We start from the raw sequence: 51871 nt of genomic DNA, 5'->3' as shown, positions 1-51871 counted from the left end.
GAACCGGCGCTCGCCCACCTGCACGGGTTGGAACACGCGCTGGCCGAGCTCGCCGCGCCCCTGCGCACGCCCTCCGGCTCGCGTCCGGTCGGCGCCTGAGCCGGATTGCTCCCGCTGCTCCCGGGCCACTCGCTCGGCCCAGCCCCCGAGTGATCGACTGCTACCGTCGCTCCGGGCGGTCCACCGGGCCGGCACCCGGCGATGCCAGGGACGGCGCGGAACGACGCGGGGCGAGACGGGCGAGACGCGGGACGAGAGGGGCAACCAGCGGTGGCGGACGGCGGCAGGCGGCAGCGGCGGGCATTCATCGGGTCGTTCACGGCGGCGGGCGGCCCCGGGATCCTGACGGCGGACGTCGACCCGCACAGCGGCGCCCTCACGGTCGTGAGCGGCACCGACCGCCTGTCCGACCCGTCCTACCTGGCCCTGTCGCCCGACGGCGACACCCTCTACGCCGTCAGCGAGACCACCGAGGGCGCCGTGGCCGCCTACGGGGTGGGCGGGGACAAGCCCGAGCCCCTCGGCCGCCCCGTCCCCGTCGGCGGCGACGGACCGACCCACCTCGGCCTGTACGACGGCCACCTGCTGACCGCCAACTACGGCTCCGGCACCGTCTCCGCCGTGCCGGTCCGCGCCGACGGCACCCTCGCGCGGTCCGCGTCCGGCGTCCTCCGGCACACCGGCTCCGGCCCGCACGCCCAGCGGCAGCAGGGCCCGCACGCCCATCAGGTGCAGAGTGATCCGAGCGGACGGTGGGCCGTCAGCGTGGACCTCGGCACCGACTCGGTGCGGGTCTGCACCCTGGTGAACGGTGTCCCTGCCGTACACCGGGAGACCGCGCTGCGCCCCGGTTCGGGCCCGCGGCACCTGGCCTTCCACCCGGACGGCACCCGCGCCTACGTCGTCAACGAACTCGCGCCCACCGTCACCGTCTGCCACTGGGACGCCGCCGACGGCGCCCTGCGGCCGCTCACCGAGGTACCGGTGCTCCCGGCGGCCCCGGCGGGCGACGCCCACCCGTCCGGCATCGTGGTCTCGCCCGACGGCCGCTTCGTGTGGACCGCGACCCGCGGCGAGGACGTCCTGTCCGTGTTCGCCGTCGAGCCGGACGGACTGCGGCTGACCGCGACGGTGCCGTGCGGCGGACACTGGCCCCGCGACATCACCGAGTCGCGGGGCTTCCTCTACGCGGCCAACGAGCGCTCCGGCGACGTGACCTGGTTCACCCTCGACCCCACCACCGGCATCCCCCGCCCCACCGGCTCCCTGGCCGTACCGGCAGCCTCCTGCGTCACCTTCACCAGGTAACCGAACCGCGGCCCCCCCGCTGCGGGCAGTCGTGCCGCTGGGGCGGCACGGGTGGGCGCAGCGGCACCCCGCAACGCCGGGCAACGCACCCCACCCCCGGCCCACCCCGACGCAGGGCGCCCCGGTAACCCACGGCGCCCCTCAACCAACGGAACCCCGGGACCCTCGGGCCCCGCCAGGGTCACCGCACCGACGCCCCCTGCGTCCCCTGCGCCTGCTGCGGCGAGATGCCGAGCGCCGTCGTGTACTTGGCCAGCGCCAGCTTGCCGATCGCCGGATACGGGCCGAGCGGCTCGGCGGTGGAGCAGCCCGCCTCCTTGGCCGCCTCCTCCAGCACCGACGCCTCGATCTCCGGCCCGATCAGATACGGAGCGAGTGCCAGCTGCTGGGAGCCCGAGCCCCGCAGCTGCTCGGCCACGGACGCGATCGAGCCCTCCTCGTCCAGCGCCGCCGCGATCACCGGCACGGCGAGGCGGGCGGCGAGCAGCATGCCGGTGATCCCGGCCGCCTGCACCGCCTCGTCACCGCCCACGGAGGCCAGGATGATGCCGTCCGCGGCGGTCGCCACGGTGAACAGGCGGGCGCGGTCGGCGCGGGCCAGCCCGGCCTCGGAGAGCCGCACGTGCAGCGCCTCGGCCAGCAGCGGGTGCGGTCCGAGCACGTCGGTCAGCTCGGCCGCGATCTTGCTGTCCATGACGGACTGCCGGATCCGGCGCAGCAGCGCGTTGTCGGGACCGGCGAGCAGCGGCACGACGACGGCGACGGGGCCGTCGGGCTCCTTCACGTCCAGACCGGCGGCGCGCGCCTGCTCGAAGCGGGCGGTGCGCTCCTCGGCGGCCCGCACGAGCACGGCCGACAGCGAGGGGAACTCGTCGTCGTCCCCGTCGAGGTGGCCGATCCGGGCGTCGAGGCCGGGCAGCTCGGAACGGGCGATGCTGATGACCTCGTCGGCGAGGCTCCGGGTGGCGTTGGTGGGCGCCCCCGGCACCGCGAGGACGAGCGCCGGCGCGCCCTCGGGAGCCACCAGGGGTTCGGGACGGCGGTGCCGTCCGGGCTGGCGGGGGCGCGGCATTCGTACGGGCAGGCCGGACGCGGGCCCAGTGGGGGAGCTCATGGCGCCGCATGTTACTGGTTTCCGGGGTTTCCCTGTTCGGGGAGGGTGCGGCTGAGCGTTATCCGTCCGGTTTTGTCTGATGAGTGACGTACGGAACGGCCGACATCGGCACGATTCACCTCCCCGGCGGATCGGTTACCGGCCGACCACCGCCGACAACCGGCCGATCACGGGCTGGTCACCGGCCGCCCGGCGTGGACGTCACCCACAGCATCCTGTCGTCCTCCGGAAGGGCGAGTGATCCGGTCGCCAGGCCGATCGCGATCCGGACCGCGCCATCCAGCGGGTCGCCCTCCGCGGCCACCCGCCGCGCCCGCGGCAGCCGCTCCGCCAGCTCCTCCTCCAGCGGTACGACGAGGGGGCCGCCCAGCTTCAGCAGGCCCCCGGTGACCGCGACGCGGGGCTCGCCGTCGCGGGGGCAGACCGCGGCGGCCGAGTCGGCGATGTGCCGGGCGGCGGTCCGCAGCACCCCGGCGGCCACGGGATCGCCGGCGGCGCAGGCGGCCACGTCGGGCGCGAAGGAGGCGAGCACGGCGGGGCGGTCCGAGCGCGGATACACCCGCCCCGGGAGCCCCGACGCCGGCCCGAACCGCTCCTCGGCCAGGGCGAGCAGCGGGGCCGAGCCGCCCTCCCGCCCGTCGTGGGCCCGCAGCGCCGCCTCGAGACCGGCCCGACCGATCCACGCGCCGCTGCCGCAGTCGCCCAGCAGATGGCCCCAGCCGTCCGCCCGGCGCCAGCGGATCAGGTCGGTGCCGGTCGCGATCAGACCGGTGCCCGCGGCCACCACCGCTCCGGAACGCGGGCCCAGGGCGCCGACGTAGGCGGTCACGGCGTCGGCGGCCAGCGCGACCCGCCGCGTGCCCAGCTCCCGGGCGAGCGCGCCCGGCAGTTCGGCTCGCAGTGCGTCGCCGAGGGTGGCCATCCCGGCGGCTCCGACGACGACGGTGTCGAGCCGGGTCACACCCGTCTCGCCGGTCAACGCCGCGGCCATGGGGAGCAGTTGCGCCAGGAGATGACCGGGATCGATGCCGCGGGCCCCCGTGCGAACGGGCTCACCCGACGCCCGCCGGCCGAGCGGGCCGCTCCCGCCGTCACCGGCGGTGCCGACGACCACGCGCAGCCCGGAGCCGCCGGAGTCCACGGCAAGGAACCCGGCGCTCACGGCAGCTTCACCGCGTGTGCGGAGGTGCCGGGCCGGCGAAGTGGATGGCTCACTGGACTCGACGTGCCTCTCTCGTCGCCGTCTGGTAGCGCGACACTCTCTCAGACGGCCCCCGGGAACGCGACGGTGCGGTCCGTTCGTGTCACCCGCTCCCGCGATACGCCAGTAGAGTGGCTGCCCGTGGCACCACGACCTCTCCATGAACTCGTCGAGCCCGGCTGGGCGAAGGCCCTGGAACCGGTGGCGGAACGCGTCGCCTCCATGGGCGGCTTCCTGCGGTCCGAACTCGCGGCCGGCCGGACCTACCTGCCCGAGGGACCGAACGTCCTGCGCGCCTTCCAGCAGCCGTTCGACGACGTGCGCGTCCTCATCGTGGGGCAGGACCCCTACCCCACACCCGGGATGGCGATCGGCCTGAGCTTCGCCGTCGCCCCCGAGGTGCGCCGGCTGCCCGGCAGCCTGATCAACATCTTCCAGGAGCTGCAGAGCGACCTCGGCCTGGCCCGCCCGTCCAACGGCGACCTCACCCCGTGGACGCGGCAGGGCGTGCTGCTGCTGAACAGAGCGCTGACGACGCGGCCCAACAGCCCCGGCTCGCACCGCGACAAGGGCTGGGAAGAGGTCACCGAGCGGGCGATCCGCGCGCTCGCCGAGCGCGGTACGCCCCTGGTCTCCATCCTGTGGGGCCGGGACGCCCGCAACCTGCGCCCCCACCTCGACCGCTTCCCGGTGATCGAGTCGGCCCACCCCTCCCCGCGTTCGGCGGACCGGGGCTTCTTCGGCTCGCGCCCCTTCAGCCGCGCCAACGACTTCCTCGCCCAGCAGGGCGCCGCACCGGTGGACTGGCGCCTGCCGTAGCGGCCCGCCGTCGCCTCCCGCCGGCCCGGCACCTCGCCGTACGCCGGGGCAGGGCACGCTCGTGTGCCCTGCCCCGGCGACCCTGCGGCTCAGGAACCGGACAACTCCGCACGGACCGTGCGGGCGGCCGTCACCAGGTGCTCCAGCGAGGCCCGGGTCTCGGGCCAGGCGCGGGTCTTCAGGCCGCAGTCGGGGTTGACCCACAGCCGTTCGGCGGGGATGGCCTTCAGCCCCTCGCGCAGGAGGGCCGCCACCTCACCGGCGTCCGGCACCCGCGGCGAGTGGATGTCGTAGACGCCGGGCCCGGCCTCGCGCGGGTAGCCGTGGGCGGCCAGTTCCCGGGCGACCTGCATGTGCGAGCGGGCCGCCTCCAGGCTGATGACGTCGGCGTCGAGGTCGTCGATGGCCCGCACGATGTCGCCGAACTCCGCGTAGCACATGTGGGTGTGGATCTGGGTGTCCGGGCGGACGCCGGCGGTGGTCAGACGGAAGGCCTCCGTGGCCCACGCCAGGTATCCGGCCCGTCCGGCGGCACGCAGGGGCAGCGTCTCGCGGAGCGCCGGCTCGTCGACCTGGATGACGCCCGTGCCGGCGGTCTCCAGGTCGGCCACCTCGTCGCGCAGGGCGAGGGCCACCTGGCGGGCGGTGTCGGCCCGGGGCTGGTCGTCGCGGACGAAGGACCAGGCGAGCATGGTGACCGGGCCGGTCAGCATCCCCTTGACCGGCCGCTCCGTGAGCGACTGGGCGTACGTCGTCCAGCGGACCGTCATCGGCTCGGGGCGGGAGATGTCGCCGGCCAGGATCGGCGGGCGGACGTAGCGGGTGCCGTAGGACTGGACCCAGCCGTGCCGGGTGGCGAGGTAGCCGGTGAGCCGTTCGGCGAAGTACTGGACCATGTCGTTGCGTTCGGGCTCGCCGTGCACGAGGACGTCGATCCCGGTCTTCTCCTGGAACGAGACCACCTCCTGGATCTCCGCCCGGATGCGGTCCTCGTAGCCGGCGGCGCCGATCCGGCCCGCGCGCAGGTCGGCCCGGGCCGTGCGCAGGTCGCCGGTCTGCGGGAACGAGCCGATGGTGGTGGTCGGCAGGAGGGGGAGGCCGAGCCGGGAGCGCTGGGCCGCGGTCCGTTCGCCGTAGGGCTGGGAGCGGCGGGCGTCGGAGTCGGTGACGGCGGCGGCGCGGGCGCGGACGGCCGGGTCGCGCGTGATGGGGGAGTTCGCCCGCGAGGCGAGGGCGGCCCGGTTGGCGGCGAGTTCCGCGGCGATGGCCCCGGTGCCCCGGGCGAGGCCCTTGGCGAGCGTGACCGTCTCGGAGGTTTTCTGCTGCGCGAAGGCGAGCCAGCGCAGGATCTGCGGGTCGACGTCCCGTTCGGCGGACGCGTCCAGGGGCACGTGCAGCAGCGAGCAGGAGGCGGACACGTCGACCCGGTCGGCCAGGCCGAGCAGGGTGCCGAGCGTGGAGAGCGACGTGCCGAGGTCGTTGACCCAGATGTTGCGGCCGTTGACGACGCCCGCGACCAGCCGCTTGCCGGGCAGGCCGCCGACGGCGGCGAGCGCGTCCAGGTTGGCGGCGGCGGCCTCGGTGAAGTCCAGGGCCAGCCCCTCCACGGGCGCCTTGGCGAGGACCGGCAGGGCCTCGCCCAGCTCGTCGAAGTAGGAGGCGACGAGCAGCTTCGGCCGGTCGGTGAGGGCACCGAGGTCCCGGTAGGCGCGCCCGGCCGCATTCAGTTCGGCCGGGGTGCGGTCCTGGACGAGGGCGGGCTCGTCGAGCTGCACCCATCCGGCGCCGGCCGCGCGCAGGTCCGCGAGCACCTCCGCGTACACCGGGAGCAGCCGGTCCAGGAGGGTGAGCGGGTCGAACCCGGCGTCCACCCCGGGGGCGGGCTTGGCGAGCAGGAGGTAGGTGACGGGCCCGACCAGGACCGGGCGGGGAGTGTGGCCGTGGGAGAGGGCCTCCGCCAGCTCGGCGACCTGCTGGGCGGAGTCGGCGGAGAAGGCGGTGTCCGGGCCCAGCTCGGGCACCAGGTAGTGGTAGTTGGTGTCGAACCACTTCGTCATCTCCAGCGGCGCCACCTCCTGCGTCCCGCGCGCCATCGCGAAGTAGCCGGCCAGCACGTCGGCGTCGAAGGCCGCCCGGTGCCGGGCGGGAATCGCACCGACCATAACGGTGGTGTCCAGGACGTGGTCGTAGAGCGAGAAGTCGCCGGTGGGGACCTCGTCGATGCCCGCCTCGGCGAGCTGCGCCCAGTTCGCACGGCGCAGTTCGCGAGCGGTGGCGCGGAGGGCGCCGGCGTCGACGCGGCCCTTCCAGTAGCCCTCGATCGCCCTCTTCAGTTCCCGGTTCGGTCCCTGGCGGGGGTAGCCGTACACGGTGGCCCCGGCCGCCGCGGCCGCGGACTTGCTTGTCACGGAGATCTCCTTCGCGAGACGAATCCCTGAGATCCCGGCGACGGGACGAGAAGCGCGAAGGGGACAGACCGGACGGCGACGGCGCACGGCCGTCCGTCCGATGTGTACGCCGACCCGCCCACGAGGTCACCGGGATGTCCGCGCACGGACCGTTCCGCGCGCGGGCAGTTGGCAGGTCTTCGGACTCGCGGGCACGCTCTCGTCGGAGGGCTCGACCCGTACCGACTCGTACGGGTCGTGCACCGAGGAGGACACCTACTGGCCGTCGCTTCCCGGGCCCCGTGTGTCGGACCCAGTGCGTATGACGGCGGTCGTTCCCGCTCACCGCTGCGGGGCAGTCCCGGATTCCCACCGGGTTCCCTCTTGCGACGTCCCGTCCGGCTGACGGGACGAACCAGCTGCGTCCTCCACCCTACGGGGTGCCGTCCGGCCGCGGCCAGGGAGTGTCCCGGCGCCTCCTCCGTGCCGACGGGCTCAGCGCAGCGCCGCCACCAGTGCGTCGCTCGCCGAGCACCAGACCTGGCGTGCCTCGGTGAAGCCCTGTTCGCGCAGGGCGTCGAGGTGCCACCGGGTGGTGGTGGGGCGGCCGGGCCGCGCGCCGGCGGGCCGGGGCTCGCGCGGGTCGCCCAGGAGCGCGAAGCGGCGGGCCGCCGGTTCGGCGAGGGCCGGGTCGTCGGCGACCAGGGTCCACCAGTCGGACCAGTCGAGGGCGCCCTCACGCCGCTGTCCCTCCTGGCGCGCCGTGAGTAGGGCGTTCATGGCGGCGTTGAGACGGGGCGCCGACTCGTCCTCCATGTGGTCGGCGTTGAGGAACACGCCGCCCTCGCGCAGCAGACCGGCCAGGGTGCCGTAGAGGCGGCGCAGCGGTTCGGTGTCCAGCCAGTGCAGGGCGGTGGCGGTCACCACGGCGTCGAACGACGCGTGGGGCAGCCGCGCGGTCCAGTCCGGGTCGGTGAGGTCGGCCTCGGCGAAGGTGACCCGCTCGTCCCCGGCGAAGTGCCCGCGGGCGATGGTCAGCAGGGCCGGGTCGATGTCTACGCAGACGGTGCGGGCGCCGGGGAGCGCCCGCAGCACCCGGTCGGAGATGCTGGCGGTGCCGCAGGCCAGGTCGAGCACGAGCGGGGTGCGGCCCGCCACGGCCTCCACCGCGTCGGTCATGACCCGGAAGCGTTCCTCCCGGTCCGGCATGTACCACTCCTGCTGGCGGTCCCAACTCGTCTGCCACTGCTGCCAGTCGGACGGGGTGGAGGTGGTCGTGGTCATGGCTGGAGGTGTTCCTTTCGCTGGACGCCGGGTGGGACGGGTTCCAAGGCGGCCGGGCCGGCGGTGCCCAGGTGCCGCGACCGCAGCAGCAGGCGGGTGGTCTCGGAGCGCGGGGCGCCGAGGACCGTACGGCTGTCGCCGCTGTCCACGACGCCGCCGGAGTCGAGGACGACGAGGTCGTCGGCGAGCCGCTCGACGAGCGCCAGGTCGTGGCCGATCCACAGCACGGCCGTGTCGCTCTCCTCGCGCAGGCGGGTGATCTCGGCGGTCACCAGCTCCGTGCTGACGGAGTCGAGCGCCGTCGTGATCTCGTCGCAGATCAGTACGTCGGGATCGGCGAGCAACGCCCGTGACAGCGCAGCCCGTTGCAGTTCGCCGCCGGACAGTGCGGCGGCGTGCCGCGCCGTGTGCTCGGCCGACAGCCCGAGCCGCTCCCACACCGCCCGGGCCTGCCGCTCGGCCTCCCGTGGCGTGAGCCCGCGCAGGCGTACGGCGGTCCGGGCGACCTGTTCCAGGACGGTGCGCCGCTCGTCGAAGGAGCCCCGCACCTCCTGCCAGACGTACTGGACACCCCGGATCTGCCGGGCGGTGCGGCGGCGCAGCACGGGCAGCGGCTCGCCCCGGAACGCGAGGTGTCCCCGGTGGCGTTCGTGCAGCCCGGCGAGGCAGCGGGCCAGGACGGTCTTGCCGCTGCCCGAGGGGCCGACCACCGCCGTGCAGCCCCCTTCCGGCACCCGCACCGCCACGTCGCGCAGGACCTCACCGCGGCGTCCGGCGTGCAGCCACGCCGTCAGTCCCCGCGCCTCCAGCACGGCCCCGGCCGGCCGTACGGGCGCGGTCGCCGCCACGGGCGGGGGCGGAGCCGCCGGGGCCGGGAGCACTTCGGGCGTGGGTCCCGCGGCGGTCACCCGGCCGCGGTCCAGGGTCACCGTACGGGCGGCCACCGCGCGCACCAGGTCGTGGTCGTGGCTGAGCAGCAGGAGCGCGTACCCGTCCGCGGCCAGCCGGGTCAGCCGGTCCGCGAGCCGCAGCCGCGCCACCGTGTCCAGACCGGTGCTGGGCTCGTCGAGCACGAGGACGCTCGGGCCGCACGCCAGCACCTGGGCGAGCGCCACGCGCTGCCGCTGGCCGCCGGAGAACTGGTGCGGGAAACGGCGCCGGAAGCCGGGGTCGTCCGGCAGCCCGGCGGCGCGCAACGCCCCGGCCGCGTGCTCCCTGCCGGCGGCGGACCGGCCGCCGCCCGTGCCGCCCGTGCCGCCCGCCCGGCCCGTGCCGCCGGAGTCGTCCGTGCCGTCCGGCCGGTGCAGGCGGGCGAGTTCGGTGAGGACCGAACCGATCCGCCGGGCGGGGTTGAGCGCGTGGGCCGGGTGCTGGGGCATGTACGAGACGACGCGGCCACGGACGTCCCGGGCGGCCCCCGTCGGTCCCTCCTCGCCCACCACGTCGACACCGGCGACCCGCACCGAACCGCGCAGCCGCACGCCGGGGGCGGCCTCGCCCAGCAGGGCCAGTGCGAGGGTGGTCTTGCCGCTGCCCGACGGGCCCACGAGGGCCGTCACCCCGCCGGCCCGGACGGTGAGGTCCACGCCGTCCAGGAGCAGGGCGCCGTCCGCGCGGGCGGTCAGGCCGCCGACCTCGATCACCGGTTCCACGTCGCCGCCTCCGTCCCGGTGCCCTGCCGCGTGGTGCCCTTCTCCCCGGCCCCTTCCCCGGCCCCTTCCCCGGCCTTCTTCTTCCCGGCCCTCTTCCCCACCGCCTCCTCCGTGCTCTTCCCGGTGGCCCTCGCGTCGTCACCGGTCGGGTTCGCGCGCCTGCCGGGCCTCTTCCCGCCCCCGCCGGTCGTGTTCGCGTCCGCCAGCAGGCCGTCCGCCAGCAGATTGGCGCCCACGGTGAACATCACCAGCAGCAGCGTCGGCGCCAGCACCGCCCACGGCTGCACGAACAGCGCCTCCCGGCTCGCGGCGATCACCACGCCCCAGTCCGGCGAGGTCGGGTCCAGACCGAGGCCGAGGAAGTTCGCGGCCGCCACCGTGAAGACCGCCGTGCCCACCCGCGTGCCCGCGTCGGCGGCGGCGACCGGCAGGACGGCCCGGCCGACGTGTCCGAACAGGACGCGCGCCCAGGACTCGCCCTGCAGCCGCATCGCCTCGGCGACGGGCCCGCCGGCCGCGTCCAGGGCCGCCGCGCGCAACAGCCGGGCCACGGCGGGGACGTTGAGGGCGGCCACCGCCAGTGCCACCGCGACCGGATGCCCGCGCCAGCCCACCCCGACCACGCTGATCACCAGCAGGGAGGGGAGCGGCAGCAGCAGTTCCACCGGCCGCATCAGCAGGTCGTCCAGCCACCGGCTGCGGGAGACCGCCGCGGCCAGACCGAGCACACCGCCCACGGCGACGGCCAGCGCCACCGCGGCGCACGCCACGCCCAGCGCGCTCGCCCCGCCGCGCAGCACCAGCGTCAGCACGTCCCGGCCCAAGGCGTCCGTGCCGAGCGGATGCCCGTCACCCAGGGCGTAGGGCATGCCGTCGGAGGGGATGCGGGCGTCCGTCACGAGCGGGCCGACGACGGCGGCGGCGACCGGCGGCACCAGGAGCAGCGCCCCCGTCGCCCTGCGCCGGACACGTCGGACGGTGCTCATCGCAGTACCTCCGTGCGGGGAGCCAGACGGTGGCTGACGAGGTCCGCCGCCAGGTTGAGCAGGCACGCGACCGCGGCCAGCGTCAAAGTCAGCCCCTGCACGGTGGGCACGTCCCGGTTCTGCACGGCCTCCACCAGCGCGGTCGCGGTGCCGGGCACGGCGAAGACGGCCTCGACGACGAGCACGCCGCCCAGCAACTGATCACCGGTGCGGGCCAGTTCCTGAACGCCGGGCACCGCCGCGTTCGGCAGGACGTGCCGCAGCACCAGGCGGGCGGGCGGCACGCCGAGCCGACGGGCCTGCACCGTGTAGCCGGCGTGCAGGGCGGTCACCGTACCGGCCCGGATCTGCCGGGACAGTACGCACACGGTGCGCGCCAGCAGCACCGCCACCGGCAGCACGAACAGCTCCGGCCGCTGCCACCACACGTCGTCCGCGCCCACCCAGGTCGACGGCAGCCAGCCGAGGCGCAGCGCGAAGACCCCGACCAGCAGCAGCGCCAGGACGAAGTCCGGCACGGAGGTCAGCGTCAGCGTCACCGCGGAGACCGTCCGGTCGGTGCGGCTGCCCGCCCGCAGACCGGTCAGCAGGCCGACCGCGACGGCCAGCGGCACCAGCAGCACGAGGGTGACCACGGCCAGGGCGGCCGTCACCGGGACCGAGGACGACAGCACGTCGCGCACCGGACCACCGCCGACCAGCGACGTGCCGAGGTCACCGGTGAGCAGACCGTGCGCCCAGTCGGCGAACCGCTCGACGAGCGGCCGGTCCAGGCCCATCTGCTCCCGCAGCTGGGCGACCTGGTCGAGGCCGGCCTGCTCGTTGAAGTCGACGGTCGCGGCGTCCCCCGGCAGCAGGTCCGTCAGCAGGAAGACGACGAGGCTGAGCACGGCCAGCTGGACGAGCGTCCACCCGCACCGCCGCAGGGTGTAGTGCAGCACTTGGTACTCAGTCCAGCCACACCGTGTCGAACCTGGCCCAGTCCACGGTGTTGGGCGGGGCCTCCTTCACCCCGTGGGCGGTGCGGGAGACGGCGTTCAGCCACTCGGGGTGCCCCCACAGCACGAGGCCGCCCCGGTCGCGCAGCGTCGTCTGCACCGACCGGTACCGCGCGGTGCGCTTCTCGTCGTCCACCTCGGCGCGCGCGGCGGTGAAGTCGTCGTCGAAGTCCTCGTGCTTCCAGGCGGTCTGGTTCTGCGGGGCGTCGGAGAGCAGCCGTTCGCCGATGTATGTGGGTATCGTCATGGCGCCGCAGCGGTGGTTGGTGACGGTGCCCTTGCTCAGCGCGTCCGTGAAGTAGGACTCCGGGGGCCCGTTGACGACCTCCACCTTCAGGCCCGCCTCGCCGGCCTGCTCGGTGAACAGGTGGGCGGCCTGCGCGAAGCCGTCGGCTGCGGTGGAGGTGTAGAAGGTGACCTTCTTGTTGTACAGCCCGGTGCGCCTGAGCAGCCGCCGGGCCCCCGCCACGTCCTGCTCGCGCTGCTCCAGGCCGTCCGGGTAGTACGTGTAGCCCTTGCCGTAGAGGTCGTTGCCGATCTCCGCCCGCCCCGCGCAGACCACGTCCACCAGCCGCTTCCGGTCCACGAGGAGCTTGACGGCCAGCGCCGCGTCCGGGTCGTCGAACGGCGCCCGGTCCGTCTTCAGGGCGAAGCCCTGCACCCCGCTGCGCTTCGTCGCCACCACCCGCACCCGGCCGTCGTGGGCGACCGTGCGGGCGAAGGTGGGGGTCATCTCGTGCGCGAAGTGCACCTCGCCGCTGCGTACGGCGGCGGCGCGAGCCTCGCTCTCGGCGGACAGGATGCGTACTTCGTCCAGGTGCGGAGCCCCGTTCCAGTGGTCGTCGAAGCGGCGGCCGGTGAAACCGAGCCCGGCGGTGAACGAGGCGAACCGGAACGGGCCGGTGCCGACGGGCTTGGACGGGTCGTCCCAGCCGTCCCGCACCACCGGCGTGCCGGTCATCGCCAGCTGGCTGGGCAGCTCGGCGTTGGGCCGGGTGAGCGCGATCTCCACCCCGCGCCTGCCCACCTTCCGGCAGTTGGCGAGGTCGACGTGGGAGAGGGAGTTCTTCGCCAGGTGGTCGGCGGCGTCGGGATCGAGGATGCGGGACAGGCTGTACAGCACGTCGTCGGCGTCGAGGACGTGCCCGTCGTGGAACCTGGCCTCGCGCAGTTCGAAGCGCCACACCCGCGCCTCGTCGTCGCTGGACCAGGAGCGGGCCAGCCTCGGCACCGGCCGCAGCGTCGAGTCCAGCTCGACGAGCTTGTCGAAGACGGCCTTGTGCCGGGCGATGTCGACGAACTGCCGCTGCGCGTGCGGGTCCATCGTCTCCTTGACGCCCGCGCCGGGAAAGGCCGCACTCAGCGTCCCGCCCTTCTTCGGCGAGGAGGAACCGGAGTTCGCGGACGAGCAGCCGGTCAGGAGACCGGCGCCTGTCGCGACCGCCGCGGCGAGCACACTGCGACGGGTGGGGGTGACCGGCATGTGGGCGTACCTTCCTGCCTGTTGCTCCAGAACCACGGCACACGCATCCAATAAGCTATTGCAATGCCTGTGCAATAGGAGTCGGTGCGGGGCCTGTGTGTCACTGGTCACTCGGCAGGTCGGCGTGGTGGTGGCGCACCTGTCACGCGACGACCGCGGCCCGCACGCACAGTACGTCCGGGAGGTGCGAGGCCAGTTGCTGCCAGCTGTCGCCGTCGTCGGACGACGCGAACACCTCGCCGTTGCGGTTGCCGAAGTAGACACCCGCCCGCTCCGCGTCGTCCGTGGACAGCGCGTCGCGCAGCACCGTCCCGTAGTGGTCCTCCCGGGGCAGGCCCGCCGAGAGCGGCTCCCAGCTCCGCCCCGCGTCCGCGGTGCGGAAGACCCGGCACCGGCGGTCCGCCGGGACCCGGTCGGCGTCGGCGTTGATCGGGAAGACGTACGCCGTGTCGCCGCGGTGCGGGTGGGCGGCCACGGCGAAGCCGAAGGTCGAGGGCAGGCCCTCGCCGATGTCCTTCCAGTGCGCGCCCGCGTCGTCGCTGCGGTACACACCCCAGTGGTTCTGCAGGTACAGCCGGTCCGGGGTGGCCGCGTCCCGTGCGACCTTGTGCACGCACTGGCCGAACTCGGGGTCCGGGTCCGGCAGGAAGACGGCCGAGACACCGGAGTTGGACGGGCTCCAGCTCTCCCCGCCGTCGGAGGTGCGGAACACGCCCGCGGTGGACACGGCGACCGTGACCGACTCCGGGTCCCGTCCGTCGGTGAGGACGGTGTGCAGCCCCTCGCCACCGCCGCCGGGGACCCACCGGGAGCGCGTGGGATGCTCCCACAGGGGGCGGACCAGCTCGAAGCTCTCGCCGCGGTCCTCCGAGCGGTACAACGCGGCCGGTTCCGTGCCCGCGTAGATGACGTCGGGCTCGGCGGCGGCCGGGTGCAGCTGCCACACCCGCTCCAGCGAGGCGCCGGTGTCCTTGGGGAACCTGACGGCGGGCGCGCCCGGTTCGGTCCAGGTGCGGCCCAGGTCGTCGGAGTGGAACACCGACGGGCCCCAGTGCGCGCTGTCCCCTGCGGCCAGCAGCCGCGGAGTGTCCGCGCGGGTGTCCAGGGCGACCGAGTAGACGGCCTGGGCGTTGAAGTAGGGATTCTCGTCGAACTCCCAGGTGCCACCCCGCCGGCGCCCGATGAACAGGCCCTTGCGGGTGCCCACGGCGAGCAGTACCTCGGTCATGCCGATCACCTCCGTGGCGTCCTCGTCGACGCCTTCGTCCCGGACACCTTTGTCTCGGGCACCGGACAGTCTGCACCCGGGCACTGACAGTCACCTCCGGAGCAGGCGTCGTCGCAGGTCACACCGGTGATGCGGAGATCGTCGAGGGATGGTGGCGCGGAGGCGGGCGAGGGGCGGCGAGGGGCGACGGAAGGCGATTCGTCGAGGGGCGAAGAGACGGTTCCGGCCGCGGCCCGACGGACCCCTACGGCCGTCCCCTCGTCAGCCGGTCGCCGGCAGCGCCCGTGCCAGGATGCCGCCGAGGTCGGCCGTGTCCGGCAGCGTGCCGAAGGAGTGACCCCAGTCGCCGCCGAGCCGGGTCGCGCAGAAGGCGTCGGCGACGGCGGGCGGGGCGTGCCGGACCAGGAGGGAGGCCTGCAGGGCGAGCGCCATCAGCTCCACCAGCCGGCGGGCACCGGACTCGGAGGCCCCGGTGAGACCGGTCCGCAGCCGGGCCACGGCGGCGTCCAGCCGGGGGTCCGCGCCGCGGGCGAGCGCGAGCTCCTCGAACAGGGCGTGTCCGGCGGCGGGGGAGCGCCCCAGGGCCCGCAGCACGTCGAGGGCGTTCACGTTGCCCGAGCCCTCCCAGATCGACAGCAGCGGAGCCTCGCGGTAGTGGCGGGGCATGCCAGACTCCTCCACGTAGCCGTTGCCGCCCAGGCACTCCAGGGCCTCCGCGGTGAACGCCGGTCCCCGCTTGGTCACCCAGTACTTGCCGACGGCGGTGGCGATCCGCCGGAAGGCCGCCTCGCCGGCGTCCCCGCGCACCGCGCGGTCCGCCGCTCCGGCGAGCCGCAGGGTGAGCGTCGTCGCGGCCTCGGACTCCAGCGCCAGGTCGGCCAGGACGTTGCGCATCAGTGGCTGGTCGAGGAGCCGGGCGCCGAACGCGCTGCGGTGCCGCACGTGGTGACCGGCCTCGACCAGCGTCTTGCGCATCAGCGTCGCCGAGGACATCACGCAGTCCAGCCGGGTGCAGTTGACCATCTCGATGATCGTCTTGACGCCCCGCCCCTCGGGTCCCACCAGCCAGGCGACGGTGCCGTCGAACTCGGGCTCGGACGAGGCGTTGGACCGGTTGCCGAGCTTGTCCTTCAGCCGCTGGACGCGGAACGTGTTGCGGGTGCCGTCGGGCAGTACACGCGGCACCAGGAAGCAGGAGAGCCCCTCGGGCGCCTGGGCCAGGACCAGGAAGACGTCGCACATCGGCGCCGACGTGAACCACTTGTGCCCGCGCAGGGTGTACACACCGGGTTCCGCGGTCGGGGTGGCGGCCGTGGAGTTGGTCCGGACGTCCGAGCCGCCCTGCTTCTCGGTCATCCCCATGCCGGCCAGCAGGCCGCGCTTCTCCGCGGGCGGCCGCAGCCCCGGGTCGTACTCCCGCGCCGTCAGCAGGGGCTCGTAGACCTCGGCCAGCGCCGGGGCGGCGCGCAGTGCCGGGACGGCCGCGTACGTCATCGACGTCGGACACCCGTGGCCGGCCTCCGTATGGCCCCAGACCAGGCTGCCGGCCGTGCGCGCGACGTGGGCGCCGGGCCGCCCGTCCGCCCAGGGGGCGCCCGCCAGCCCCTCGCCGACCGCCACCCGCATCAGGCGGTGCCAGCTCGGGTGGTACTCGACCTCGTCGACCCGGTTCCCGTACCGGTCGTGCGTGCGCAGCTCGGGCTCGTGGCGGTTGGCCAGGTCGCCCCACTCCTGCGCCTCCACGCTCCCGGCCCGCCGGCCGAGCCGCCGCAGACCCTCCTCGGCCCACCCGGCGCCCTCGCGCCGCACGCCCTCCAGGAGGGCGGTGTCGTCGCAGGCGTCGTAGGGAGCCAGGGGAGGGGGCTGATTGGTGACGTCGTGCGTGGCGTACCCCTCGGGGCGGCCCGTGGCCCGCTCGTACGGCTCCCGCGCGAGTGTCGTCATGACCCGAGTGTTGCACTCTGTCTGCGGTCGCAGCAACAGTGCAACACCGCGGGCGCGCGTAGAGTGCGTGCTCATGTGGACGGACGACACGCGCTCGCGCGGATGAACGGTTCTACGGACCCCGCACCCGCGCCGCGCCCGTTGTCCGCGCGGTCGGTCGTGCTGAGCCTGCTGCTCGGCACCCACCCGGCGGAACTGCCGGTCCGGGACCTGGTGCGGCTCGTGGAGGGCTTCGGTGTCGGCGGCTCCACCCTGCGTGCGGCGCTCAGCCGGATGACGTCCGCCGGGGATCTCGTGCGCACCGGTACGGGCTACCGCCTCAGCGAACGCCTGCTGGAGCGCCAGCGGCGGCAGGACGAGGCCGTGAGTCCGCACACGCGCGTGTGGGAAGGCGACTGGGAGACGCTCGTGGTCACCGCGACCGGACGAGGGCCCGCCGAGCGCGCGGAGCTGCGCACCCGGCTGACCGGCCTGCGTCTCGCCGAGCTCCGCGAGGGTGTGTGGCTGCGCCCCGCCAACCTGCGCCGCCCGCTGCCCGGCGACCTCGACCGGGTGGCCGAGCGCCTCGTCTCCCGCCCCGACCGCCCGGCCCGCGACCTGGCCGCGGGCCTGTGGCCCCTGGAGGCCTGGTCGGCCGCGGCGCGCTCCCTGCTCGTCCAGGTGGACCGGGCCCGGCGGCCCGCCGACCGCCTCGCCGCCTTCGCGGCCGTCGTACGCCACCTGCTGGCCGACCCGGTGCTGCCGGCGGAACTGCTCCCGCCCGGCTGGCCCGGTGCGGCGCTGCGGGACGCCTACACGGAGTACCAGCGGGAGCAGTCCGGACAGGTCCGCGCTCGGGGTGGGCGGACCTGACACGTCACGCGGACGTGGCCGGCCACTCGGATCCGACGTGCCACTCGTGGCCACCGGTGAACGAGGAGCGTTCGCGGTCGGAGCGCGACCGGGTGCGTGTTCGTTTTGTATGGAGTGTGATCATTCGGTTACGTTGCGTAGATGCTCGAAACGCCCTTCTTTGATCGTTCTCTTCAGCTTTCCGATCGTTGTCCGGGTGACGGTGACATGTCCGTGCGGCAGACCTGGCTGGTGCGGGAGGGCGGCGCCACCGCCGCGTGGTTCGACGTCCGGCTCGCCTTCGCCGACGGCGCCCGGGTGGAGGCGCTCGCCGTCCTGTCCGGGCGGGACGTGCGGATCGAGGACGTGCGGGCCCAGCCGCCGATGTCCCTCGACGACCTGGCCGTGCTCGGCGAGTGGCTGGAGAACCCGCTCTTCCAGGCCTGTGTGGAGGCTCCCGGCGGCGGTCCGGGCGGGGCACGGCGGGCCCGTCCCGCGTGGCCGCGCGGGGCGGAGGTGTGCCGGCTCGTCGCGCAGGAGTACCGGGCGGCCCGGGAGGAGGGCGGCGATCCGGTCCTCGCGGTGATGCGCGTGACCGGGCACAGCCGGCGCAAGTCCCTCAGGCTGATCGGCCAGGCACGCGACGAGGGGTTCCTGGCGCCGCGCCGCGCCCGCCGCTGAGCCTTGGCCCGCCCCCCCCGTCAGAGCATCTCGCGCATCCGTGAGATCTCGCTCGTCTGCTGGGCGACCACGTCGTCCGCCATCTCCTCCACCTGCACGTTGTTGCCCTGCGACTTCACGTCCGTGGCCATGGCGATCGCGCCCTCGTGGTGAGTGATCATCAGCGTCAGGAACAACTGGTCGAAGGCCTTCCCGCGTGCCGCGCGCAGCTTGTCCAACTGGGCCTCGGTGGCCATCCCCGGCATCGCGGCGTGGTCGTGTCCGCCGCCCGTCTCCTTCTCGCCGTGGTTCTTCAGCCAGCCCTTCATCGCCTCGATCTCCGGCCCCTGCGCCGCCGAGATGCGTTCGGACAGCTTCTTGACCCGGCCCGACTCGGCCTGCTCCGGGACGAGTCCGGTCATCTCCAGCGCCTGGGCGTGGTGCTGGATCATCATGCGCGCGTAGGCGACGTCCGCGGAGTTGGGCGAGTCGTCGTCGGCGCGGTGCTCCTCGGCGTCCTGGGCGGACAGCGTCCGGTTGTCCTCGCCCGGCTTGCCGGGGGCGATCACCGAGGGCCCGGCCGCGGCGGCCGACCCGGTGTCCGGCTCCGAGTCGCAGGCCGTCAGGCCCAGCACGGCCAGGGCGGTCAGCGCCGCCGTGGCGAGCGACGCGGCGGACATCGCGGGGCGAAAGGGCACGACAACCTCCTGTGGGTCGGGGCGCTCCCTCCAGAGGAGGGGTGCGGAACACCTGGTGGGTGCGATGACCGTCCTAGCACGCTTCCGTGCGCCACTGATCGAAAAACTTCATTGCGTGTTTGTTGCCCCCTGTTGGTATGAGCATGGCGAAGACGATACTGCGGGGGTGCGTGAACCGTTCCGGACGGGAACGGACGTAGGGAGGAAGCAGTGACCCTGTTGAACGACCCGCGAACGCGGCGCAGACGCCTGGGAGTCGGGGCTGCCGCCGCCGGCCTGCTCGCCGCGCTGCTCACCGCCGGCCCGGCCGTCGCCACCCCCGATCCCGGGGACGGCACGGCCACGTCGAAGGAGGTGTCGAAGAGCGCGCAGGCCGAGGTGCGCGACGCCATCCGGAGCGGCGAGATACCCGGCCAGGACGAGATAGTCCACTCCGACAACATCGAGCACCTGACCAACATCCCCAAGGACTCGCTGCCCGGCACCAACTCGGACCTGGCCTTCCAGGGCCGGTACGCCTTCGCCGGCAACTACGACGGCTTCCGCGTCTTCGACATCAAGAACCCGAAGAAGCCGAAGACCGTCGCCCAGGTGCTGTGCCCCGGCTCGCAGAACGACATCTCGGTCTCCGGGAACCTGCTGTTCCTCTCGACCGACTCCTCGCGCAGCGACAGCAGTTGCAACAGCACCACGCAGCCCGCGACGGAGAAGTCATCCTGGGAGGGCATGAAGGTCTTCGACATCACCGACAAGCGGAACCCGAAGTACGTCGCCGCCGTCGAGACCGCCTGCGGCTCGCACACCCACACGCTGGTGCCCGAGGGCAAGAACGTCTACATCTACGTCTCGTCGTACTCGCCCGACGCCTCCTACCCCGACTGCCAGCCCCCGCACGACGGCATCTCCGTCATCAAGGTGCCGCGCAAGGCGCCCGAGCGGGCGGCCCTGGTCGGCTTCCCGGTGCTGTTCCCCGGTGAGGGGTCCGACGGCGGCGGCAACCCGGGCGGGCCCACCAACCCGGGCGTGTCCAAGACCACGGGCTGCCACGACATCACCGTCCTGCCGTCGGAGGACCTCGCGGCGGGCGCCTGCATGGGCGACGGCATCCTGTTCTCCATCAAGGACCCCGAGCGTCCGAAGGTCATCGACCGTGTCCAGGACAACGAGAACTTCGCGTTCTGGCACTCGGCGACCTTCAACCAGAAGGCGAACAAGGTCGTGTTCACCGACGAGTTGGGCGGCGGCGGCGCCGCCACCTGCAACGCGGAGATCGGCCCGGACCGCGGCGCCGACGGCATCTACGACATCGTCGGCCGGGGCGACCACCGCAAGCTGGTCTTCCGCAGCTACTTCAAGATCCCGCGCCACCAGGCGGACACCGAGAACTGCGTCGCCCACAACGGCTCGCTGATCCCGGTCAAGGGCAAGGACATCATGGTCCAGGCCTGGTACCAGGGCGGCGTCTCCGTCTGGGAGTTCACCGACTCCTCGCGGCCCAAGGAGATCGCCTACTTCGAGCGGGGTCCCCTGACCACCGACGCGATGACGACGGGCGGTTCGTGGTCGGCGTACTACTACAACGGCTACATCTACTCGAACGACATCGCCAAGGGCTTCGACGTCCTCAAGCTCAGCGACCGGCGCACCGACCCGGCCGAGCGGGTCCGCCTGCAGGAGCTGAACACGCAGACACAGCCGGACTACTTCGACTGAGCCTGCCGTCGCGCCGGACCGGCCGGGTCCTCCGCGGCGGGCACGCCCGTCGCGAAGAACCTCGACAGGTCCGTCGTCGTCCCGCCGGGCGCCCCCGCGTCCGGCGGGACACCCAGCTCCCGGGCCAGCCGGTAGCGCTCGAACAGCTCGGTGCGCAGCTGGGACAGCGGCATCGGCGCTCCGGGCATCAGGGCCGCGAAGACGGCGCCCATCAGCTGCGCCCGCAGCATCGGGTAGTCGCGGTCGACGTCCTGGGAGCCGTGCCGGGCCACGGTGTCCCGGAGCAGCTGCGCGAGCCGCCGCTGCTCCGGGCACGGCACGAAGCCCACCTCAACCTGCAGCAGGCCCGCCATGTGCTGGCGCATGAGCACCGGCCGGTCCCGGGCCAGTCCCAGGATCGCGTCGATGGCCCGTGCCATCCGCTCCGGCCCCTCGGCCGTGCGCGGCTCGCGCTCCAGCGCCTCCTCCAGGGTGCGGTGCATCAGCCGGTGCACCGCGGACTGCACCAACTGGCGCTTGCCGGGGAAGTAGTACGAGACCAGTCCGCGCGCCGAGCCCGCCCGGTCGGCGATGTCGCCCAGCGTGGTCGCCTCGTAGCCGCGCTCGCCCACCAGCTCCACGGCCGCGTGCAGGAGCCGCTCCTTCGAACGCCGCCGCAATTCTTCATTGACCGAGGCGCTGCGCGGGGACATGCTGTACTCCTGCGTTGACTGGCTGGCAGCCAACTATACTCGGCGCAGACGGGCCGGGTCGCAGGGTTCCGGTTCGTTCACCGTCCGTCTCGGGCGACACGGGGGATCGTCCGAGACGGCCGGATCGCCCCGGCAGTTGCCTCGGGCTACGAAGTCGCGGAAGAGCCGAAACCCCAAGGCAGAGGACCCCTCACGCGACCTCACCACCCTCAGCCTCGACCTCGGCAACATCGACCGGCAAGGCCGTGGGAGATTCCTGGGAGATCAACTTCAACCCCTGCTGCCGCTTCCGGCGAGGCCGAGGAGCCTCCCACTCCCGATGGTGGTCCCTCACCCCCAGCGCTGTCTCCCACAGCTTCTGCAGATCCGCGGCGATGTCCAACTCCATCGCCAGCGTCGTGTGCGAGTACGTGCCCTCCACGCCCGGCAGGACGTGCCGCATCCGCTCCTCCACCGCCACCCGCGGATGCTTCAGCTCGTCCAGCCACACCTTCATGCTGTGCCGCAGCCCGTGCGGCACGATGTCCCGGATCCCGGCGACGGCCTGCATGCTCGGGAGCCTCGCCGGCCTTCCCAGCCGGTCGGGTACCGCCTGATGGCCGTCGACCCAGCGCCGCCAGATGTCAGCGTAGAAGTAGGCCCCGGTGTCCATCTTCTTGCCCGTCGGACTGGGGAACACCCACTCCTTGTCATGGGATGCCAGCACCTGCCGCAGCAGGCCGGCGAGGAACGGCGGCAGGATGATGCTGCCCGTCGACCCGTACTTCGGCGGCACCTGCTGCTTCTCGCCGTCCACGTACTGGCTCTGCTCCTGCACCAGGAGACGGCATCCCTGGCCGTGGTCGTCGAGGACGAGGTGCTCCCGGCGCAGACCGGCGACCTCGGAGATCCGCAGGCCGCAGTAGGCGACGGTCAGGACCAGCGTGTAGCCGACGACGCCGCGCATCGCCTTCGCATTCCGCGCCAGCAGCAGCGCCTGGCGCGGGGTCGCGATGACGACTTCGTCGTGCTCCTGCTTCCCCTTGAACTTGCCGCGCCTCCGCGACTGCAGCGTGGGCACGGGGTTGTCGGCACGGACTTTGGAGGCGACCGCGTCATCGAACATGACACGCAGCACCGACATGACCGACTTGACGTACCGGGGCTTGTACTGCTTGCGCAGCTGCTGCTCCCAGGTCTTGACGGCGACGGTGGTGACGTCGCCCATGGCGAGCTTCCCCCACCTCGGGACGATCACCGACCGGAGGCGCTGCCGGTACGTCTTGTCGCTGCGGTTGGCGAGCTCCACCGACTCGATCCACAGCTCCGACCACTCCTGAACAGTGATCCGGCTGTTCTTCGGGTCCAGGTACGTCTTGCGGCGCACGTCGGTTTCCAGACCGTGCGCGTATTCCTCCGCAGCCCGCTCAGTGTGAAACGGCTGCCCCTCGTCGTCCTTGCTGACGGACCCCCACGTCCCGTCAGGCTTCTTGTACCGCCCGCGGTACCGCCACTTGCGGGCCTTCTTGTCGTAGCTGCGCTTTTCCCCATACGCCATCGTGCACCTCGCCGAGCTGTTGGTTAGCCGGTGACGGCTCGAAGTGTGGCGTAGACGTGTGAATCATCCAACCGCCGCCAGCCGGCGATGGTGGTGCCCAGCATCTGCTGCAGCGCCCCCGCGCCGCGGTCCGTGATCAGGTCACGGTCGATGTAGATGACGAAGGTGCCGTTGTCCCGGTCGTCAACCCAGACGTCCACGTTGAACGGCATCTCTGACACGCGCAGAACCCGCACATTCATAGGTCCCCCAAGACCACCACGGGTGCCCCCCTTTGTGGTGTCCGGATATGAGACCACACCAGAGAGTGAAATGTGGAGGGATCGTGCGCAACGAACTGTGCAGATAGTTACTGCCCGTTCGCTGCCCGTGGTTCGTCGGGGTCGTCCGGCAGGCGGTGCAGGTTCGCCTCGGCGCGCCGCCAGGCGAGCAGTGCCTCCTGGATCTGCTCCGGCGTCGCATCCCGACTGCCGTGCACCACTACCGTCATGCGGGCGCCCGGAATGCCGGGCAGTTGGATCACCTGCGAGTCGATCAGCGGGTCGTCGCTCTCCAACTCGTCGACGACCCGCAGCGGCAGCTTCTCCCGCAACGGATCATTGCCGCGTCCGAGCGTGGCGGTGGCTTCGTGAACGACCGGGACAAGGGTCGGTTCGCCGCCGCGGAGGACGGCGAGGCCCGAGCCGGCCGCCCATCCGATGTGGGGCTCGACTTTGGCGAGGCTCTGCGGCATGCGCGAACGCGGTTCGCCGCCTTCGAGGTTCTGGACGGTGCCCTCGCTGACGCCGGCGCGTTCGGCGAGGTCGATCTGGCGGAGGCCGCGCGCTTCGCGGGCTGCCTTGATGGCTGCTCCGAGCTTGCCCCACTGCCAGGTGGTCCGGTCCTCTGTCATGGCCTTCATCATGCCGCACCGGTTGGCAACACGCACCCATCGATTCCCCCAATTGACCAGGATTGATCGGTGATGGGGGCGCATTTTTGTTGCCTCGTTGGCCCTTCGTTGCGCTCGCGCGCCGTGAGTGCGCCCTTGCTCACCGAACTCCTATGGCCATGGGTTCGACACCCAACACGGCCACTCACACCCAAGCAATCCCGAACTACACCCAACGAATCCAGCGCAACGGCTTGCCTTCCAGCCTTCATTGGGTCTACGTTGCGGGTGTGAGACCGAACGGAGCCGCAATGAAGGCAATCCGCGAGGCACGGGGGATCAGCCTTCAGCAGCTCGCCAAAGACATCGGCCGAGACGTCGGCTTCCTCTCCAAGGTCGAACGCGACCAACAAGGAGCAGGAGCCGAAACCCTCCACCGCTACGCCGAGCGTCTCGCCGTGCCAATCGCCGCCATAACCCACAAGGAGACACCCCGTGATCAAGAACGATCTGGATCCCCCCACCGACGAGACCCTGATCCTGCACCTGACCCAGCTCACCGCAGCTGTTGAGCGACTGGCCTCCGGCCCGAGCCCCGCCGAGCTGGAACTGACCGCGTTCACGCCGGCGCGGGCCGCCGAACTCCTCGGCAAGACCGAGAACTGGGTGGTCGAGAACATCCAGGCCGGCCGAATCCCCCACACCTACGTCGGCAAGTCGCCGCGCATGACGGCCGACCACATCCGCTGGGTGCAGGCCCAGGGCGAGCGCGTGCCGAACAAGTACGCCAAGCCGCTCAGCACCGCCCGCGCTGCCGCCTGACCGGCAACGCAAAGAGGCCGCCGCGACCCGCTAAGCCCGCGACGACCTCACGCTCCACCCCATCCAGAGCACGCAACGAAAGGGGCTTCACGTGCCTCGATCATCCCAGACTCCGCTGGACTTCTCCCCGTTCGACGACGAACTGTCCGGCAAAGACGGCATGGGCTGCCACTGCAGCCTGTGCAACGACCTGAAGTACGCCCACGGCCGCCACGACTACCTGCTGCCGTACTCCGCCGCTCTGCACGCGGCGCTCGTGGCGGGCACGCACGTGCACGTCAGTTGGGGCGAGTGGACGGAGAAGCTCCGCTCCAACGCCCCCAGTCGCACCGGACGCGGCTACCAGTCCGCGGGCAGCTTCATGGCGAGCGGAACCGGTATCGGCATGACTCCGGGTGGCATCACCGGTTCCACGTATCGGAAGGAGAACGGCCGATGACCGTCTCCGATCTCGACCCGTTCTGGGTCAAGGCCCGCTCCGAGTTCCTCGCCAAGGGCAGCACCTCCGCTGACCCGTCCGCGTGCGGCACCTGCCGTGGCAACGTCGCGGCCGGGGAGCCGGTGGAGCACGAGGGCTGCGCCCAGCGCGCCACGCTCCTCCAGGCCCCCGACCACCCGCACTACGAGATCCTCGCCGGCTTCTCCCTGGAGGAGAACGCGAAGCTCCCGGCCCGCTTCCACGTTCCCGTCTTCGACGACTGCGGCGTGCCGAACTCGTGGCTGTGCGCGGTCTGCTGGGAGGACGGCGTCGTCACGGGCTGGCCGTGCGCCACCGCCACCAAGTACGGCACCCAGGTCTTCACCCCGCAGCACGAGGCGGAGACGGTGGAGAAGCGGCAGGCGGCCCGCATCGCCGAGTTGGAGAACGCCCTGGCGGCGGCTGGCCGTTCGCTGTCGTCGTTCATCTTCGACTCGACCGACCCCGGCGCGGACGCGCTGGGAGCCCAGTGGCTCTACAACCAGGCGATGCCGCACGCGGACGACCCGTTCGCCCAGCCGCGCGCCTACCGGTCCAGCGTCTTCTCCGAGGCGTCGACGGCCGTCGAGGGCATGGAGAGTCGCCCGTCGGACGGCGAGTACTCCCGCGAGTACCTCAACGGCTACACGCACGGCTTGGACGCCGCAGCCGAGCACCTGGAGAAGCTCGCCGACCAGGCGGCCGAGGGAACCGAGGTGGCGTCGTGAATGCCGAGCAGTGGAACGCCCTGCACCCGGTCGGCACTCTGGTGTTCGCCTACCCGGGCTGCCGTCCGGAGGACGGCACGGGTACCCGCCTCGTGACCCGCACCCGCACCGCAGCCCAACTGTCCGCGTCCGGTGACCCGGTGGTCTGGGTGGAGGGGGAGGGCGCCTACATCGCGCTGACCCACGTCGACCCGGTGTCGGAGGAGGTGTGGGCGGAGGCTCTCGCGGCTGAGATGGCGGCCGAGCAGGCTGCCACGTGCCCGACGAACCCGCCCGGTCACGACTGGGGGAACGGGCTCGCCTGCCGCTGGTGCAAGGCCACCCGCACGCCCGCCGAGGCGATCGTGTCGGGGCTGGCGTCCCGCCGGGGTGGCGACGAGACCAGCGCACAGAAGTTGGTCGACGCCTACCGTGCCCAGATCCTCGCCGAGGCCAAGGTCGAGACCGTCGACTGGCTGGTGAAGAAGGCCAGCGAGTACTACTCCACCGGCAGTAAGCAGCACGCCCTCCAGGCCGACGCCATCGGGACGCTCGCCTCGAAGCTGGACCGGGGCGCCGTCCGGGCTTTCATCGGCACCGCCCACTACCGCGACGCCATCGACGAGCTGACCGCCGAGGCCCGAACCGCCGCCTTCGAGGAGGCCGCCGCTTTCTTCGACGGTCTGGCTGACGCCGAGACAGACCAGCACGGCTACCGGGCCCGCGTCATGCGCGGCGCCGCCACCGACGCCCGCCGACTCAACAACGGGGAGGCGTCATGACCGCCCGCCTGTCGCCGCAGCGCGAAGCTGAGATCGCCGCAGCGGTCGCCGTGTACGAGGGCCACCCGAACATCGGGTTCGCCTGCTGCTCGGCCCACGGCCCGGCCGACGGAACCCGCGAGCTCCTCGCCGAGTTGGCCGCGGTCCGCGCCGAACGCGACCGTGCCACGGCTGCCGCGTTCACGGCTGCCGCCGATCTGGTCGCCCGCTACGGGGCTGGCTCGGTCGAGCAGGGACTGTGCCGCGACATCGCCGTCCAGCTTCGCCGCCGAGCCCAGGAGGCGTCGTGATGGACGCCGAGACCTTCAACCGCCTGTACGCCGTCGGCACGCCGGTCCGCGCCTTCCCGGAGACGCAGGCGGAACGCCCCCGCACCACCCGCACCCGCACCGCCGCGGTCGACGTGCAGCACGGCCTGACCGTCGTCCACGTCGACGGACTGGTCGGCCCCGTCGACATCCGCGGCATCGACCCCCTGCCCGACAACTACCCCGTGGAGGCAACGCCGTGAAGATCTCCCTCTGCAAGCACCGCTTCCCGATCGTCGCCCCTGGCGGCTCGCTCTTTCACCCCGGCGACTGCTCCCGCTGCGGCATCACCTACCGCGACCACGAGACCGAGCTGCGGCGCCAGGAAGAAGCGCTGATCGTCGGCAGCAGCCGCTACGGCAAGTGCCCCGACTGCGGCCACAACCGTCGCCTGTTCCGCTTCCAGCCGCCCGCCCAGCCCTGGCACAGCCCCGACGAGGAGATGCCCGTCAGCTTCCTCTGCATGGGCTGCTACAACACCGCCGCCGACACCCACAACGCCATGGTCAAGGGCGCGTTCGAGGAGGCGGCGGCGTGAGCGACACCAGCATCCTCAACCAGACGATCATCCTCGGCACCAACCCCGACGAGGTCGCCTTCGAAGTCCACGACGGGCACGCCTTCATCCTCCTCGGCCCCATCTCCATCGCCCTGCCCCTCACCGCCCAGCACGCCGTCGACAAACTCGCCACCGTCGCCGCCCAAGCCGCCGCCGACAACCGGGCCCGCCGACTCCGCGAGGTGGCCTGACATGGCGACCGTCATCGAGCCCCGACCGCTCGCCGACCTCGAACAGGACGCCCTCGCCCGCATCGAAGCGGAGATGGCGCGGCGGGCCCGCGGCCTGAAGCCGTGGACGCCGACCGAGTACGTCACCGAGATCGAGAAGGTCCACGTCCGCTACAACCACCGCCGCCAGTGGCTCCGCACCCACGAGCAGGAGACCACGGCATGACCACCTACCTGCATGACGGTGTCTGCTTCGACCTGGCCGTCACCCACACCGACGTGACCGGCGTCGAATGGCAGTGGTCCGGCGACTGGAACGAGACCGGCGAACCGTGGATGGGGGCGACCGAGCGGGGGAGCGTCATCTTCCTGCCGCCGCTGGTCTCGCTGCCCGACCTGTACGCGTGGCACGGGCCGCTCATCCCCACCCCGCGCCCCGCGACCGCCGCCCTCTACCGGCACGTCCTCCGACAGGCCGCAGCATGACCGCGCCCGTCGACCCGCAGGCCGCCATCGACGAACTCGTGGCCCGCGAAGCCGCCCTGGAAGCCGCGATCACCGCCGAACGCGAACGCGGCCACGAACTCCGCACCGCCGCCAGCTTCCGGGAGACCGAAGCCGCCGGCTACATCGACCGCACTTTCCTGGAGAAGCCGTGAACACCGCTCCCGACACGTTCATCGGCGCCCCGGTGCCCGAGCACCTCAAGCGGCAGTGGCGCACGTGGGAAGCCGCCGCATGGCGCCAGCAGCAGCACCGCGCCGACAACCGCATGTACCCGCCGGACGAGCGGTTCAACGTCAGCCCACCCAAGGACGTCTGCCCGGTCCACCACCAGATGTGGCTGGACTACCGCAACATGCACTTCGACCCGGACACCGGCGACCGCTGGCCCGGCAACCCCGGCTCACCGTTCCAATACGTCGGCGACAACATGCGCGAGCTCCGCGAGCAGCGGCGCGTGGAGTGGGACGAGAAGGCCTCCGCGGCGATGCGGCAGGTCGAACGGATCTGCCTCGCCGGCAACTCCCCGCAGTGCGGGCCGGGCGATGGCCCGGCCGACGTGGTGGCCATGCCGCAGCCCAGGAGCCGAACGGTCACCGACCTGCCCCTGCCCGCGGAGGCGTCGTGATCGCGATAGCCGCCCCCTTCGTCCTGATCATGCCGCTTCTGATCCTCGGCCTCGTCGAATACCTCCAGCGAAAGGGGCACCAGTGAGCACCCTCACCGTCATCGCGGGCGGCAAGCACAGCCAGCCGTACCAGAAGCTCCTCGCCCACACCCGCCGCATCGAAGACGACAACACCGTCCTCACCGGGGCCGTCGAAGAGCGTGAGCAGCAGCTCCACACGGCGCTGATCCGCGGCTGCCAGGACGCCATGGCCATCGCCGAACTCCGCGCCGAGAACGAGGCGATCAAGGAAGCGAACGCGGAACTCCGCCGGACCACGATCCGCGCCAAGGCCGAACAGGAACGCCTCCGCCGCGCCGTCATCAACGCCCGGCCCCGCATCCGCGAAGTCCCCACCGACCTCGTCCGGCCCTACTCGCCGACCGTCGTCCTGCCCTACGTCTCGCCGGTGCCGCACCGCGACACCAGCAACGACGAGACGCAGGAGATCGCCCTCATCGACGTGCCGCAGCCCTGGCCGACCTACCCGGCCGCCTGACCCGCCGCCCCGCCGGAAGACACCGGCCGGCGCGGGCGGCGCCCAAGAAAGAACCCCGAGCGCTTGCACCGCTCGGGGGTCCGACACCAGTAGATCACGGAGGACCCCTTGAATGCCGCAACCCATGAGGTGATCGCCCGCGCCGGCGCGACGCCCGTCCTCGTCCTCGCTATCGAGCCCGTGCCCGGCCTGCACGTCTACGAGCAGCCCGCCGAACTCCGCGGCCCCGGTGACGACACGACCCACCCCTGGCGGCTCGGACACCACTCCGGCTACGCCATGGCCGCCTTCACCACCAAGGAGGAGGCCGTGACTGCCGCCTGTGAGGTCGCTGACTTCGCGGACTGGACGCGCAGCGCCGACGCACTCCGCGGCGACCCCGGCTTCGACCTCACCGGCTACTACGACCGGCTGATGGAGAAGACCCGCGGCCTCCTCGTCGCCACCTGACCCGCCTCCACAACCCCATACCCGCCGCGCTGGGCGACCCCCACGCTCCGCGGCATCCCAGGCGGCCCGTCCCGCACCTCCCCCCGTCGGGACGGGCCGCCACCACCCCGCACACCCTCAGGAGCACCAGATGAGCACCACAAACCCCAGCATTCCCGCCGAAGTCGCCGCCCACGTCCTCTCCCACTACGGGCGCGGCGGCTACCCAGCCGGCGACTGGACCGCAGACCTGATCAGCCTCATCGACCGCGCCGACATGGTCCACCAGGCCAAACTCACCGCCACCTTCCCCGACTACGGCGCCGCCATCGCCCTCGCCAAGTACGACGAGGAAGGCATCGCCACCCTCCAGCGGATCGCCGGACTCCAGCCCACGCCGATCACCTGCAAGCGCTGCTGGGGCACCGACGGACCGTTCACGCCCGACGGCCTGTGCGAGCCGTGCGCCCGCCCCATGCCCCTGGACGGTGTCGCGTGACCGCCGCCGTCGAGGTCGAGGCGCCGAAGGTCATCGACGGACTGTCCGCCGAGGAGTACCACGCCGACCGCACGTCGATCTCCTCGTCCGGGCTGCGTGCCCTCCTCGCGCCCGGCTGCCCCGCCCAGTTCAAGTACGACCGCGACCACCCCACCCCGCCGAAGAAGGACTTCGACCTCGGGCACGCCGCCCACCTCTACGTGCTGGGGGAGGGGCCCGAACTGGAGGTCATCGACTTCCCGGACTGGCGGAAGAAGGACGCCCAAATCCAGCGCGACGACGCCTACCTGGCGGGCAAGGTGCCGCTGCTCACCAAGGACCACGACATGGTCCAGGCGATGGCCGACGCCATCCGCCAGCACCCCATCGCCGGGCCGCTATTCACGCCCGGCAGGGGAGTGGCAGAGCAGTCGATCTACTGGACAGACCGCCGCACCGGAGTCCGCTGCCGCTGCCGACCCGACTGGATGCCCACCCGACAGGAGAACGGCCGCCTCGTCGTCGTCGACTACAAGACCGCCAAAGCCGTAGACGAAGCAGCCCTCGCCAAAGCCGTCTACGACCGTGGCTACCACGCACAGGCCGCCTTCTACCTCGACGGCGTCAAGACCGCCGGCCTCCACGGCGACCAGGAGCCCGCGTTCATCTTCGTGTTCCAGGCGAAAACCGCGCCCTACCTGGTGCACCTCGTCGAGCTCGACTTCCCCGCCCTCGCCCTCGGCGGCGCCCGCAACGAGCGCGCCCTGCGGATTTACGCCGAATGCGAGCGCACCGGCAGCTGGCCCGGCTTCAACGACCGCATCACCTACCTGCCGCTGCCCGCCTGGGCCGAGCGGCGCGACCAAGAGGAGTACGCGTGAACCAGCCCATCCCCGTCCCGTCCACCACGGCGCCGGCCCGCATCGGTCAGGGCACCGCCGTCGAACAGTCCCGCGCCGCCGCCGAGGTCCAGGCCGCGGTCGTCGTCGCCCAGCAGTGCCCCCGCAACATCCAGGCCGCCGTCGCCGAAATGCGCGAGTCCTGCAAGCAGCAGGGCCTCGCCGAGCGGGCCTTCTTCCGCTACTCCCGCGGCGGCTCCACCGTCACCGGCGCCTCCGTCCACCTCGCCCGCGAACTGGCCCGCGTCTGGGGCAACGTCCAGTACGGCCTCGTCGAGATGCGCCGCGACGACGAGTACGGCCAGTCCGAGATGCAGGCCTTCGCCTGGGACGTCCAGACCAACTCCCGCAACAGCTCAACGTTCATCGTTCCGCACCGCCGCGACACGAAGAACGGGCCGAAGCAGCTCACCGACATGCGCGACATCTATGAGACGAACGCCAACAACGGTGCCCGCCGCGTCCGCGAGGCGATCTTCGCGATCCTCCCGCCCTGGTTCGTCGAAGAGGCCAAGGAACTGTGCAACCAGACGTTGCGGGACGGCGGCGGCAAGCCCCTCGCTCAGCGCATCGCGGACGCCATCAAGGTCTTCGAGGGCATCGGCGTCACCGCCGACCGCATCGAGAACCGATTCGACCGGCCGTCGACGAAGTGGACCGAGCACGACGTCGCCCAGCTCCTGGTCATCTACAAGTCGATCCAGCGCGGCGAGGTCACCGCCGAGGACGAGTTCCCGGCGCCCCGCGTGTCCGCCGACGAGCTGACCGGCGGCAACACCGACAAGCCGGCCACGGCGCCCGCCCAGCAGTAGCCCGCACACGCAACAGGGCCGCCCGCGGGCGTATCGCGGGCGGCCCCATCACCCGACAAGGAAACCACCTGATGAAGGCATTGACCATCCGCCAGCCGTGGGCGGGCGCGATCGCCCACGGAACGAAGCGGGTCGAGAACCGCTCGTGGAGGCTGCCCGCGAAGTACGAGGGCGCCCGCATCCTCATCCACGCCGGAGCCCAGCCCGACCGCCACGCGCAGGTGTACGGCGAGCACCTCGACGTGTACTCCGCGATCGTCGCCGTCGCCACGATCACCGGCTGCCACTACGACAACGGCAACCAGGTCTGCTGCAGCTACTGGGCCCAGCCCGGCCTCTACCACTGGACCCTCGCCGACGTGATCGCCCTGCCCGAGCCCGTACCCGCCAAGGGCGCCCTCGGCTTCTGGACGGCGGACGACGACGTGCTCGCCGCCGTCCAGGCACAGCTCGCCGACACCGTCTGCTAACCGGACCCGCTGGGGCTGCCGCGGCCCGAACCTGCGGCAGCCCCACCATCCAGCACACCACACACCGAGGGAGCCCACTATGGCCCGCAAGCTCACACCCGCTGAACGACTCGCCTCCGCCGAGAAGGACTTCCTCCTCGAGGAGATCTACGACCAGTCCTCCTGGGACCAGTTCCTCGTCGAGCAGGCCGTCTTCCACTTCGGCCAGCGCCACAACGACTTCTCCTGCAACGACCTGCGTGACGTGCTGCCCGAGTTGGGCCACGGCTTCCTCGGCGCCGCCATCAACGCGCTCAGCCGCGGCGGAATCATCCAGCACACCGGACGCACTGTGCCCTCCACCCAGGCCAGCACCCACGGACACCGAATCGGGGTCTGGACCCTCACCCACAAGGGCCGCCGCATAGCCGCCCAGCGTCGCGCCGCCCGCCAGGCCGCCGCCAGGAGGGCCGCAGCGTGAAGCTCACCGACGACATCCTCACCGCGCTGCGGGAGCGGACCGCCATCGACGGCACGCACCTGGTCCTCACCGGCCCGCGCATGGACCCGAAGCTGTACCAGCGGGTCAACGAAGTCCTCGAGGCGGTCGGTGGCCGGTGGACGACCAACGAGCAGGCCCACGTCTTCCCCGTCGACGCCGCCCAGGCGCTCGCCCCCGTCCTGGAGTCGGGGCAGGTCGTAACGCTGCGGGAGAAGCGGCAGAGCGCCCAGTACTTTCCCACCCCGAGTGCCGTCGTACAGCGCCTCATCGACCTCGCCGCGATCAAGCCGGGCATGGAAGTACTCGAACCGTCGGCCGGCTCCGGCGCCATCGCCACCGCAGCCACCACCGCGGGCGCGGTCGTCGACTGCATCGAACGCGACCCCGGATACGCCGCCGTCCTCACCGACACCGGCGTCGCCCGCACCCTGACCGTCGCCGACTTCCTCACCGTCCCCGCCCAGCCCTGCTACGACCGCATCGTCATGAACCCGCCGTTCACCAAGGGCGCCGACATGCAGCACATCGAACACGCCCTGCGCTTCCTCAAGCCCGACGGGCTGCTCGTGTCGGTCATGTCGTGGGCGGTCACGTTCCAGGGCCGGAAGACCGCCAAGTTTCGATCACTCGTCGAAGCCCGCGGCGGCACCGTCGAAGCGGTCGCTGGCGGCGCGTTCAAGGAGTCCGGCACCGATGTGGACACCGTCATCGTCACCATCCCAGCTAGCCGGCCCGCCAACGCCAAGCCCACCACCTGGCCGACGCGTGAGATCCCGGAGCAGCCGGAGACGGAGTTCCGGAACCCGATGGAGATCCTCGACGAACTCCGCGACAACGTCCGCGACGCCATGGCCGAGTTCGACGCCCTCGCCGACATGCTCGCCCAGCCCCTGCCGAAGACCGACGTCGTCGAGCTCCCCACAGCCCGGGAGGAACAGCTCACCTTCGACCTCGGGGAGGCGTCGTGACCGTCGACCAGCTGGCCGCCGCCATCGACGCCTACACCTGGCTCGACACCCAGATCGACACCTTCGGGCCCGGCGTGGTCCTCGCCGCCGCCTGGTGGCTCATAGGACGCCTCACCTGGCGCACCCTCGACCGCCTCGCCGACGCCCACGACCGCATCACCGCCGCCCGCGAACTCCTCGCCGACACCCGGCCCGCGGAAGACACCCAGCCCGGCACCGACAACCAGCTCCTCAACACCTGCCGCACCACCTGGAACACCGACACCCCGCCCCGGAAGGAGAAGTAATGGGCCGCCCCGCCATCCCCGCCGAAGCCTTCGACCACGGAGACCCCCGCCGCTACCGCCGCGGATGCAAATGCCGCCCGTGCACCACCGCCGTCACCGCCGAAGTCCGTCGCGGACGCTACCTCCGCGCCACCGGACGCGGCCTCCTCACCACCACCCACCGGGCCGCCCGACACATCGCCCGCCTCCGCGACGCCGGCATGCCCGACCGCCAAATCATGGCCGACGCCCTCATCAGCGAGAACGTGCTCTACCGCATCGTCCGCGACGGCGACGAAGGCACCATCCACCGCTCCACCGAAACGCGCGTACTCGCCCTCAAGGCCACCAACACCGACCTCCCCGGATCCGGCAGCCAAACCTCCGGCCTCGGCACCGTCCGCCGGCTGCGCGCGCTCGCCGCCGACGGCTGGACCGCAACCGAACTCGCCCACCGCTGCTCCCGCCACAAACAGTTCATCGTCTACCTGCAAAACCAGACAGAGACCACAACCGTCCGCCGCTGGGTCGCCGACTACGTCACCAAGCTCTACACCGAACTCGACGGCCTCAAGCCCGAAGACCACGGCATCGCCCCCCACATCGCCGAACGCACCCGCAGCCGGGCCGCCTCCAAAGGCTGGGTGGGCACCGCCTACTGGGACGACGAAGCGCTGGACGACCCCGCCTACGACCCGGCCGAGACCCTGCGCGAACTCAACTTCTTCGAGCGTGCCCAGCTCCGCCGCGAGGAGATCGAGCACCTCGCCTGGTGCGGCCACAGCCCCGAGCAGATCGTCGACCGGCTCAACGACGAAGTCGCCATCTCCACCGTCCGGCAGGTCGTCCAGGAATGGCGCACCGGACAGAGGCGCGACCGCAAGCGGCCAGCCGCCGCATAGCCCACGACAAAGGCCCCGCCACGCGGCGGGGCCCGGAGGACGAACGAAAGGAGGCGGGGATGTCAGGCGTTCCGGTTGTACTTCGCTTCGAAGACCACGGTGGTGTCGTCGTCCCGTCGGAGGGTCACGTCAGGCCGCGGGGACGCGTCTGGCCGCTTGGGGAGCGTCGCCTTCGGCCGGCGCAGGTACCAGGCGATGAATTCGCGGACCAGGCGGGACCGCTCCCGTTCTCCCACGAGCACGCCGAAGTCATCCCAGTCCTTCTGCGGGATACGGACGGGACGGGCGGTCGTGTGGGTCTCCTTCGGGGCCATGGTCCGAGCGTAGCGCGTGTGTGTACACGAGCGCCAGATAGGGCGTTGCCGTGTACGTACACGACCGGTAAGGTCGTGTACGTACACGGAGGCGTCAAGTCGAGCCCCCCGTCTACCCCTTTGCGCCCTCAGAACGACCAGCGCAAAACGATCAAAGGACACCACTCAATGGCCGTCTCCAAGCGACTCCGCTACGAGATCCTCCGCAGGGACAACCACACCTGCCGCTACTGCGGCACGTCCGCCCCGGACGTCCCGCTGCGCGTCGATCACGTCACCCCCGTCGCGCTCGGCGGCACCGACACGCCCGACAACCTCGTCGCCAGCTGCGAGCCGTGCAACAGCGGCAAGAGCAGCGCAACCGTCGACTCCGCCGTCGTAGCCAACGTCAGCGACGACGCCCTCCGCTGGGCTGACGCCATGAAGCAGGCGGCGGAGGATCTCCGCCAGCTGCAGGCGCCGAAGAACGAGTACCGCGAGTCCTTCAGGAAGACCTGGAGCGGATGGACTCGAGAGAACGGCTGGAAAACCGAGCGCGTCGAACTGCCCGACAGTTGGAAGGGCAGCCTCGACGCCTTCTATGCGGCCGGCCTGCCGCAGGAAGTCTGGCCCGACATCGTCGAGAAGGCCATGACCAACCCCACGGTCAGGATCGACAACACCTTTCGCTACGCCTGCGGAATCGGCTGGCGCATGGTCAAGGAACTCCATGAGCGCGCGCAAGAGATCGTCACCCCGTCAACGAAGAAGGCCCCCGGCTCGCTCAGCCTGATCGGACAGGCGGCCGTCGACCGCTGGGCCCGCGCGTGGGCATCTGATCTGGAAGCGGAGCCCTCGGGCGAACTGCGCGCCCAGTTCGCGCGCAGCCTCATGGAACTTGAGGCATGTAGCGAATGGACAGACCCCGAGCAGGTGATCAGGGCGGCCATCTTCGGCGGATCCACAGGCGTCTCAACCATCCAGGATGCGATGGCCGGGGCCACCGACCAGGAACGTGCCGACGTCGTCATCGAGTGGTGCGACGCCTGGACCGAGCTCGACGGGCTATCCACGTACATTGAGCCACCGGACACGTTCCTGCTCAGGGTCGTCCAGAACCAGGTCGACGACCTCGCGGATGGCGGCGTCTCGCTGGACCGCATCAGGCGCGCCGCACTCCTCGCCGGCTCCCACCACTCCTCGGAGCTGCACCACGGACTGCGCCCGAACGAACTTGAGTACACCGGCGTCGATGCATTCCGGCACCGTGCTGTCGACCTTTGGTCGCGCAGCTTCCGCGCGGGTGCCAACCGGTGGCCCGAGGCCGAAGAGCGAAGCGCGTTCATGAACCACTACAACCGCGTGGTCGCCGACGGCGACTTCTACCTCAACGACGTCCTCGCCGCCGCAGCCGCAGCAGGCGCCTACCAGGACACCGACCTCGCCACCTGCCTTCCGCGGCACCTCTCCGTTCTGGAGATCGCCGCGCAGCCGCTGGGCGGTGCCGCCTGATGGACCACACCGAAACCTCCAGGGAGAACTGATGCCCTGGTTCAGGATCGACGACAAGGCGCACTCCCACCCGAAGCTGATCAAGGCTGGGAACGCTGCGCTCGGTCTGTGGCTGCGCTGCGGCTCCTACGCCGCACAGCACCTGACCGACGGCATCGTGCCTGGCGTCGTCGCCGAGCTGTACGGCACCAAGCCGCAGGCGGCCAAGCTCGTCAAGGCCGGCCTGTGGCACGAGCACGGCCACAACTGCCCCGACGGATGCCCCGCCCCGGCGCCCGGCGACTATGTCTTCCACAACTTCCTCGACGACGGCCGCAACACCTCCCGCGCCCGCGCCGAGGCCGAGCGGAAGAAGGCCCGCGACCGCCAGTCGAAGCACCGCGAGGGCGCCCGCGGGGGGCGTCCCAGCGACCGAAAAGGCGATGGAAACGCCGACGAATCGAAGGACTTTACCTTCGATTCGTCCTCCAAAAAAAGTGAAAGTGCTTCGGAAAAATCTCAAAGTTCCGACAGCAGTGCAGGTCAGAGCGGGTTGTCACGGCGTGACGCTTCCGTCACGGGTATCCATGCCGCTGCCACTCCATACCCCAGTACTTCCTACGGAAGTACTGGTGCTGCTAGCGAGCCGCGAGCGGACGGCCTCCCCGACCCCCTCGCCGAACTGAAGCGGGGCATCGCCAACGCGGGCCTCGCAGGCGTCGGCTGGGACCTCCGAGAGTCCGGCTGGGAGTACACGCGGCAAGCCATCAACCGCGTCGGCGTCGCCGCGATGGTCGCCTTCGCCGTTAACTCCGCCCGCCTCAAAGGCGTACCGGCCGGGGCCTCCGCCTGGGTGCAGGGCTGGCGAACCCTCGAGGCCCCCGAGGAGCAGAACGGAATCGCGTACTTGCCCACCGCAGTCGGGCAGAGCGGCCCCGTCCCCCGTCAGCAGCAGGAAACCAACGACCTCTTCGACCGCGCCATGCAGCGCGCCAAGTCCCGCATGCAGGAGGATCAGTGACCCCCGACGAAGCTGTAGTGCTCGCCCGCTACGTGCGAGCCCTCTGCCCCCAGCAGAAGTTCGACGAGTACACCCCGGATGCCTGGCACGACGTCCTCGCCGACTTCGCCCTCGCCGATGCCCGTGCCGCCGCCGCCGCCGTAGCCCGCAAGCAGCCGTTCGTCAGCCCCGCCGAGATCATTGCGGAGATCCGACGCACCCGGGACGACCGCGCCTCCGACATTCAGGGGCCTGGCCTGCCCGCCGAGGTGCCGGACGCCGACCCGGACGACGTCCAGGCCTACCTGGCGGCCCTCCGTGGTCAGCGCACTCGTGCAGCGGACGGTCAGGTGATGAAGCGCCGTCCTGTCGCTGAGCTCCTGGCCGGCGTCGGCCGGGAGATCCCGGACGAGGTGGCCGTCGTAAGACGTCCGGGCCCGCTGGGCATCGAGTGCCCCGCGTGCGGAGCACCGATAGGCAGGCCCTGCCGGATGGACAGCGGTCGGGAACGCGCTCCCCACTCGGCACGGTCTGGCCGTGACGAGCAGGCCGAGATTGAACGCCGCAAGGCGGCCTCGGCCCGCATCCTCGGCAGCCAGACGGACGAAGGTCCCGGCGTCGAGGAGGCGTCGTGAGTGACGCGCAGATCCCGGACGACGACGGCATCCAGGTTGAGGACATGCGGGCGGTCCGTGCCGGCGGCCGGGCTGAGCTTCGGGCGCTGATGCGGGCGCAGATCGACATCGGCCGCGCACGCCGCACCGAGCCCGCCAAGCCGGCGGCGGCCCCGAGCCCGCCAGGTCACCGTCCGGGCGCCTGGCCAACGGGAAGTTCGCCGCCGGGTCCACCACCGGAGTGGAGCTACCCGAAGGCCGCCTGGGATGCGGCCGTCCGCCACTACCGCAACACCGAGCACTTCCCCGACCAGCCGTGCGACTGCGGCAACTGCCCGCCAGAGGAGAACCAGTGAAGCCCGAGATCGAGTTCAGCAACGCGGCCCAGCGGCTGCGTACCCAGCCCGACGCGCCGCAGGACCCCGAGGTCATGGAGCAGGTGGCCGACTGGCTGGGCTGCCAGGCCATGCTCGGCTCCGAGGACCGCGGCGGCGACACCTGCACCTGGTGTGACGGCAACCACGCCCTGCTGATCGCCCGTGCCGTGAACGGGGGCCGTCGATGACCACTCGCCAGCCTGCCGCCCAGATGCCGGAGTCCCTGCGCCACGTCCTCCGTGCGAAGCAGCACCCGGCCCGGTCCGTGCCGTGCCCGCACTGTGGGGCCGCCGCGCATCGGCCGTGCCGGGTCCGTACCCGGAACACGGTCCTCAGTCAGCCGCACCCGCAGCGGGTGTCGGACTGGGCTCAGGCCACGGCCTGCTGCCCGCAGTGCCAGGTCGGGCTGGCCACCCCGTGTCACGAGGACGGCCGCGCCCGCCGCACCGTCCACGCCCGCCGCTACCAGGAAGCCGAGGCGACCGCCGCATGACCCCCTACGAGCGCCTGATGGCCGAAGCCGTCCCTACGGGCACGTTCGGGCGCTCGCGCCCCGAAAGGCCGCGAGAGGCCCCTTCGCGGCCCTCCTGGACCCCGGAGGAGCAGGCCGCACACCGCGCCGAACTCGAAGCCGCCCTCGTCGGCTTCGAAACCCGCGGACCCCATCGGCCCCTGCTCCGAGTCATCGACGGCAACACCAGCACCACCACTTACCGGAAGGACGCCGCATGATGTCTCAGCACGACAACGACGCACTCACCGTCATGGACTGGTTCTGCGGAGCCGGAGGCAGCAGCCAGGGCGTCCACGCCGTCCCCGGTGTCCGGGTGGAGCGCGCCGCGAACCACTGGAAGCTCGCGATCGAGTCGCACGCCGAGAACTTCCCGACCACGTCGCACTACCAGGGCGACATCCGGAAGGCCCCGGTGTGGGACTGGCCCGTCACCGACATCTTCTGGGCGTCGCCCGAGTGCACGAACTGGTCGGTGGCGAAGGGGAAGAAGCGGGACTTCGCCGGCGCCATGCAGGGCAGCCTCCTGGACCTGCTCGCGCTCGCCGAGGACGACGACGAGCCGTCCGCCGAGGAGGAGTCCCGCGCGCTGATGGAGGAGGTCCCGCTGTACCTGCGGGGCGTGCAGGAGCGCGGCGGGCTGGTGAAGGCGGGCATCGTCGAGAACGTCACCGACGTGCGTGCCTGGGATCAGTGGGACCGGTGGATCGGCGAGATCCACAAGCTCGGCTACCGCTCCCGGATCATCGCTCTCAACTCGATGCACGCGAACCCCAGGTCGGTGCACGCGGCGCCGCAGTCCCGTGACCGCCTGTACGTCGGCTACTGGCACGAGAGCCTGGGCCGGACGCCGGACTGGGACAAGTGGTTGCGCCCGCGAGCCTGGTGCTCGGGATGCGACGCGTTCGTGCAGGCGATGCAGGTGTTCAAGGACCCGAAGCGGGACATGGGCCGCTACCGGCAGCAGTACGTCTACCGGTGCCCGAACACCTCCTGCCGCAACCAGGTCGTGGAGCCGGAGGCCCTGCCGGCCGCTGCGGCGATCGACTGGTCCATCCCTGGGCAGCGGATCGGGGACCGGGCCAAGCCGCTCGCGGACAAGACCCTGAAGCGGATCGAGGCCGGGTTGAAGAAGTTCGCCCGCCCGGTGCCGATGATGGTCCCGGCCGGCGGTACCTGGCGGGACGCGGCCGTGTCCGTCGGGGAGCCGATGGCCGCGCGGACCACCCGCGAGAACGACGCGCTGATGGTGCCGCCGCTGATGGTCCCCGTGGAGGGCCGGGACGGGAAGAGCGCCGCGTCGGCGCACGCCCCGCTGCGGGCCATGACGACCCGGAATGAGACGGGGCTGGCGTGGCTGCCGTTCATCGCCGAGCTCCGCGGTGGCGGCAGCGTGGCCCGGTCCGTCGGCGAGTCCCTCGCCACGGTCACGGCGTCCGGGAACCACCATGGTCTCGTCGCTCCGGCCATGCCTGCGATGGTCATGCGGAACAACACCCCGCGCGGGAACGCCGCGCAGATGTGCACGCCCGTCGATGAGCCGTTCCGGACGATGACGACGGCCGGGCACCAGTCGCTCCTCACCTGGGAGCACATGCTCGTCCCGTACTACGGCAACGGCGCCCCGCGGTCCGTGAACGAGCCGATCGGCGCGCTGACGACCCGCGACCGGTACGCCCTCGTCCGGGGTGAGGTCGACATCGACGACGTGCTGTTCCGGATGCTCGAGCCGCACGAGATCGGCCGCGCGATGTCCTTCGCGGACAGTTACGTCGTTCTTGGCAACAAGCGGGAGAAAGTGCGTCAATACGGCAATGCCGTTACCCCGAACGCCGCCGAAGTCCTCGTCTGCGCCCTCGTCGAAGCGATCACCGGGGAGGAACTCACCCGGCACGAAGACGTCGCGGATCTCGCCGAGGCGGCCTGATGTCCCGCTGCGCGGCGTGCGGCCGGCGCCTACGCCGCCCGTCACCCACCGGCCTCGGCCCCGTCTGCGCCCGCCGACTCGCCCCTACCGCCCGCCCGTCGGCCACCGTGCGGGCCGCGCCACCACCCGACCACCACGTACCCGGACAGACCGAACTCGACCTCACCGACCACCAGCCCAGCCTCTGGTCGCTGTGACCAGCCAACCCGAAGGAGAAGCAATGACCGACCTGCACCTGATCATCACCCCGCCCGCGTCCGGGGATTGGTACGGCCGCCTCGACGTCCTGGAGGCACTGGAGGCGGCCGGATGGATCGCCGACGAGGACATGCCGCTGAGCATCCTGCGGCACCCGTCCGGCGCCGTTTGGGCCGTGACCAACGAGTCCGACGACTCCGGCCCGGACTGCCCGAACGGCGCGGTCATCGAGTTCCCCGGCTCGACGCCCACCGTCGTGATCGTCGCGGCCTGCCTCGCGGCGACCCACCCCATCCCGTGAACGCGGCGACCCGGGCGCGCTCGAACCGCGCCCGGGTCTCCGCCGGACCCTACCCGCCCAGGAGACCCCGATGACCAACACCACCCACGACGCCCTCACCCCGGGCCGCGTCTTCACCCCCGGCCCGAACGACATGGAGGACTGCTTCGACGGCGTCCTCGTCGCCTCCCTCGGTGAGACCGGTGCTGCGATCGCCCTCACCGGCGACAAGCGGCAGGCCCTTGAGGCGCTCGACCAGTACTACCGGCGCGTCTGCGGGCAGCCCAACCTGCTCGATGACACCACTGCGGATCTGCGGAACGCCTACTACTGGCTCGACTGCGGCCACGCCCTGTTCACCCGGCGTCCGGACGGCGGATGGACGGTCACGGCCGCCGCCGAGACCACGCCCGACGCGGTCCCCGTCACCTGGTTTCACTCGCCGGGCCCCGTCCCGCAGCCCTACACGCGGCGTGACGACCCGATGCTGCCTGCCGGTTCCGCTTGAGGACCGGTGGCGTCGAAACCGCACATAATCCGACACCCACACCACCAGGAGCGACCATGACCGACCACCCCACCGACCAGCAGCAGGCCGGGCCCCGGCGGGTCCAGCGCCGCCGCACGAAGGGCTGGCGCAAGCCCGACGGCGCCGTCTACGTCGGCCGCGGCACCCGCTGGGGCAACCCCTGCACCCAGATCCGCATGCCCGCCCTGGACGGCTCGGAGTGGGAGCGAGAGGGACGCCTCGGCAAGACGTCCGGCCAGTGGCACGGCTTCCGGCACCCCGACGGCACCACCACCTCGCACCTCGTGCAGGACGCCACCCGCGAGCAGGCCGTGGCGATGTTCCGTGACTGGCTCGTCCTGAAGCCGAGCCTCGCCGAGGCCGCGCGTACCGAACTGGCGGGCCGGGACCTCATGTGCTGGTGCCCGCTCCCCGCCGACGGCCAGCCCGACCACTGCCACGCCGCGGTGCTGCTGGAGCTGGCCAACCCGACCGAGTAGCAAGCCGGCCGCCTGCGCAGTCGAAGTGCGCGGGCGGCCGGTGCCCGAACCCTACCCACCCACCAGGAGGAACCCGATGACCGAACCCACCACCACCGGCCAGCACATCGGCCGGTCGTTCCGCGGCATGTCCGCCGACATCGAAGCCGCCTGCCCCTGCCCGAAGGCCCCGTGCGGGCTCGTCGTCGAGGACGGAGTGACGGAGGCGTGCGATCAGCATCACTGGTCGGCGGCGAAGACGATGCGGCAGTCGCACCCGGCTGACCAGTGCCCCGCTGCCGTCCCGGCCCCGCCTACCGACCCGACCGCCGTGCGCGAGCAGCTGCTGGCGGCGATCGACGGCACCCGTGTCCCGCCGCTCGGCTACGGGTCGCCGGAGGAGCTGCTGGCCGCCTACGACGCGTCCCGCACGAGCACCGCGCCCGTCGACCCGGCCGCGCTCGTCCGCGCCTGCGCCTCGTTCGTCCGCGGCACCTACAGCGGCGAATGGGCCGACGACGCGGCGGCGACGCTGGAGACGGACGCCGACCGGATCGAGCGGGGTGAGTCGTGCAGCCTGCTGCGCCTCGCGGCCGTGCTGCCCGCGGCCACCGGCCACGACACCGACACGGCGCCCGCCGCGACGTGCTCCGCGCAGTACCACGGCCCCGGCGAGGACGCGGCTCGCCTGTGCATCCGGGCCGCGCAGCACGAGCGCACCGCGCACACCGACGAACATGGCTTCCACTGGTCCGACACCGTCGCCATGTACCCGGTTGCCAACGGCACGTTCCGCACCGGCACCGACGTTCGCGCCGCGCTGCGCCGCATGGCCGACGAGACGGCAGCCACCGAGACGCCGGAGTGGGCGCGGCCGGAGACCGAGGAGGAGAAGCTCGCCAAGTGCCGACGCATGGCGAAGGCACTGTCCGCTCCGCCCGTCGCGCCTCCGGAGTGGGCGACCACCACGGAATGGCCCGGACGCCACAAGCGCCCCGGCGACCGCCGGGTGCACGCCACCGCGCGCTTCGTCGTCAACGACAAGCAGCGGTTCTGGACTGCCTGCGGGGAGCGCGTGGGGCGCGGCGGTACTCCGATGAGCCACATGCCGGTGGACTGCCGGGGCTGCAAGCGCGCCACCGCCGCCGGGGCGCGGCGGGGCGGGGCGTCGTGATCGTCGCCGAGGCGCTGGACGCGCTGTGGACGCTGCTCGCCGCGGCAGGCGTGTGGCTGCTCGTCGGCGCGGTCGCCGTCGCCCTGCTCCTGGCCGTCGTGCTGCTCACCGTCCACGCGGCCCTGTGCGGCCTCTGGGCGGCCTCCCGGCGGCTCGTGCGTCCCGGGCGTCGTCCGCGCCCCTCCTGGGCCCTGAGAGGCCACACAGCACGCCGCTACGCACGCCGCCCACCCGGCTACGACCACGCCGCCTGAACCCACCGCCCCGGCCCGACCGGCCGGGGCCCCACCCGGAAGGCACCCCATGACCCCCGCCGACGAACTCCGCGCCGCCGCCGACAAGATCCGCCAACTCGCCACCGCAGCCGCCGACGACAGCGGCAACACCGCCTGGAAGGCCAGCCGCCACTTCCCCGACCAGCCCGACTCCACATTCACCACCCTCTGGGCCGTCGGCGTGAAGCCCCTCCTCCGAGGTGGCCGACGCCCGCCCGCCTACGTGTCAGCGCCCGTCGGCGACTACGCCGCGACCATGGACCCCGCCGTCGGCCTCGCCCTCGCCGACTGGCTGGAGTGGCAGGCCGCCGCGCTCGACGAAGGGCGCATCGCCATCCCGGACGCCGCCCTCGCCGTGGCCCGCCAGATCAACGGCACCCCGTGACCCCGGCTCGGCGGACGGCTGCCGCCTGCCACCTCGCCGCCGGCATCTCCACCCTCAGCGCCGCCATCGCCGCCACCTGGCACCCGTGGTACGCCGTGCCCGGTCTCGTCGGCGCCGCCTTCCTCCTATGGGGCGCCGCGTCGGCCCAGGACGCGGGTGACCGGCGAGCCGATCTCCATGAACGCCTCCACGACGCCGCCGCCAGCGACACGGCCCTCCTCAACACCGACCCCGACCACCGGAGCGCAGCATGACCGACCGCATCCCCCTCGACGACCTCACCAGCGACCAGTTGGACGCCCTCTACGACCAACTCGACGCTGCGCACCGCCGGATCAAGACGCTGGAGCACGTGGCCGCGGGCAACAAGCGGCACGTACAGGCGATCGTGCCCGACCTGGAACGCGCCGAGGCCGCGCTCGTCCGCGTCCACCACCTCGCCGCCGTCATCCACGCAGGCGCCCCCTGGACCGCCAACCACACCGAACTCGCGGCCCGCATCAGGACCGCCGCCGGACCCGCCCCGGCAGCGGCCGAGGCGCCTGGCTACTGCCCGGCATGCGGGCGCGGCGACTGCGCCCCCACTCCCGATGAGTACGAGCAGCAGCGGCAGCGCGCCGACCGCGCCGAGACCGCGATCGCCCGGGTACGCGGCCTCCGAGAACGCGCCCGCACCGAAGCACCCGCATCCCAAGGCCCGACCTGGGAAGGCCTGGACCTCGCCCTCAACGACACCCTCCCGCCCGCCGAACAGACCACGGAGAAGTGACCATGCGGATCTACTACGACACCGAGTTCCACGAGAACGGCACCACCATCGACCTCATCAGCATCGGCATGGTCCGCGAAGACGGCGCCGAACTGTACGCCGTCAGCTCCGAGTTCGACCAGTCCGCCGTCCGCCAGCACCCGTGGCTCCGCGACAACGTCTGGCCGTCCCTCCCGATCCGGAAGAACCCGCCCGGCGTCCGCGGCACGGACCGCCTCGACCTCGACCACCCCGACGTCCGCCCCCGCGCGCAGATCGCCCGTCTCGTCACCGACTTCGTGCGCGCCGCAGGCCCGGACGTCCAGCTGTGGGCCTGGTACGGGGCCTACGACCACGTCGCCCTGGCGCAGCTCTTCGGCCGGATGATCGACCTGCCCGACGGCGTCCCGATGTGGACCAACGACCTGAAGCAGGAAGCCGCACGGCTCGGCGATCCGGCGCTGCCCGAGCAGCCGGACGGCGCCCACAACGCCCTCGCCGACGCCCGCCACAACCTGATCCGCGCGCAGCACCTGGACGCGCTACCCCGCGCGAAGGCCGGCCGATGCATCGCCTCGCACTGCGTCGAGGGCGACCACATCATCGCTCTCGACTGACCGACGGCGAAGGGGCGTGCCGAACCAGCACGCCCCCACCCGCACCCCGATCTGGAGGCCACCATGCCCCGCCGACCGCTGCACTGGCAGCCCGACGACACCTCGGCTGCGATCCTCGCCGCCTACGGCCGCCGCGGAGACCGGCCCCGCGACGTCCTCCGCCGCGCCCTACTCCTCCTCGCCCACGCCGACGGAATGTTGGACACCCGCGGCAAAGTCCACACCCAGCACCGGCCGCGGAGAGTGCCGTGAGGCAGCTGACCGCCCGGCAGCGGGAAGTCCTCACCCTCGCCGCGAACGGCAACCCCAACAGCACCATCGCCGCCTGGCGCGGCGTCACCGTCCACTCCGTCGCCGAAATCCTGTCAGCCGCCTACCGCCGGCTCGGCGCCACCGACCGAGCCCAAGCCGTCGCCATCGCCCTGGCCGTCGGCGAAATCGGCATCCACCAAATCCACATCCCCGACCAGCAGAGAGAAGCCGCAGCATGACCGACCTCCCGACCAGCCTGCCCTGCTCCACCGCCACCCTCCGCCAGCCGCATCCGCCGCACGACTGGGAACCGCAGCCCGGCATGAACCCCGTCCACTGCCCCGGCCACGGACAGCCCGAGCCGCCGCCCGCCCCGCCGTGGACGCAGCTCGAGGCGCGCGCCTTCAACGCGGTCCAGCCTGCGCTGCGGGAGGCGGGGGAGTGGCTGCCGCTGTCCGCCCGGCGTGCCGTAGCCCGCGCGGTCCTCGCCGAACTCCAGCCCGAACTCGGCCGCCTCGACAGGTACCGGGCATGGCTGGCCGACCAGGTCGACAAGGCGGAGCGCGCCGACCGCGTCACCGAGGAGCGCGGCGGCGTCCGGGACGAGCTGCGGATCAGCCCGCACAACGGACTCGCCGCCGGACTCCGCACCGCCCTCCACGGCCTCAACACCGCGACGGAGGCGTGATGCGCGGCGACGACATCCTCACCCGCATCGACGACACCCTCGACGTCTGGGAAGTCAGCGGCGACGCCATGCACCACCAGCCTGCGGAGGGCGAGCCGGCCAGCGGCACGGTGATCGTCGACGAGGCGGGTAGCTGGGCCGTCGATGCCCGAGACGCGCTCGGCGCGCACCTACTGCGGGCGGAGATCAACCGCCTGCGCCAGGCAGCCATATGCACCGACGGCGCGCCGCCCCAGGCCGGCCACTGACGAAGCCCCCGCCCCTCCGTGCAGGAGGTGGCGGGGGCTTCGTCGTGTTCAGAAGGTTCCGGTGCAGGCCAGGCATACGTGCGACGACTCCCACGCCGTCCGCTTCGCCTCGACCTGCTGCGCCGACCGCCACGCGAGCGCACCCCACGCGCCGGCGCCTGCGACGACGAGGAGCCCGGCGAGGCTTCCGCCGACCAGCAGCAGCACCCCCACCGCGACCGCCGCCAACGGCAGCCAGTACGAGGCCTGCGGCACCTCCGGCGGCGCGTACCGGCCTTTCAGCGGCGAGTCGGCGGGCAGGGACGCCCAGTAGTGCGGAAGATCCGCAACATTCGGTGACAAACACTTGACGGACGGGCAAGCGATCACAACAACTCCCAAGCAGCGGCAGACCGGGACAGCAGAGTCGAGGGATACCGGTCGGTACAGCAAGCGGCTTGGGGGAGATGTGGGCGGGAGCACAGATCAACAACAGGAAGGCCCCGCCCGATATCGGGCGGGGCCTCCAACTGGCCAACGGTTACGGCCAGTACAGCTTCGCGTCGCCCGGCGCGTCATCCAGCGGACCCCGCTGCGTCGGAAGAGGCCGCCCGATCTTGTACCCCATCGCCTCCAACGCCCGCGCCGCAACCTCCGGCGCATCGCGCACCGCAGTCATCAACTGGATCTGACGCCACGTCCGCAGCCGACCCTCGATCACCGACCGCCACCCCGGCTCCGTATCGATCGCGAACTCCCGCTTCAAGAACAGCAGCACATCCTCCAGCGCCGGCCGCATCCGATGCCCGCCCACCGGCAGGTGTATCGCCGACAGCCGCGGCAGCTTCCGCCGCTTGAAGCCCTGCTTCGGACGGCCCGAATCCGCCAGACGCAACAGGAACGCCACCTCGTCCCGGTGCGCGTGCACCTGAATGTGCGCGCCCGGAGGCTCCTTGCTCGTCCGCACGTACTCGAAGCGGATCAGCGGATCCGGGATGTCCGCGTAGTGGAGGTGAATGTCTGCCTGGTCGGTCGCCAGGAAGGTGCTGCTGCCGTCCCAGCAGCAGAAGTAGCGGGCCCGGAGGCTCAGCACCGGCTCGCCGTTGATCGAGACGGGAATCCGGAGTTCCGTCTCGTCATCCGTTATCGGCGACACCCGAACACGCGTCCCCATGTTGAGGGCAGTAAAAGGCGGGGTGTCCTCGCCGAGAACACCCCGCACCAAGCCAGTCAGATCATCAGCGAACTCGGCCGCTAACTTGTCGAGCCTCGACGTCTCCTCGGTCACCGTCGAGAAGGTAGTCGATGCCCTCGATGGTGTGCCACACGTCCAGCTCATCCATCGACAAGCTGTACATCTCAGCCCGGTCCCGCAACTGCTCGTAGGACATGCGGACCTCGGCCAGCAGGCTGCTCCTCTGCTCGCGTAACTCCTGCGGCGTCTTATGGATCACCGTCGTCATTGCGAACCCCCAACTCGTAGCTGACCGCCAGTCAAGCAGCACCCACCGACAGCCGTCCGCGCGCCCCGCACAAACAACATCCGACCGAGTGAAGCCCACCCAGTCCATACCCGCAAGACCACCACCAGACCCGCAGGTGACAGCGTCAATCCAGGCACACGAGTGAACCCCGGCCGCACTACGCCAACCGGGGCCCACGACGCGCCGCGCCGCCTACACCTCAGTCACTTCGAACGGCTCCGGCATCGGCGGCAACGGCACCCGCAACACCCGGCCCAACAAGGCGCGCGCCGTGATCTCCCACTCGACGACCGGCCTGCCCGCCGGACGCACGAACAGCACGGAATCATCCCCGCGGACGAAGGAGCCGCCCGTGAACCCCGAGTCCGCCTCCAACTCCACCACCTCCACGCCATACTCGGCGAACAGGTCAGAGAGTGGATCATGCAGGAGTCGGGTGCGGATGAGTTCCGCGTTGAATGAATTAGATGGAGGCGTTACTGTCGCCATGCAACTTGCCTTCCTGAGGTGGGTGGGTTGGTGGTCAGCGAGCCGTGAACTCGCTGGTCGAAATGGCCGGGCGGGTGATGACCGCCCGGCCTTTCGCGTCCCCGGGGGAAAGACTCCCCTGCCGTGAGTGATCAGTTCAAGCGGAACCCTCACTTAGCGCCGTGCAACTTGTGATCGTGGCAGCTCAGTGCGGCAGGACGTCATCCAGGTACTCCTGGACGGGCTCGAACAGGCCGTAGGGCACGTAGTCGGCGATCTCGCCATGGGTGACCCAGGCGACCGCGTCCAGCTCCTCGTCGTCCGCCACCCGAGCCTCGCCATCCACGACATCGCACGCCGTGTACGACATCTCCCGGCCCGTCTTCGGATGCACCCGCTGCCCCAGCAGCCGCACCGCCTTCACCGTGAGCGCCGTCTCCTCCAGCGTCTCCCGCACCGCCGCCTCCTCCGGCGACTCGCCGGCCTCGATGCCACCCGCGGGGAACTGCCACATCAGCTCGCCCTCCTTCACGGCGCGGCGCACCATCAGCACCCGGCCGTCCCGGACGATGATCGCGGCAGAAATGCCCGGCTTGTCGGTGATGGTCTCGGTCATACGGTCGCCTCCAAGGCGGTCAAGATCGGCGGATAGATCCGGTCGGTGGGGATGAAACGAGAGAGCCCCGCTATCGGAGCCCAAGCCACGGCAACGTTCTCGGAGGCATCCCCATTGACTGCCTCACCGTGCACGTAGTCGCAAATGAAGTAGTCGCAGAATGCGCGCGTCACCGGATGCAGGCGTTCGCCCAGGTGTTCGCGGACCATGCAGTGGACGCCGGTCTCGTCCAGCGTTTCCCGCACCGCCACTTTCGGCGCGTTCCCGCCGGGCTTGACGATTCCGGCCGGGAATTGCCAGGTGATGTCGTCGCCGTCCTGCCTGCACACGAGCAGCACGTTGCCGCCGCGGCGGACGACGGCGATCGCCACCCGCAACGCCTGCGCTGCCGGCTGGGGAGCCGCTGCCCGCGCCAGGTGAATGAACCGCCGGCGCACCGCATCACCTGCCAATCCCAAGGTCGTGTCCAGGATGCGTTGCGTTTCCGGCTGCGGCACCATGCTCGGGTTGGCGCGCCATGAGGCGACGCTGCGTACCGAGACGCCGAGCTTTCCGGCGAACTCTTCCTGGGTCATTTCGAATGCGTCTTGGAGCCGGGCGGCTTTCTCCCCGGTCCACTGGTGGACGTCTGCCACTATCGGCTCCTTGGCCGCGTTTGTGGGCCCTCGTGTGGCGGTTCTGCATGTGGCTGCATGTTCCGCTTCAGGTCACTGCATGGTGCTGCATGGGATCTTCATGGTGTGGGTGTGTCCGCGCGCGGAGACTTGGCTTCATGAAGATCCGGTCATTCGCTTCTGCCGAATTGGTGGGCGCGTTGGTACGTGACGCCCCCCATGATTTCTCCGACTTCCTTCCACGTCTTGCCCTGCGCCTTGAGTCCGGTGGCGATCTCCTGGCGTTGGCGTTTGCGGAACGACTCCAGTTCCCGCTCCAGGTACTTCGCCCGGTCGACGTAGGCCTTCCACCGTTCGGGGAGGTCTGTGATCGCGCGCAGTTGCTCGTCGTAGGGGGCGAATGGGGTGTCGGGGGAGTCGGCCATGACGTGAGGGTACGGGTGATCCGACGGGTCCTCAAGGCTCGTATGGAGAACTTTCGTTGGGTGCTTGACTCGCCCCGGCGGGCCCTCTACGGTCTTTCACATCGGCCCTCAAGTCGCGGCTTGAGCAGGCTGGTGCTTGTCGTCCACTCCTACCGGACCCAGTCCGCGGACGGCACACAACACAAGACGGGCCGGGCGCTTGCGACTCCTACATCGCGCACGCACCGGCCCTAACCACCAGGTTCTGTGAAGGAGACCCTGTGGCTACGCAGATCGTACCGGCGCCCGAGCGCGCCGAGAACATGGGTACCGCCCCGCTGTCGCCGAAGGCCGCCGCCGCGCTGGCCAAGGCCCTGCCGCACTTCCCGCTGGTTCAGGCGGTCGCCGAGTACGAGACGGCCGCCGAGCATGCCGCGCAGCTGGCGGGTGTCGCCGCGTCCGGTCGGATGACCGACCTGCAGGCCCGGTCACTGGCCGACGCCGAGGACGTCATGGCCGCCGCGCGGTCGGTTCTCGCCAAGGCCGGCCAGCTCAAGCTGATCGGCGGTGCGTGATGGCCTCCGTGATCACCCGGGATGTGCAGCGCGCCGTCACCCGCTACGAGGTGGCCGCCGCCCGCTACCGGGAGCTGACCACGCTGGACCGCCCGATGACGGGCGCCGAGTTTGAGAGTCTGGCCCTGGTGCAGGACACGATGGCCGACACGGTCCGCGCCTTGACTGCCACGGGAATGCTGCACCTGGTGGAGGCGTCGTGAGCGCCCGCGAGATCCTGGCGGACTTCCCGGCGGGAAACCCGCGTGGGTCGTGGCCGGCGGAGGAGAAGGCCGCCGAGCTGACCGCCTCCGGTACCCCGGCGACGGTGGTCATGGATCTGTCGTCCGACCGGCTGCTCGTCGTGAGGGCCGAGTCGTGAGCGACGAGCACGAGAGGGCGAAGGAGCCGCTGCCGATCCACCCGCCGCGCCCGCACCCGCAGGGGGTGACCCCGTGACGGATGCCGAGCGTGAAGCGATGCGCCAGAAGGTGAAGGAAGCCAACCGGCAGTCCTCCAACCGGCCCAAGTAGCAACCCGGTTCCGCCGCGGGGGCGGTGTTCACCCCCGTCCCGCCCTCGCGGCCCCCAATCCCACCCCACTGCACGCCGAGGAGTTCAGGCATGTCCGCTTCCGACCAGACCACCGACTGGCATTGGGTCCTGACCCTGCAGACCGACCGCGGCACCGTCGGCGACACCGGCGTCATCACTCTGCCCGCCGGGGCCTCCCGTCACGAGGTGTTCCGGCGCCTGTACGGGCAGCAGGCCCAGCACTACGGGGCCGCCGCGGTCCTCTTCTTCGACCTGCAGCCCGACCAGCTGTAACCCACCCCACCCCCGCACTACCGACCCTGAGAGGGCCACCGCTATGTCTCCGTACCTGTCTTCTGCCGACGACGCCCACACCGCGACCGGCAGCCGGCTCCGCGCCGTCACCCTCGTGGCCGACCTGCACGTCATGTCGATCTCGGACCTGTTCGCCGACTACGCCGCCGCCGTGGCGCGCGGTGACCGGGCGCGGGTGGCGACGATCCGGCTCGCCGCCGACCCCGACCTGCTCGCCGAACTCGACGGATTCAACGAGCCCGCCGCCGCCTGA

Annotated in this window: 79 protein-coding genes and 1 riboswitch (1 of these 80 running past the window's edge); of the genes, 56 read left to right on the top strand and 23 right to left on the bottom strand. The window is 71.7% G+C overall.

Annotated features, from left to right (window positions below; translation table 11 throughout):
- A protein-coding gene (locus tag IG94_RS0102135; protein ID WP_031030025.1) for an FUSC family protein crosses the window boundary here: on the top strand, positions 1-99 show its final stretch. Its footprint begins 1392 nt before the window's first position; only the last 99 of its 1491 coding nucleotides appear in the window; its start codon lies off the left edge, out of view; the stop codon is at positions 97-99.
- Positions 100-270: 171 nt separating this feature from the next.
- Positions 271-1308: a lactonase family protein gene (locus IG94_RS0102130; protein WP_031030021.1), complete on the top strand. Its 1038-nt coding sequence runs from the start codon at positions 271-273 to the stop codon at positions 1306-1308.
- A 181-nt stretch (positions 1309-1489) separates the two neighbouring features.
- Here IG94_RS0102130 and IG94_RS0102125 read toward each other — a convergent pair whose 3' ends face one another.
- Positions 1490-2422: a sirohydrochlorin chelatase gene (locus tag IG94_RS0102125; protein ID WP_031030019.1), complete on the bottom strand. Its 933-nt coding sequence runs from the start codon at positions 2420-2422 to the stop codon at positions 1490-1492.
- A gap of 178 nt (positions 2423-2600) precedes the next feature.
- Positions 2601-3584 (bottom strand): N-acetylglucosamine kinase, encoded by a 984-nt coding sequence (locus IG94_RS0102120; RefSeq protein ID WP_031030016.1) that lies wholly within the window; start codon positions 3582-3584, stop codon positions 2601-2603.
- Positions 3585-3764: 180 nt separating this feature from the next.
- Here IG94_RS0102120 and IG94_RS0102115 point away from each other — a divergent pair, with 180 nt between their 5' ends.
- Positions 3765-4442, top strand: coding sequence for a uracil-DNA glycosylase (locus IG94_RS0102115; RefSeq protein ID WP_078535708.1), 678 nt, complete (start codon positions 3765-3767; stop codon positions 4440-4442).
- 89 nt (positions 4443-4531) lie between these two features.
- Here the strand turns inward: IG94_RS0102115 and metE are convergent, their stop codons facing one another.
- The 8 genes from metE to IG94_RS0102075 form a co-directional block, all read right to left on the bottom strand.
- The gene (metE, locus tag IG94_RS0102110; RefSeq protein WP_031030011.1) at positions 4532-6850 is read right to left on the bottom strand and encodes a 5-methyltetrahydropteroyltriglutamate--homocysteine S-methyltransferase; all 2319 of its coding nucleotides are present in this window, start codon (positions 6848-6850) and stop codon (positions 4532-4534) included.
- 165 nt (positions 6851-7015) lie between these two features.
- A riboswitch (cobalamin riboswitch) is annotated at positions 7016-7251 on the bottom strand.
- A gap of 73 nt (positions 7252-7324) precedes the next feature.
- Complete coding sequence (locus IG94_RS0102105) at positions 7325-8113, bottom strand: class I SAM-dependent methyltransferase (RefSeq protein WP_031030009.1); 789 nt, start codon at positions 8111-8113, stop codon at positions 7325-7327.
- The gene (locus tag IG94_RS0102100; protein WP_031030006.1) at positions 8110-9765 is read right to left on the bottom strand and encodes an ABC transporter ATP-binding protein; all 1656 of its coding nucleotides are present in this window, start codon (positions 9763-9765) and stop codon (positions 8110-8112) included. Before IG94_RS0102100 ends, IG94_RS0102105 begins: the two co-directional genes overlap by 4 nt.
- Complete coding sequence (locus IG94_RS0102095) at positions 9753-10751, bottom strand: ABC transporter permease subunit (RefSeq protein WP_224326227.1); 999 nt, start codon at positions 10749-10751, stop codon at positions 9753-9755. Before IG94_RS0102095 ends, IG94_RS0102100 begins: the two co-directional genes overlap by 13 nt.
- Positions 10748-11692, bottom strand: coding sequence for an ABC transporter permease (locus IG94_RS0102090; RefSeq protein ID WP_031029999.1), 945 nt, complete (start codon positions 11690-11692; stop codon positions 10748-10750). The genes IG94_RS0102095 and IG94_RS0102090 overlap by 4 nt, the downstream gene beginning before the upstream one ends.
- A gap of 7 nt (positions 11693-11699) precedes the next feature.
- Positions 11700-13232 carry an ABC transporter substrate-binding protein gene (locus tag IG94_RS0102085; protein WP_031029997.1) on the bottom strand — a complete coding sequence of 511 codons (1533 nt, stop codon included), beginning with the start codon at positions 13230-13232 and terminating at the stop codon, positions 11700-11702.
- A 142-nt stretch (positions 13233-13374) separates the two neighbouring features.
- Positions 13375-14460: a WD40/YVTN/BNR-like repeat-containing protein gene (locus IG94_RS0102080; protein WP_169752311.1), complete on the bottom strand. Its 1086-nt coding sequence runs from the start codon at positions 14458-14460 to the stop codon at positions 13375-13377.
- 261 nt (positions 14461-14721) lie between these two features.
- Entirely contained in the window at positions 14722-16404 is a 1683-nt protein-coding gene (locus IG94_RS0102075) for an acyl-CoA dehydrogenase family protein (protein WP_031029991.1), read from the bottom strand.
- A 102-nt stretch (positions 16405-16506) separates the two neighbouring features.
- On the opposite strand from IG94_RS0102075, the gene IG94_RS0102070 reads away from it, so the two are divergent.
- Together IG94_RS0102070 and IG94_RS0102065 are read left to right on the top strand one after the other, a co-directional pair.
- The gene (locus IG94_RS0102070) at positions 16507-17256 is read left to right on the top strand and encodes a PaaX family transcriptional regulator C-terminal domain-containing protein (protein ID WP_031029988.1); all 750 of its coding nucleotides are present in this window, start codon (positions 16507-16509) and stop codon (positions 17254-17256) included.
- A 207-nt stretch (positions 17257-17463) separates the two neighbouring features.
- Positions 17464-17916: a DUF6214 family protein gene (locus tag IG94_RS0102065; RefSeq protein WP_031029984.1), complete on the top strand. Its 453-nt coding sequence runs from the start codon at positions 17464-17466 to the stop codon at positions 17914-17916.
- 20 nt (positions 17917-17936) lie between these two features.
- Here the strand turns inward: IG94_RS0102065 and IG94_RS0102060 are convergent, their stop codons facing one another.
- Complete coding sequence (locus tag IG94_RS0102060; RefSeq protein ID WP_031029980.1) at positions 17937-18575, bottom strand: DUF305 domain-containing protein; 639 nt, start codon at positions 18573-18575, stop codon at positions 17937-17939.
- 228 nt (positions 18576-18803) lie between these two features.
- On the opposite strand from IG94_RS0102060, the gene IG94_RS0102055 reads away from it, so the two are divergent.
- On the top strand, positions 18804-20306 hold the full coding sequence (locus tag IG94_RS0102055; protein WP_031029979.1) for an LVIVD repeat-containing protein: 1503 nt from the start codon (positions 18804-18806) through the stop codon (positions 20304-20306).
- On the opposite strand, the gene IG94_RS0102050 is transcribed toward IG94_RS0102055, so the two are convergent.
- The 4 genes from IG94_RS0102050 to IG94_RS39615 form a co-directional block, all read right to left on the bottom strand.
- Entirely contained in the window at positions 20294-20998 is a 705-nt protein-coding gene (locus tag IG94_RS0102050; protein WP_031029976.1) for a TetR/AcrR family transcriptional regulator, read from the bottom strand. The two genes, IG94_RS0102055 and IG94_RS0102050, sit on opposite strands and share 13 nt — an antisense overlap.
- A gap of 190 nt (positions 20999-21188) precedes the next feature.
- On the bottom strand, positions 21189-22535 hold the full coding sequence (locus IG94_RS0102045) for a tyrosine-type recombinase/integrase (protein WP_031029973.1): 1347 nt from the start codon (positions 22533-22535) through the stop codon (positions 21189-21191).
- Between the two features lie 23 nt (positions 22536-22558).
- Positions 22559-22735, bottom strand: a complete 177-nt coding sequence (locus IG94_RS0102040) for a hypothetical protein (protein ID WP_157852192.1) — start codon at positions 22733-22735, stop codon at positions 22559-22561.
- Between the two features lie 149 nt (positions 22736-22884).
- Positions 22885-23463, bottom strand: coding sequence for a helix-turn-helix domain-containing protein (locus IG94_RS39615; RefSeq protein ID WP_157852190.1), 579 nt, complete (start codon positions 23461-23463; stop codon positions 22885-22887).
- A 116-nt stretch (positions 23464-23579) separates the two neighbouring features.
- Here IG94_RS39615 and IG94_RS44285 point away from each other — a divergent pair, with 116 nt between their 5' ends.
- From IG94_RS44285 to IG94_RS42490, 23 genes are all read left to right on the top strand, one after another.
- Positions 23580-23978, top strand: a complete 399-nt coding sequence (locus tag IG94_RS44285) for a helix-turn-helix domain-containing protein (RefSeq protein WP_078892132.1) — start codon at positions 23580-23582, stop codon at positions 23976-23978.
- Positions 23902-24228, top strand: coding sequence for a hypothetical protein (locus tag IG94_RS0102030; RefSeq protein WP_031029962.1), 327 nt, complete (start codon positions 23902-23904; stop codon positions 24226-24228). Before IG94_RS44285 ends, IG94_RS0102030 begins: the two co-directional genes overlap by 77 nt.
- Before the next feature lie 91 nt (positions 24229-24319).
- The gene (locus IG94_RS0102025; RefSeq protein ID WP_031029957.1) at positions 24320-24667 is read left to right on the top strand and encodes a hypothetical protein; all 348 of its coding nucleotides are present in this window, start codon (positions 24320-24322) and stop codon (positions 24665-24667) included.
- Positions 24664-25413 (top strand): hypothetical protein, encoded by a 750-nt coding sequence (locus tag IG94_RS0102020; protein WP_031029954.1) that lies wholly within the window; start codon positions 24664-24666, stop codon positions 25411-25413. Before IG94_RS0102025 ends, IG94_RS0102020 begins: the two co-directional genes overlap by 4 nt.
- Positions 25410-26174, top strand: coding sequence for a hypothetical protein (locus IG94_RS0102015; protein ID WP_031029950.1), 765 nt, complete (start codon positions 25410-25412; stop codon positions 26172-26174). Before IG94_RS0102020 ends, IG94_RS0102015 begins: the two co-directional genes overlap by 4 nt.
- A complete protein-coding gene (locus IG94_RS0102010) occupies positions 26171-26464 on the top strand; it encodes a hypothetical protein (RefSeq protein ID WP_031029948.1) in 294 nt (97 codons plus the stop codon). The genes IG94_RS0102015 and IG94_RS0102010 overlap by 4 nt, the downstream gene beginning before the upstream one ends.
- Entirely contained in the window at positions 26464-26685 is a 222-nt protein-coding gene (locus IG94_RS0102005) for a hypothetical protein (RefSeq protein WP_031029945.1), read from the top strand. Before IG94_RS0102010 ends, IG94_RS0102005 begins: the two co-directional genes overlap by 1 nt.
- A complete protein-coding gene (locus tag IG94_RS0102000) occupies positions 26682-27020 on the top strand; it encodes a hypothetical protein (protein WP_031029942.1) in 339 nt (112 codons plus the stop codon). The genes IG94_RS0102005 and IG94_RS0102000 overlap by 4 nt, the downstream gene beginning before the upstream one ends.
- Positions 27017-27232 carry a hypothetical protein gene (locus tag IG94_RS42500; protein ID WP_031029940.1) on the top strand — a complete coding sequence of 72 codons (216 nt, stop codon included), beginning with the start codon at positions 27017-27019 and terminating at the stop codon, positions 27230-27232. Before IG94_RS0102000 ends, IG94_RS42500 begins: the two co-directional genes overlap by 4 nt.
- A 1-nt stretch (position 27233) precedes the next feature.
- Positions 27234-27437, top strand: a complete 204-nt coding sequence (locus IG94_RS0101990) for a hypothetical protein (protein ID WP_031029936.1) — start codon at positions 27234-27236, stop codon at positions 27435-27437.
- Complete coding sequence (locus IG94_RS0101985; protein WP_031029933.1) at positions 27434-27697, top strand: phiSA1p31-related protein; 264 nt, start codon at positions 27434-27436, stop codon at positions 27695-27697. The genes IG94_RS0101990 and IG94_RS0101985 overlap by 4 nt, the downstream gene beginning before the upstream one ends.
- Positions 27694-27870 (top strand): hypothetical protein, encoded by a 177-nt coding sequence (locus IG94_RS42495; RefSeq protein ID WP_157852186.1) that lies wholly within the window; start codon positions 27694-27696, stop codon positions 27868-27870. The genes IG94_RS0101985 and IG94_RS42495 overlap by 4 nt, the downstream gene beginning before the upstream one ends.
- Complete coding sequence (locus IG94_RS0101975) at positions 27867-28343, top strand: hypothetical protein (RefSeq protein WP_031029931.1); 477 nt, start codon at positions 27867-27869, stop codon at positions 28341-28343. The genes IG94_RS42495 and IG94_RS0101975 overlap by 4 nt, the downstream gene beginning before the upstream one ends.
- 82 nt (positions 28344-28425) lie before the next feature.
- Positions 28426-28881 (top strand): hypothetical protein, encoded by a 456-nt coding sequence (locus IG94_RS0101965; RefSeq protein ID WP_031029926.1) that lies wholly within the window; start codon positions 28426-28428, stop codon positions 28879-28881.
- Between the two features lie 108 nt (positions 28882-28989).
- The gene (locus tag IG94_RS0101960; protein WP_157852183.1) at positions 28990-29331 is read left to right on the top strand and encodes a hypothetical protein; all 342 of its coding nucleotides are present in this window, start codon (positions 28990-28992) and stop codon (positions 29329-29331) included.
- A 130-nt stretch (positions 29332-29461) separates the two neighbouring features.
- Positions 29462-29809, top strand: coding sequence for a hypothetical protein (locus tag IG94_RS39610; RefSeq protein ID WP_052410521.1), 348 nt, complete (start codon positions 29462-29464; stop codon positions 29807-29809).
- Complete coding sequence (locus IG94_RS0101950; RefSeq protein WP_031029919.1) at positions 29806-30669, top strand: PD-(D/E)XK nuclease-like domain-containing protein; 864 nt, start codon at positions 29806-29808, stop codon at positions 30667-30669. The genes IG94_RS39610 and IG94_RS0101950 overlap by 4 nt, the downstream gene beginning before the upstream one ends.
- Positions 30666-31499, top strand: a complete 834-nt coding sequence (locus IG94_RS0101945; RefSeq protein ID WP_078892131.1) for a hypothetical protein — start codon at positions 30666-30668, stop codon at positions 31497-31499. The genes IG94_RS0101950 and IG94_RS0101945 overlap by 4 nt, the downstream gene beginning before the upstream one ends.
- Before the next feature lie 71 nt (positions 31500-31570).
- Positions 31571-31969: an ASCH domain-containing protein gene (locus IG94_RS0101940; protein WP_052410520.1), complete on the top strand. Its 399-nt coding sequence runs from the start codon at positions 31571-31573 to the stop codon at positions 31967-31969.
- Positions 31970-32048: 79 nt separating this feature from the next.
- Positions 32049-32429 carry a hypothetical protein gene (locus tag IG94_RS0101935; RefSeq protein ID WP_031029912.1) on the top strand — a complete coding sequence of 127 codons (381 nt, stop codon included), beginning with the start codon at positions 32049-32051 and terminating at the stop codon, positions 32427-32429.
- Positions 32426-33418 carry a methyltransferase gene (locus IG94_RS0101930; RefSeq protein WP_052410519.1) on the top strand — a complete coding sequence of 331 codons (993 nt, stop codon included), beginning with the start codon at positions 32426-32428 and terminating at the stop codon, positions 33416-33418. The genes IG94_RS0101935 and IG94_RS0101930 overlap by 4 nt, the downstream gene beginning before the upstream one ends.
- Positions 33415-33705: a hypothetical protein gene (locus tag IG94_RS0101925; RefSeq protein ID WP_031029905.1), complete on the top strand. Its 291-nt coding sequence runs from the start codon at positions 33415-33417 to the stop codon at positions 33703-33705. The genes IG94_RS0101930 and IG94_RS0101925 overlap by 4 nt, the downstream gene beginning before the upstream one ends.
- The gene (locus IG94_RS42490) at positions 33705-34586 is read left to right on the top strand and encodes a hypothetical protein (RefSeq protein WP_031029902.1); all 882 of its coding nucleotides are present in this window, start codon (positions 33705-33707) and stop codon (positions 34584-34586) included. The genes IG94_RS0101925 and IG94_RS42490 overlap by 1 nt, the downstream gene beginning before the upstream one ends.
- 62 nt (positions 34587-34648) lie before the next feature.
- Here IG94_RS42490 and IG94_RS42485 read toward each other — a convergent pair whose 3' ends face one another.
- The gene (locus IG94_RS42485; RefSeq protein ID WP_031029899.1) at positions 34649-34900 is read right to left on the bottom strand and encodes a hypothetical protein; all 252 of its coding nucleotides are present in this window, start codon (positions 34898-34900) and stop codon (positions 34649-34651) included.
- A gap of 168 nt (positions 34901-35068) precedes the next feature.
- On the opposite strand from IG94_RS42485, the gene IG94_RS42480 reads away from it, so the two are divergent.
- From IG94_RS42480 to IG94_RS0101810, 22 genes are all read left to right on the top strand, one after another.
- On the top strand, positions 35069-36391 hold the full coding sequence (locus IG94_RS42480) for an HNH endonuclease (protein WP_043482744.1): 1323 nt from the start codon (positions 35069-35071) through the stop codon (positions 36389-36391).
- Positions 36392-36422: 31 nt separating this feature from the next.
- A complete protein-coding gene (locus IG94_RS39605) occupies positions 36423-37391 on the top strand; it encodes a hypothetical protein (RefSeq protein WP_052410518.1) in 969 nt (322 codons plus the stop codon).
- A complete protein-coding gene (locus tag IG94_RS0101900) occupies positions 37388-38005 on the top strand; it encodes a zinc finger domain-containing protein (RefSeq protein ID WP_031029891.1) in 618 nt (205 codons plus the stop codon). Before IG94_RS39605 ends, IG94_RS0101900 begins: the two co-directional genes overlap by 4 nt.
- Entirely contained in the window at positions 38002-38340 is a 339-nt protein-coding gene (locus tag IG94_RS0101895; protein ID WP_031029888.1) for a hypothetical protein, read from the top strand. The genes IG94_RS0101900 and IG94_RS0101895 overlap by 4 nt, the downstream gene beginning before the upstream one ends.
- Positions 38337-38549, top strand: a complete 213-nt coding sequence (locus IG94_RS0101890; protein ID WP_031029884.1) for a hypothetical protein — start codon at positions 38337-38339, stop codon at positions 38547-38549. Before IG94_RS0101895 ends, IG94_RS0101890 begins: the two co-directional genes overlap by 4 nt.
- Positions 38546-38854, top strand: coding sequence for a zinc finger domain-containing protein (locus IG94_RS44280; RefSeq protein WP_031029880.1), 309 nt, complete (start codon positions 38546-38548; stop codon positions 38852-38854). Before IG94_RS0101890 ends, IG94_RS44280 begins: the two co-directional genes overlap by 4 nt.
- The gene (locus IG94_RS0101880) at positions 38851-39093 is read left to right on the top strand and encodes a hypothetical protein (protein ID WP_031029877.1); all 243 of its coding nucleotides are present in this window, start codon (positions 38851-38853) and stop codon (positions 39091-39093) included. The genes IG94_RS44280 and IG94_RS0101880 overlap by 4 nt, the downstream gene beginning before the upstream one ends.
- Positions 39090-40799 (top strand): DNA cytosine methyltransferase, encoded by a 1710-nt coding sequence (locus tag IG94_RS0101875; RefSeq protein ID WP_031029874.1) that lies wholly within the window; start codon positions 39090-39092, stop codon positions 40797-40799. Before IG94_RS0101880 ends, IG94_RS0101875 begins: the two co-directional genes overlap by 4 nt.
- Positions 40799-40996, top strand: coding sequence for a hypothetical protein (locus IG94_RS42475; protein WP_157852180.1), 198 nt, complete (start codon positions 40799-40801; stop codon positions 40994-40996). Before IG94_RS0101875 ends, IG94_RS42475 begins: the two co-directional genes overlap by 1 nt.
- A 23-nt stretch (positions 40997-41019) precedes the next feature.
- Entirely contained in the window at positions 41020-41298 is a 279-nt protein-coding gene (locus IG94_RS0101870; RefSeq protein ID WP_031029871.1) for a hypothetical protein, read from the top strand.
- Positions 41299-41368: 70 nt separating this feature from the next.
- On the top strand, positions 41369-41785 hold the full coding sequence (locus IG94_RS0101865) for a hypothetical protein (RefSeq protein WP_031029869.1): 417 nt from the start codon (positions 41369-41371) through the stop codon (positions 41783-41785).
- Between the two features lie 56 nt (positions 41786-41841).
- Complete coding sequence (locus IG94_RS0101860) at positions 41842-42285, top strand: DUF4326 domain-containing protein (protein WP_043482742.1); 444 nt, start codon at positions 41842-41844, stop codon at positions 42283-42285.
- A 76-nt stretch (positions 42286-42361) separates the two neighbouring features.
- Positions 42362-43438, top strand: a complete 1077-nt coding sequence (locus tag IG94_RS43065; RefSeq protein WP_063763368.1) for a hypothetical protein — start codon at positions 42362-42364, stop codon at positions 43436-43438.
- Positions 43435-43692 carry a hypothetical protein gene (locus IG94_RS0101850; protein WP_031029859.1) on the top strand — a complete coding sequence of 86 codons (258 nt, stop codon included), beginning with the start codon at positions 43435-43437 and terminating at the stop codon, positions 43690-43692. Before IG94_RS43065 ends, IG94_RS0101850 begins: the two co-directional genes overlap by 4 nt.
- A gap of 49 nt (positions 43693-43741) precedes the next feature.
- On the top strand, positions 43742-44098 hold the full coding sequence (locus IG94_RS0101845) for a hypothetical protein (RefSeq protein WP_031029857.1): 357 nt from the start codon (positions 43742-43744) through the stop codon (positions 44096-44098).
- Entirely contained in the window at positions 44095-44352 is a 258-nt protein-coding gene (locus IG94_RS0101840; RefSeq protein ID WP_031029854.1) for a hypothetical protein, read from the top strand. Before IG94_RS0101845 ends, IG94_RS0101840 begins: the two co-directional genes overlap by 4 nt.
- A complete protein-coding gene (locus IG94_RS0101835; RefSeq protein WP_031029852.1) occupies positions 44349-44867 on the top strand; it encodes a hypothetical protein in 519 nt (172 codons plus the stop codon). The genes IG94_RS0101840 and IG94_RS0101835 overlap by 4 nt, the downstream gene beginning before the upstream one ends.
- Before the next feature lie 2 nt (positions 44868-44869).
- Positions 44870-45463 (top strand): 3'-5' exoribonuclease, encoded by a 594-nt coding sequence (locus IG94_RS0101830; protein WP_052410517.1) that lies wholly within the window; start codon positions 44870-44872, stop codon positions 45461-45463.
- Positions 45464-45526: 63 nt separating this feature from the next.
- Positions 45527-45715, top strand: coding sequence for a hypothetical protein (locus IG94_RS42470; RefSeq protein ID WP_031029846.1), 189 nt, complete (start codon positions 45527-45529; stop codon positions 45713-45715).
- Entirely contained in the window at positions 45712-45954 is a 243-nt protein-coding gene (locus IG94_RS42465; protein WP_031029842.1) for a helix-turn-helix domain-containing protein, read from the top strand. Before IG94_RS42470 ends, IG94_RS42465 begins: the two co-directional genes overlap by 4 nt.
- Positions 45951-46403, top strand: coding sequence for a hypothetical protein (locus IG94_RS0101815; RefSeq protein WP_031029837.1), 453 nt, complete (start codon positions 45951-45953; stop codon positions 46401-46403). Before IG94_RS42465 ends, IG94_RS0101815 begins: the two co-directional genes overlap by 4 nt.
- Entirely contained in the window at positions 46403-46651 is a 249-nt protein-coding gene (locus IG94_RS0101810) for a hypothetical protein (RefSeq protein WP_031029832.1), read from the top strand. The genes IG94_RS0101815 and IG94_RS0101810 overlap by 1 nt, the downstream gene beginning before the upstream one ends.
- 48 nt (positions 46652-46699) lie before the next feature.
- Here IG94_RS0101810 and IG94_RS0101805 read toward each other — a convergent pair whose 3' ends face one another.
- The 7 genes from IG94_RS0101805 to IG94_RS0101775 all read right to left on the bottom strand — a co-directional run bounded on the left by IG94_RS0101805 (position 46700) and on the right by IG94_RS0101775 (position 50237).
- A complete protein-coding gene (locus IG94_RS0101805) occupies positions 46700-46993 on the bottom strand; it encodes a hypothetical protein (RefSeq protein WP_157852177.1) in 294 nt (97 codons plus the stop codon).
- A 178-nt stretch (positions 46994-47171) separates the two neighbouring features.
- The gene (locus IG94_RS0101800) at positions 47172-47918 is read right to left on the bottom strand and encodes a hypothetical protein (protein ID WP_031029825.1); all 747 of its coding nucleotides are present in this window, start codon (positions 47916-47918) and stop codon (positions 47172-47174) included.
- Positions 47869-48093 (bottom strand): hypothetical protein, encoded by a 225-nt coding sequence (locus tag IG94_RS0101795; protein ID WP_052410515.1) that lies wholly within the window; start codon positions 48091-48093, stop codon positions 47869-47871. Before IG94_RS0101795 ends, IG94_RS0101800 begins: the two co-directional genes overlap by 50 nt.
- A gap of 213 nt (positions 48094-48306) precedes the next feature.
- Complete coding sequence (locus IG94_RS0101790; RefSeq protein WP_157852174.1) at positions 48307-48603, bottom strand: hypothetical protein; 297 nt, start codon at positions 48601-48603, stop codon at positions 48307-48309.
- A gap of 184 nt (positions 48604-48787) precedes the next feature.
- Positions 48788-49198, bottom strand: a complete 411-nt coding sequence (locus IG94_RS0101785; RefSeq protein WP_031029817.1) for an NUDIX hydrolase — start codon at positions 49196-49198, stop codon at positions 48788-48790.
- Positions 49195-49833: an NUDIX domain-containing protein gene (locus IG94_RS0101780; RefSeq protein WP_031029813.1), complete on the bottom strand. Its 639-nt coding sequence runs from the start codon at positions 49831-49833 to the stop codon at positions 49195-49197. Before IG94_RS0101780 ends, IG94_RS0101785 begins: the two co-directional genes overlap by 4 nt.
- A gap of 149 nt (positions 49834-49982) precedes the next feature.
- Positions 49983-50237, bottom strand: coding sequence for a hypothetical protein (locus tag IG94_RS0101775; RefSeq protein WP_031029810.1), 255 nt, complete (start codon positions 50235-50237; stop codon positions 49983-49985).
- Positions 50238-50497: 260 nt separating this feature from the next.
- Here IG94_RS0101775 and IG94_RS0101770 point away from each other — a divergent pair, with 260 nt between their 5' ends.
- The 5 genes from IG94_RS0101770 (at position 50498) to IG94_RS0101750 (ending at position 51871) form a co-directional block, all read left to right on the top strand.
- Positions 50498-50791, top strand: coding sequence for a hypothetical protein (locus IG94_RS0101770; RefSeq protein ID WP_031029806.1), 294 nt, complete (start codon positions 50498-50500; stop codon positions 50789-50791).
- Positions 50792-50799: 8 nt separating this feature from the next.
- Positions 50800-50994 carry a hypothetical protein gene (locus IG94_RS0101765; RefSeq protein WP_157852171.1) on the top strand — a complete coding sequence of 65 codons (195 nt, stop codon included), beginning with the start codon at positions 50800-50802 and terminating at the stop codon, positions 50992-50994.
- Complete coding sequence (locus tag IG94_RS42790) at positions 50991-51152, top strand: hypothetical protein (protein ID WP_169752308.1); 162 nt, start codon at positions 50991-50993, stop codon at positions 51150-51152. Before IG94_RS0101765 ends, IG94_RS42790 begins: the two co-directional genes overlap by 4 nt.
- Positions 51153-51393: 241 nt before the next feature.
- Positions 51394-51597: a hypothetical protein gene (locus IG94_RS0101755; RefSeq protein ID WP_031029799.1), complete on the top strand. Its 204-nt coding sequence runs from the start codon at positions 51394-51396 to the stop codon at positions 51595-51597.
- 43 nt (positions 51598-51640) lie between these two features.
- On the top strand, positions 51641-51871 hold the full coding sequence (locus IG94_RS0101750; protein ID WP_031029796.1) for a hypothetical protein: 231 nt from the start codon (positions 51641-51643) through the stop codon (positions 51869-51871).

Origin of the sequence: Streptomyces olivaceus, assembly GCF_000721235.1 — a bacterium.
Classification (GTDB): domain Bacteria; phylum Actinomycetota; class Actinomycetes; order Streptomycetales; family Streptomycetaceae; genus Streptomyces; species Streptomyces olivaceus.
Note: the sequence above shows the minus strand (reverse complement) of the source record. Positions and strands in the feature narration are given on the sequence as shown.

Bases quoted from the DNA above. Each gene is read 5' to 3' on its own strand.
- IG94_RS0101985 (WP_031029933.1), top strand. From the start codon at position 27,434: ATGACCACCTACCTGCATGACGGTGTCTGCTTCGACCTGGCCGTCACC.
- IG94_RS0102045 (WP_031029973.1), bottom strand. From the start codon at position 22,535: ATGGCGTATGGGGAAAAGCGCAGCTACGACAAGAAGGCCCGCAAGTGG.
- IG94_RS0101830 (WP_052410517.1), top strand. From the start codon at position 44,870: ATGCGGATCTACTACGACACCGAGTTCCACGAGAACGGCACCACCATC.
- IG94_RS42470 (WP_031029846.1), top strand. From the start codon at position 45,527: ATGCCCCGCCGACCGCTGCACTGGCAGCCCGACGACACCTCGGCTGCG.
- IG94_RS0101860 (WP_043482742.1), top strand. From the start codon at position 41,842: ATGACCGACCACCCCACCGACCAGCAGCAGGCCGGGCCCCGGCGGGTC.
- IG94_RS0102095 (WP_224326227.1), bottom strand. From the start codon at position 10,751: ATGAGCACCGTCCGACGTGTCCGGCGCAGGGCGACGGGGGCGCTGCTC.
- IG94_RS0102050 (WP_031029976.1), bottom strand. From the start codon at position 20,998: ATGTCCCCGCGCAGCGCCTCGGTCAATGAAGAATTGCGGCGGCGTTCG.
- IG94_RS0101990 (WP_031029936.1), top strand. From the start codon at position 27,234: ATGGCGACCGTCATCGAGCCCCGACCGCTCGCCGACCTCGAACAGGAC.
- IG94_RS0101750 (WP_031029796.1), top strand. From the start codon at position 51,641: ATGTCTCCGTACCTGTCTTCTGCCGACGACGCCCACACCGCGACCGGC.
- IG94_RS39605 (WP_052410518.1), top strand. From the start codon at position 36,423: ATGCCCTGGTTCAGGATCGACGACAAGGCGCACTCCCACCCGAAGCTG.
- IG94_RS42490 (WP_031029902.1), top strand. From the start codon at position 33,705: ATGGGCCGCCCCGCCATCCCCGCCGAAGCCTTCGACCACGGAGACCCC.
- IG94_RS42485 (WP_031029899.1), bottom strand. From the start codon at position 34,900: ATGGCCCCGAAGGAGACCCACACGACCGCCCGTCCCGTCCGTATCCCG.
- IG94_RS0101775 (WP_031029810.1), bottom strand. From the start codon at position 50,237: ATGGCCGACTCCCCCGACACCCCATTCGCCCCCTACGACGAGCAACTG.
- IG94_RS0101845 (WP_031029857.1), top strand. From the start codon at position 43,742: ATGACCCCCGCCGACGAACTCCGCGCCGCCGCCGACAAGATCCGCCAA.
- IG94_RS0102105 (WP_031030009.1), bottom strand. From the start codon at position 8,113: ATGACCACGACCACCTCCACCCCGTCCGACTGGCAGCAGTGGCAGACG.
- IG94_RS42495 (WP_157852186.1), top strand. From the start codon at position 27,694: ATGACCGCGCCCGTCGACCCGCAGGCCGCCATCGACGAACTCGTGGCC.
- IG94_RS0101785 (WP_031029817.1), bottom strand. From the start codon at position 49,198: ATGACCGAGACCATCACCGACAAGCCGGGCATTTCTGCCGCGATCATC.
- IG94_RS0102005 (WP_031029945.1), top strand. From the start codon at position 26,464: ATGGACGCCGAGACCTTCAACCGCCTGTACGCCGTCGGCACGCCGGTC.
- IG94_RS0101815 (WP_031029837.1), top strand. From the start codon at position 45,951: ATGACCGACCTCCCGACCAGCCTGCCCTGCTCCACCGCCACCCTCCGC.
- IG94_RS0101810 (WP_031029832.1), top strand. From the start codon at position 46,403: ATGCGCGGCGACGACATCCTCACCCGCATCGACGACACCCTCGACGTC.
- IG94_RS0102060 (WP_031029980.1), bottom strand. From the start codon at position 18,575: ATGTCCGCCGCGTCGCTCGCCACGGCGGCGCTGACCGCCCTGGCCGTG.
- IG94_RS0101880 (WP_031029877.1), top strand. From the start codon at position 38,851: ATGACCCCCTACGAGCGCCTGATGGCCGAAGCCGTCCCTACGGGCACG.
- IG94_RS0101790 (WP_157852174.1), bottom strand. From the start codon at position 48,603: ATGGCGACAGTAACGCCTCCATCTAATTCATTCAACGCGGAACTCATC.
- IG94_RS0102125 (WP_031030019.1), bottom strand. From the start codon at position 2,422: ATGAGCTCCCCCACTGGGCCCGCGTCCGGCCTGCCCGTACGAATGCCG.
- IG94_RS0101875 (WP_031029874.1), top strand. From the start codon at position 39,090: ATGATGTCTCAGCACGACAACGACGCACTCACCGTCATGGACTGGTTC.
- IG94_RS0101940 (WP_052410520.1), top strand. From the start codon at position 31,571: ATGAAGGCATTGACCATCCGCCAGCCGTGGGCGGGCGCGATCGCCCAC.
- IG94_RS0102065 (WP_031029984.1), top strand. From the start codon at position 17,464: ATGTCCGTGCGGCAGACCTGGCTGGTGCGGGAGGGCGGCGCCACCGCC.
- IG94_RS0101835 (WP_031029852.1), top strand. From the start codon at position 44,349: ATGACCGACCGCATCCCCCTCGACGACCTCACCAGCGACCAGTTGGAC.
- IG94_RS0102010 (WP_031029948.1), top strand. From the start codon at position 26,171: ATGACCGCCCGCCTGTCGCCGCAGCGCGAAGCTGAGATCGCCGCAGCG.
- IG94_RS39610 (WP_052410521.1), top strand. From the start codon at position 29,462: ATGAGCACCACAAACCCCAGCATTCCCGCCGAAGTCGCCGCCCACGTC.
- IG94_RS0101935 (WP_031029912.1), top strand. From the start codon at position 32,049: ATGGCCCGCAAGCTCACACCCGCTGAACGACTCGCCTCCGCCGAGAAG.
- IG94_RS43065 (WP_063763368.1), top strand. From the start codon at position 42,362: ATGACCGAACCCACCACCACCGGCCAGCACATCGGCCGGTCGTTCCGC.
- IG94_RS44285 (WP_078892132.1), top strand. From the start codon at position 23,580: ATGGCCATGGGTTCGACACCCAACACGGCCACTCACACCCAAGCAATC.
- IG94_RS0101795 (WP_052410515.1), bottom strand. From the start codon at position 48,093: ATGACGACGGTGATCCATAAGACGCCGCAGGAGTTACGCGAGCAGAGG.
- IG94_RS0102085 (WP_031029997.1), bottom strand. From the start codon at position 13,232: ATGCCGGTCACCCCCACCCGTCGCAGTGTGCTCGCCGCGGCGGTCGCG.
- IG94_RS0101870 (WP_031029871.1), top strand. From the start codon at position 41,020: ATGACCGACCTGCACCTGATCATCACCCCGCCCGCGTCCGGGGATTGG.
- IG94_RS0102070 (WP_031029988.1), top strand. From the start codon at position 16,507: ATGAACGGTTCTACGGACCCCGCACCCGCGCCGCGCCCGTTGTCCGCG.
- IG94_RS44280 (WP_031029880.1), top strand. From the start codon at position 38,546: ATGACCACTCGCCAGCCTGCCGCCCAGATGCCGGAGTCCCTGCGCCAC.
- IG94_RS0102080 (WP_169752311.1), bottom strand. From the start codon at position 14,460: ATGACCGAGGTACTGCTCGCCGTGGGCACCCGCAAGGGCCTGTTCATC.
- IG94_RS0102020 (WP_031029954.1), top strand. From the start codon at position 24,664: ATGACCGTCTCCGATCTCGACCCGTTCTGGGTCAAGGCCCGCTCCGAG.
- IG94_RS0101755 (WP_031029799.1), top strand. From the start codon at position 51,394: ATGTCCGCTTCCGACCAGACCACCGACTGGCATTGGGTCCTGACCCTG.
- IG94_RS0101865 (WP_031029869.1), top strand. From the start codon at position 41,369: ATGACCAACACCACCCACGACGCCCTCACCCCGGGCCGCGTCTTCACC.
- IG94_RS42480 (WP_043482744.1), top strand. From the start codon at position 35,069: ATGGCCGTCTCCAAGCGACTCCGCTACGAGATCCTCCGCAGGGACAAC.
- IG94_RS42475 (WP_157852180.1), top strand. From the start codon at position 40,799: ATGTCCCGCTGCGCGGCGTGCGGCCGGCGCCTACGCCGCCCGTCACCC.
- IG94_RS0102075 (WP_031029991.1), bottom strand. From the start codon at position 16,404: ATGACGACACTCGCGCGGGAGCCGTACGAGCGGGCCACGGGCCGCCCC.